Origin of the sequence: Roseibium sp., from assembly GCF_965276855.1 — a bacterium.
Lineage (GTDB): Bacteria > Pseudomonadota > Alphaproteobacteria > Rhizobiales > Stappiaceae > Roseibium.
The window spans coordinates 1939179-1994582 of sequence record NZ_OZ255700.1 but is presented as its reverse complement, the minus strand read 5'-3'; the positions used below and the strand labels follow the sequence as shown (position 1 = coordinate 1994582).

The window sequence follows — 55404 nt, the reverse complement described above, 5'->3', positions numbered from 1 at the left end:
CCTCCAACGCCACTTGAAGCGGTTCGGTGAAGCGCTTGCCTTGCGGCCGGATCTTTTCGGCGAAGGTCAATCCACGCGTCCGGGAAACCTCGTTGTAAAGGTTGGTAGCGAAGGATGGGGGTCGGTCGATGCTACCGTTCTGCTCGACCGTTTGCTGCAAAGTTTTGCTCCGCTTTGGGAGGGCGGTGCCGCCGAGGGTGACGTATCGTTCGGAGACACTTTTGCGCATCCTGTGAAGGCCAATCCAGAAGATCAGAACATTGTGCCCTTTCATCTGACCGCCCAGAGAATGGTCTATTCCCTCGTGGAGCCGCTGGCCTGGGCCGGATATGAGGTGGATGAGCTTGATACGCTGACAGGACCGGGCGATGCAGAACACGCCGGATTGTTCGTGAGCACCGGTGTTCTCAGTATGAAATCCGAAACTGACGACGTGTCTGATGATCAGGCATTGGACCGGCAAACGGAACTACGCGCTGTCACGATTGCGTTGACGGACAGACTCGCGGCCATGCTGCGCAAGGAGTTGGATGTTGAGCAAGAGCAATTGCCTTTCTCCTGCATTTTGGAAGGGGGAACCAGCCGGGCTGGAGCCGCGATAATCTCCGAAAAACGGGAATTGCGGGAAAAACTGGAAAAAATCATGAACCCGGGCTCTATTTTTTGGTTGCCGTTCGGGGCATAGGTCCACAACATCAAACAAACGGAAGACCGCCCGCTATCGGATGCGGCCCACACAAAGAGAGGCAGATATGTCCGGAGCAAATGTCATCAGCCATCCGCTGGTCCAGCACAAACTCACCATCATGCGTGACAAGGGAACGTCAACTCAGGGGTTCCGGCGTCTATTGCGCGAGATTTCGACGCTGCTGTGTTACGAAGTGACCCGCGATCTTCCGCTGGTTCGCCAGACCATCGAAACGCCGCTTGCCGAAATGCAGGCACCGTCACTGGCGGGCAAGAAGCTTGTATTTGCATCCGTCCTGCGCGCCGGTAATGGTCTTTTGGAAGGTATGCTTGACCTCGTGCCGTCTGCACGCGTCGCCCACGTCGGCCTTTATCGTGATCCGGAAACTCTTGAGCCGGTCGAATACTATTTCAAGGCTCCGGAAGATCTGAACGAACGTCTCGTGATTGTTGTCGACCCAATGCTGGCGACCGGAAACTCGGCCATCGCAGCTGTCGATAAACTGAAAGAACGCGGCGCAAACAACATCCGGTTCCTGTGCCTGCTGGCATCTCCTGAAGGTGTGGCGAAATTCAACGAGAAACAGCCAGATGTGCCGATCTATACGGCTTCCATTGATGAGAAGCTCAACGAAAAGGGCTACATTGTGCCCGGTCTTGGAGACGCTGGTGACCGGATGTACGGCACCAAATAAATCTGACGGCTTTTTGTCTTTAAACGCGGTGCCAATGGCGCCGCGTTTTTCTTTTGTGTCAGCCGTATTGGACCGATGTTCGGGTGTCTAAATTGAACCCAGAACGCTTTACGGTGCGATAAGGTTGTTGTGATAGCGCTAGGCTTCCGGCAAACGAGGCGGCCCATGTATCGTTTTCTAATCGTCCTGGTTTTGTGCGCAGCAATTGCGCCTATCGTCCCGTTATGGGTTGAACATCAAAACAACCAGACAAGTGAGACTGCAGCTGCAACTTCAAATGCCCCTTTAGAGACCGGTGAACGCCGGCATCGGATATCGGCAAACCGAAGCGGTCAGTTTGTGGCAGACGTTCATCTGAACGGTCAGATGCATGAAATGCTGGTCGATACGGGCGCGTCTGCGACGGTTCTGCCGGTTTCAGTCGCGCGGACTGTGGGTATTTTCCCGGCAAACGACGATTTCAAACTTCGGGTCAGTACCGCCAACGGAACCACCTATGGCGCCCGGGCTATCATCGACCGGCTGCAGATCGGCCGGATCAACTTGAGAAACATTGAGGCATTGGTGTTGCAAGACAGCAGTCTGTCGATCCCGCTACTTGGCATGACGGCCCTCAACAAACTGGACAGGTTTGACATTTCGAACGGCACCCTAGTACTGATCCAGTAGATTTGTCTTTGCTGTCACAATGGCCTCCTATACACCAATTAGATGCCAAAGCTTTTAGAGGACTTCATGTTTCCGAAGCCAAGACCTGCCCTTACACCGAACACCTATGAATATGAAACGTTGCCGCTGGTGAAGCCAACGGGCTTCCGCGAGTACGACGCGCGTTGGCTGTTCGAAAAAGAAATCAACCTGATGGGAATGCAGGCGCTCGGTATGGGCATCGGCACGCTCATTCATGAGCGCGGCGTGCGGCCCGATATCGTCGTTGGGCATGATTTCCGCGGCTACTCCGCATCGATCAAGATGGCTGTGATCAACGGACTTCTGGCAGCGGGCGTAAACGTTCACGACATCGGTTTGGCTTTGTCGCCAATGGCCTATTTCGCGCAGTTTGCACTCGATGTTCCGGCCGTTGCAATGATCACGGCGTCCCACAACGACAATGGCTGGACCGGCGTGAAAATGGGGATCGACCGCCCGCTCACCTTCGGTCCAGACGAGATGGGACGGCTCAAGGAAATCGTTTTGGACGCGGCCTTTGATTTGAAAGGTGGCGGCAACTATCGCTTCGTCGACGGCTTTGCAGATGTTTACTTCAAGGAGCTGACAGACCGCGCAAAATTGAAAAAACCGATCAAGGTAGTTGCAGCTTGTGGCAACGGCACAGCCGGTGCCTTTGCGCCAAAAATCCTCGAAGCGCTCGGCGCGGAGGTCATTCCGCTTGATGCCGAGCTAGACCACACGTTCCCACGCTACAATCCGAACCCGGAAGATATGAAAATGCTTCATGCTCTCCGGGACAAGGTTCTGGAAGTTGGCGCGGATGTCGGTCTCGGTTTTGACGGAGACGGAGACCGTTGCGGCGTTGTTGACAATGAAGGCGAAGAGATTTTCGCCGACAAAGTCGGTGTCATGCTGGCGCGCGATATCTCGGCATTGCATCCAAACAGCCAGTTCGTTGTCGACGTGAAGTCCACTGGTCTGTTCAACACAGATCCCGTGCTTCAGGCCAACGGCGCCAAGACCGACTATTTCAAGACTGGTCACTCCTACATCAAGCGCCGGGTGACCGAGCTGGACGCAATCGTCGGCTTTGAGAAGTCGGGACACTATTTCTTCAACAAGCCCATCGGCCGCGGCTATGATGATGGCCTGGTGTCCGCAATCGCCATTCTCGACATGCTCGATCGCAATCCGGACAAGTCCATGGCAGACCTGCGCAGGGATTTGCCCAAGACCTGGGGCTCTCCGACCATGTCGCCGAAATGCGCCGACGAAGTAAAATACGATGTCGTTGACCGGGTTGTCGCCCGATTCAAGGAAATGCATGGCGCTGGCGAGAAAATTGCCGGGCAATCCATTACCGATCTGATCACAGTCAACGGGATCCGCATTGTCAGCGAAGACGGCACCTGGGGCCTCGTTCGGGCCTCCTCGAACAAGCCGGAGCTTGTCGTCGTGGTCGAAAGTCCGGCTTCGGAAGCGCGGCTGCATGAGATGTTCAAGGCTGTTGACGCTGTGCTACGCGAAAATCCCGAGGTTGGTGAGTACAATCAGACGCTCTAAAGTCTTGACTTGGCTTGAGAAAGGCGGCGAAATCCTCGCCGCCTTTTTTGTTTTCTCCAGGAGTTTTCCTAATGATCCAGGAATTCGGTGTTCTACCGGATGGCACACCCGTTGAGGAGATCACCCTGAAGAAGGGCGAGCTCGAAGCATCGGTACTGACCTTCGGCGCTATCATCCGAGATCTGAAATTTGCAGGTCAATCGGTCGTCTTGGGTTTCGACAATTTGCAGGACTATCTGGATCACTCACCGTATTTCGGCGCAATCGTCGGCCGGTGTGCGAACCGGATTGCAAATGGCAAGTTAGAGATCGACGGGCGTGCGTATCACTTGGATCAGAATGACAACGGCCATCATCTCCATGGAGGCACTCAAGGGTTCTCGCGGCGAAACTGGCAGATTGAGCAAAGCGATAAAGCGAGCGTGTTGCTCAAACTCGTGTCGGAGGACGGCGATATGGGCTATCCGGGACGCGTTGAGGTGCTGGTCCGGTACACCCTGACAGGCGCAGGTGCGGTGCGGGTGAAGATGTCGGCAACGACTGACCAGACCACTCCGGTCAACCTGGTGCAACACAGTTATTTCAATCTCGACGGCAGCGATACGATCCTGGATCACCAACTTGAGATCGCCGCAGAAACTTATGTCCCCGTGAATGATCATCTGATTCCAATTGGGGAGATCCGCAGCGTTGCATGGACACCTTATGATTTTCAGGATGGCCGGCGGCTGCGTAGAAGGTCTGGTGAAGAGTCAGTGATCTATGACCACAATTTCTGCCTGTCAAACGCGCCGAGAGACACCGTCGAGTTTGCTGCAGCACTGGAAGACAAAAGCGGTGACCGACGGATGGAAGTCTGGACGACTGAACCCGGGTTGCAGCTCTACGACGGCGGAAAGATCGATGCGCCTGTGCCTGGGCTTGCCGGGAAAAATTACGGTGGTCATGCAGGCTTGTGCCTGGAAGCACAACGTTGGCCAGATAGCGTCAATCAGAAGACGTTCACGGATGTGTTGCTGAGGCCGGGTGACACCTATAATCAGGTAACGGAATTCCGTTTCTCTTAAGATCGTTTAGAGTATTCTTCGACAAAGTGATTTCACCGGGACGGGGGCCAAATTGTGAAGACGGTTTTTTCAGCGACCCAGCTAGCCCACGCACCGGCGCAGGAGATCTCGGATGGCAGGCTCCAGCCCGCTGTCGAAATTCCGAGCAGGGCGGAAATCGTCTTGTCGACCGTGAAAGAACGGAAGGTGGGCGACGTTATCTCCCCGTTGGAATTTCCGATCCGGCCGCTTCACCGGGTGCACTCTGAGGAATATGTGTCCTTCCTTGAGCGGTTCTGGTCGCTTTGGACAGCCAGTGGCCGGGATGCGGAAGCCTTTCCCTTCGTTTGGCCGATCAGAAGCCTGCGGCAGGACACAAAGGTCGAGCACATCGACGGTCTTCTGGGGCGCTATTCCATGGATGCCGGCACCCCGCTTGGCGAGCATACCTACAAGGCTGCGCGCGCCTCAACAGATACCGCGTTGACAGCTGCCAAACTCGTGCTCGACGGGGAAAAGTCTGTTTTCGCACTTTGCCGCCCCCCGGGACACCACGCCGGGCACGATTTTTTCGGCGGGTATTGTTTCTTCAACAATGCCGCAGTCGCTGCGCAATACCTTCGGGATTACGGGCTCCACCGCGTTGCAATTCTGGATGTCGACTATCACCACGGAAACGGCACACAAGCGCTCTTCTATGACCGTCCGGATGTCCTTTTCCTGTCTCTTCATGCTGATCCGAAAGACGAGTATCCCTATTTCCTCGGTTACGCCGACGAAACGGGCGAGCATGCCGGCACCGGGTTTACCCGCAATTGGCCTCTGCCTCTAGGAACGGATTGGGAGGGGTACACGTCGGCGCTCGACGAAGCGTGCCGCTGGCTCCTGGTTTATAAGCCGGAGGCCATGATCGTTTCTCTTGGGCTGGATTGCTACGAAAATGACCCAATCTCCGGTTTCAAGTTCAAGTCCGATGACTTCGTTCGCTTGGGACAAAGGCTCGCTCGTGTTGGTGTTCCGACAATCTTCATCCTGGAAGGCGGCTATGCCGTCGATGCGCTTGGGACCAATTGTGTGAATGTTCTTGAGGGTTTTTCCGGCTAGCTGTGAAGCTTGAAATTACCGCACGATCAAGTTGTGCGCAGTCAGTTCCCGCTCCAACCCCGCCGCATCTTTGAAATGATGTCCAATCATTCCAAGTTGTCGTGCGGCGTCCACGTTCGGGAGCGAGTCATCAATGAAGAGGCAGCGTTCGGGGGCGAGATCATTGCGATCGATTAGGATCTGGTAGATTCGCACATCCGGCTTAAGCATGCGCTCTTCCGCAGAGACCACGATGTCCAGAAAGCTGGTTTTCAGGAATGGAAACCTGTCTTGCGCTTCGACGAATTTCTCCGAAGAGAAGTTTGTGATCGCATAGAGCGGTGTTTTGTTCGCTTTAAGTTCGGAGAGAAGAACCTCTGTTCCCGGGACCGGGCCAGGAACCATTTCATGCCAACGGTCTGCGTAGGCCCGTATCAACGCCGTCTTTTCGGGAAACTCCCTTGATAAAACCTCTACGGCTTCCGTCCAGGTCCGTCCAAGGTCTTGTTGAACATTCCAGTCAGGAGTGCAGACTGTCGTCAGAAACTCATGCCGTTCGTCATCGTTCGGTATAAGTTTGCGATAGAGATTTTCCGGATTCCATTCGATCAGGACATTTCCTATATCGAAGACGACGTTGGTAATCGTGCTGGCCATGAGAACCTTTTAGGCAATGATTGGTCTGAGAACTGTTCTTCAGTTTCTTCGGACAGCATTAGGGTAGATATGTGACGGACATAAAACGGTTTTTTTTGTTTGTCGGGTTATGCTTGGTACTTGTTGTGCCAACGTCAGCTGTTGCGAATTCAGATCTCCCGGATCGTGTCCGGTTGGGCGCTGTTGTCGCAACAGAACAAACAGCACGAGAGCGTATTGAACCCTTTCGCAGGGCACTCGAAGAGATCACCGACTTACCTGTCGACCTGTTCTTGATGCCGACAATGGCTGATGGCATTGAGGCTCTTGCAGCTGGGCGCATTGACTATATTCGTCTCTCACCCTCCGGGTATGCCGCATCTTTTGAGCTTTGCGAATGTGTAGAGCCATTAGCGACCGCCGGCCCGGATGATTTCCCGGCGCGTTTTTACGCCATCATGATCGCCAAGCGGGATGGTGAAACGGTTACGTTGGAAAGTCTAAAGGATATGCGGCTCGGTGTCGGTGCAAAACATGCGGTCACAGGATACCGGGTGCCGTTGGTCAACCTGGCGGCAGACGGCATAAACGCCCGGGAGTATTTCCAAACGCTTGTTGAAGTCCGGGACCCGGTCGAGGGCGTTCGGGCCGTGTTGGATGGCCGTGTTCACGCAACGCTCGGATGGTCCTCGCTGGCCGGGGAAGCGAAGAACGGCTTCACTGCCGGTACGCTGAACGAATATTACGTTTCGGGCGGGAACCAGTTTGAAGATCTGGACATCGTGTGGCGGTCAGCGCCGATTCCATATTCGGCGCATACTGTCCGCACCGATTTGCCTGATGTCTTGAAGCGGGGCATTAGAGCCGGGCTCATGGATTTGCGGCGGGAAGATCCCGCAGCGTACCTCGCAATCGAACCGGATCTCCCTGGCGGCTTTGAACCGGTTGTTCATTCCGACTACCGGCCGGTGCTGCGCACCTTCGAGAAACCTTATGCGAAGGTCATCCAGACCGACGCCAATTGACAACACCAATAAGCGTGACGATGCCGACCTGAACCGGCCCAGTTGTCCAAAGAGACTGTGATGAGATCAGGCCGATACAGGACTGGCCGTGAGGAGAGCTTTCGTGTGCCGCCGTATCATTTCTTCCTCATTTGTTGGAACAACCAGCACAGCGACTTTGGAACTCTGTGTGGAAATGGGTCCGTTACCGGCATTGTTCAGCGCAGGATCGATATTAAGGCCCAGCCACTCTTGATCGGTGCAGACACGCTCGCGAATGAGCGCGGAGTTTTCGCCTATGCCCCCGGTAAAGACAAGTGTGTCGACACCACTGAGAACAGCCGCCATCGCACCAAGTTCACGACGCACCCGGAAAACATAGTACTCGATCGCTTCTGCAGCTCTGGGGTCAACACTCTGGCTGAGTGCGCGCATATCCTGGCTGATGCCAGACAGACCTTTCAGCCCGGACTTCTTGTAAAGAAGATCAGAAATCTCGTCGGGGCTCATGCCCTTAGTTGTCATGAGATAGAGAATGACACCCGGGTCTAACTGACCGCATCTGGTACCCATCGGCAAGCCATCCAAAGCGGTGAACCCCATCGTCGATCCGATGCTCTGGCCGGCCCGGATGGCGCACATGGATGCACCGTTGCCGAGATGCGCGACAATGACTTTTCCCTTGTATGCATCTGGGGCGTATTGTTTCAGGTATTCGCAGATGTATTCGTAAGACAGCCCATGGAAACCGTATCGGCGAACACCTTCATCATAGAAGGGGCGGGGAAGGGCAAAGGTATCGTTGACCCATGGGTGTTTCCGGTGAAATGCCGTATCGAAACAGGCCACCTGCTCAGCCTCCGGAAAAGCTGCCTGGGCAGCTTCGATGCCAGCAAGATTGTGCGGCTGGTGAAGAGGCGCGAGAGGTTCCAGCACCTTCAACTCTTGCATGACAGCATCTGTTATCCGGACCGGAAGATCGTGTTTGGTCCCGCCGTGGACCACGCGATGCCCGACGGCCGCTACAGATCGTTCTCCAAGCTCTTCATTCAAGATCGGAAGCAGTGCCGCCAGGGCCGCTCCGTGAGAGCTGCCGTCAGTGGTGTCTAAGGACCGGTCAATCTTGCGCCCGGAAAGCAATGCCTCGAGGTTTAGGTGCGGTTCCGCACCAAGCCCTGAAATCTGTCCGGTAACCTGTTCTGCCGGCCCGTCATAGAGCGAAAACTTGATCGAGGATGAACCAGAATTCAGAACCAGAATGACCGGAGCCATGATCAGTCTTCCTCCCGGTCAAAGATACCGGCAGGTGCAGAATTTTCTTTCCAATGGGTAAAAAGAAGCGCAAGCGCACAAGAGGCTAGACGTGCGCGCCCGTCGTCAGCCCTGCTGGTCAACATAACCGGCACCTTGGCGCCGATCACCAGGCCAGCTGCTTCTGCATGGGCGATGAATGTCAATTCCTTGGCGAGCATGTTGCCGGATTCAAGGTTTGGCACAATCAGAACCTCTGCATGGCCAGCAACTAGTGACGTGATCCCTTTGGTCCGGGCAGCCTGCACATCGATTGCATTGTCCATAGCAAGAGGGCCGTCCACGATCCCGCCTTTGATTTGGCCCCGCTCAGCCATTTTCGACAACACCGCCGCATCAAGACTGGATGGAATGGCTGGATTGACCGTCTCAATGGCTGAGAGAATGCCGACACGTGGAGACTGGAGACCCAGTGAAAGGGCCGCATCAATGGCATTTTGCGTGATGTCGACTTTGGTGTTCAGGTCCGGCGAGATGTTGATAGCCGCATCTGATATCAGAACCGGTGTTTTACGCCCTGGAATGTCCATCACAAAAACGTGGCTGATCCGGCGTTTTGTTCGAAGGCCACCATCTTTCTTCACCACGTGATGGAGAAGGTGGTCGGTGTGAAGATGCCCCTTCATGATGGCTTTGACCCTGCCTTCGTGAACCATCTGTACGGCTCGTCCGGCAGCTTCCGACTCGTCCTCTATGTCGACAAATTCGTATCCGTCGAGCGTCTCATTCAACTCGTCTGCGGCTTGGGTGACTCGATCCTTGGTGCCGATCAGGATGGGCTCAATCAATCCCTCCCGGGCGGCCATGAGTGCGCCTTCAAGGGAATTTGGATCATCCGGGGCAACCACGGCGGTTGGCAAGGCGGGAAGAGTTTTTGCTAACTCGATCATCCGGTTGAAATGCCGGTGCCGCTGAACAAGCAGTGCAGGGATATCGCTTGAATCAAACTCGATTGTTTCCGTCGGCGCGATGACCTCGGCTTCCCCCTCAACAAGGCTTTGACCGGTCTCATTCAAGACAGCCATGTCGAACATAATGATGTTGTTCGGCCTTTTTTCTGTGACTGTGACGCGGACTGTCAGTTTGTCACCGACGGCTGCGCGGCCCAAGAACCGGAACGACTGGGCTTTGTACATGGTACCGGGTCCGGGGAGGATGTTTCCAAGCACCGCCGAAGCTAGACCGCCAATCCACATTGCTGGAGCGACAGGTTTGTCGATGTGTCCGTCGCCTGTCCAATCCGTGTCAGGCAAGTGGATCGGGTTCCGATTTCCGGACGCGTGGGCGAACACCAGAAGATCATTGGAGGAGCACTCACGGACGATTTCCGCTGTGTCTCCGACCTTGATTTGATCATAGGTTTTGTTCGTCGCCATCGGCTGGGGTTCTCCTGCTTATCAAACTGCTGCGCCGCAGCAATTAGCAAGACCCTATCAGCGCTTTACAACGTTATAAATACGGCAGACCCACAATACGAACCATGATTTCCCTTTAGCAGTCGGTGCACAGGATCGTGCCAACAAGCCGTGGCCGAAGATAATAAGTGTCACTCAGCGTCAAAGTTGATGATCTGGAAAAATACTGCGTCAACATGCCGGCAAAAGGCGGAGTATAGCCCAATGTGGCCACACCGATCACGATCGAAGTATCCGCAGATACCAGTGTGGCAGGCATTGTAATAGGAGGTTCCTGGCCGGCCACCCAGTCGCTGGGCCTCCATTCGGCTCCCGATTTTCTGCCATGACTCCAATCAACCTGCGGCGTTCCGTTCGACTGGAAAGTGACACTTGCAGTTACAAAGGTAAGATTGGTCGACGGGTATGGCTTCAGGATTGTTTCGCCAAGAGCCATATACGAGTTGAGTTCGGCTTTGGTCACTGTTTGCGCTTGCGCAACCAAATCCGTGACTGCGTTTGCCATCCGGCTGATCTTGCGGTCTTGGTCCAGTGCGTCGGTGATTTCCACCATGCCAATCATCAACACAAGAAGAAATGGCAGGATCATTGCAAACTCGATGGCCGCAACGCCGCGCTGGTCTCTCTTGAGGCTGCAAAGCGTTACCATCCAGCGGAGCTTAGAGTTCGTGCGGTACCAGCGCAGCTTAGGACCACGGCTCATTTCGAAAGACCATTGTTGATGATAGATGACGTTCACCACCGTGATCCAGCGTGGAGAGGTTCAAGAGTGAAGTGAACATTGGCCATTTGTAGATCACATTTACGGCGACAATTTCGCTCTTCTTCGATTGAGTGTAGGCGTTGTCATCTTTCAAATTGCCGTCTTGATCGTAAAGGTTGTCTATGGAACCCACATTCACAAAGTCATTGGCAACGCTCACGTTGACGCGGATTCTTTCTGCTTTACACAAAAACGACGGCATGGATGCACAGATTTGATTTGCGAAGTCTGCTGTCGAAAAATTGGCGCTGGATGCCTGACCGGTTCTGATCATGCGAGAGGCTTCAATGACTGCGTTGTCAACCATACGGTTCACAAGAAACGCCAGTCCCAATTCCAAGATTGCAAACACCACGGTGAAAAACGGTAAAGCAACAATAGCGAACTCAATTGCAGTCACACCTTCTTCGTCACGAACCATCGAACGAAGCCGAGCATGCAGCCAAAGGCCGCATATACCCTTTGCTTTGCCATGTGAATGTCTTGCTGCCATTACCCTTTTCTCACCGGTCTTATCAGTTGCCTGCTGCCTTTTCCGCTAGTTCATTTCTGGATGTAGCTTGGGACGCTGCGTTTTGAAACGCTTCTGTTTCATCCCCCAATCGTAATGTCGGTTCGCAAACAGGGCTGCAGGAGAAAGTAGCGCGTGCTGCATTCCGGTAAACAGAGACCACACCTTGATCAGAGGCCTGTACTTGAATGACTTCATCTACGATGGGTTTGTTGTTTTGATCCAGTATGACCAGATTGGTAGTACCGTAGCTTTTGCCAGTTATCACCACAGTGTTTTGGTCGACCATAGCAACATCCGCAATGAACGGGTTGCCGACGATGACAGCAGCAGCGCCATCTTCGACCTGAAAAATTTTTGCCCGGTCAACGGTCACCAAAACAGGTTCCTCATTTGCCAGTGCAGCCCCGGGTGCCGCGCACACAAAAACCGTGGCGATAATTCTGGTAAGTCGGTTCCACATCTCATTTATCCTTACAGGCCCTTGTCGCGCAGTATTTTATTTAGATTATTGTGAATGTTCTGCTAACGGGGTTGATAAATAAGTATGAAAAACAAGACACCCGATTTGTCTCGAATACTGCTTCGATGGTTTCTAAGGGAGTGTTGGTATTTGCGGTGCGAAATAGTGAAGCAAGATATTTTTTGTAAATAGAGGAAGGTAATTTTCATCTTGATTGAAGGAGAAATATTTTTTTACTAGATATCTAAATTATGTCGAATTGTCTAACAAAAGCATACATTCATCGTTAACTATAGGTACTTTTAGCGGTTTTTTTCAAGTTCGCTTGGTAAATTTAACTCATTGGAAATGTCTCTGCCATAACGTGACGTTACACCGAGCGGACAGAAAAAGATCTGCCGGATTGAAGCTGTCAACAAAGTGGTACTTGGAGCAGACTATGAAGAAACTCATCACCCGTTTCGCAAAAGACGAATCTGGCGCGACCGCAATTGAATATGGCCTTATCGCTGGTTTGATTTCCGTGGCAATTATTGCCATCCTTGGCACAATGAGCGGTAGCCTGACAAGCATCTTTAACACTATTAGTAACGCATTGTCCTCTGGTGCTAACACGGCTGGCTAACGGCGGTTACCGGCGTTTTAGTGAAAAAGATATGCGGGCGGATTTCCGCCCGTTTTTTTCTGGTTATTAATCATATCGCCGTATCGTGCTCCGGCATTTTGTCTCATCCGGTGGAGCCGATATGATTGAAGCAGCAGTTCTTGTTTTTTTTCCCATGCTTGTGGCTTTCGCTGGCGCGTCGGACTTGTTCACGATGAAGATCGCGAATCGGGTGTCCATCCTGCTGATAATCGGGTTCGTTTTTTTGGCAACCGCGCAGGGTATGGCTCTGACAGGATGGGCAATGCACGGGCTTGGATTCGTCGTGGTATTCTTACCGTGCTTTGCATTTTTCGCAGCCGGCTGGATGGGCGGCGGAGACGTCAAGCTGATTAGTGCAGTCGGCCTTTGGTTTGGTTTTTCGCCGGTCCTCGCAGAATTTTTGTTCCTAGTTGCCCTTCTAGGTTGCATTCTTACAATCGGACTGTTGTGGTTCCGCAGCTCCTTGGTGGTTTTGCCCAGATCGCTCAACGGCCAGGAATGGTTGCTGCGCCTGCACGATAACAAAAATGGCATACCCTATGGTCTCGCAATATCTGCGGCGGCACTTGTCCTTTATCCTATGTCCGATTGGTTCAAACTGATCGGAAACTGATTTTTCAGCGATAACTTTTGTATCAGACGGACAATGCTGAACGGCTATTCCAATACCTGCTCCAGGCAAAGTGGCTCGCAAACTGCAAAAATTATTCAATTATTAAGTAACCTTAACGAATATTTACCAAAAATATCTACATCCAATTAACCATGTTTTGACCAATTCAGATCAACTTGGGTCTTAACGGTGCAAATGCGCCTCGGAATCTTGGTGGTTGGTCATGAAATTCGCACGTCTCTTAGTCTTGGCTATAGCTGTTGCTGCCGGAATATTGGCATTCCGGATGGTGATGATGTCTGGCGGGTCTTCCGATCAAGTTGTGACCGCCCCTGCACCGGTGGAACAGGCCAAAAAACAGGTATTGACGGCGGCAAATGATATTTTGCTCGGAGCCAAGCTTACCGCTGAGGATATGACCTGGACTGATTGGCCAGAAGAAGCCGTACCGATCGGGGCTGTAACCGAGCAAGACAACCCATCTGCCAATGAAGAGCTAATGGGTCAGATTGCCAAAACACCGATTTTCAAAGGTGAGCCGATTCGGCCCGAACGCCTGATCAGCACTGATAAGGGTTTCATGTCGGCGATTTTGCCGAAAGGCAAACGCGCCATCGCGGTTTCTGTAGAAGCAGAAACGACGGCGGGTGGTTTCATTCTACCAGGCGACAAAGTTGACCTGATTTTGACCCGGCGATCAGACAACGGCGCTATCAGCGAAACCATCCTTGAAAATATCCGTGTGCTGGCAATTGACACAACAACGGCCGGTGAACAGGAACAGAAAAATCTGGCGCCCCAGCGTACTGCCACTTTGGAGTTGACACTTGGGCAGTCTGAAATCGTCGCGCAGTCTCAACAGCTGGGAACGATCGCACTTGCGCTGCGAAGTGCTCAGGACTCGGCCGATGATGCTGAGCCAACCGAGACCCGGCGCGGCGTCAATCTCGTCAAATACGGCATCACAAGCCAGGCAGGCGTGAAATGAAAAAGACTATATTCAACAATAGTATTGGCCAAAACAGCAGCCGTCTGTTCGGGATAAGGCTCTGGGCAGCCGCTGCTGCAATTACCCTTGGTGCTTTATTTGCACCTGCGTCATGGTCCCAGGAGGCTTTTCCGAGCCAGATCCATGTTGCAGCTGGAGAACGGGCAACCGACAGAATTCTGAATGTCGGTATCGGTCGTTCGGTCGTTATCAATTTGGCAGAAGATGCCGCTGATGTTTTGGTGTCCAATCCGCAAATTGCAGATGCAGTACTGAGGACACCGCGCCGGATTTTCGTATTGGGCAATACTGCCGGGCAGTCCCGACTTGTGCTGTTCGGGCGGAGCGGGCGGGAGCTTGCGAGCTTTGACATCCGTGTTGAGAAGGACACGTCTGACATCACGCGGATCATCCGGCGGCTGATCCCCAGTACGAACATTTTGGCTGAATCTGTCAACGGTAAGATCATTTTAAGCGGCACTGCAAAAAGCACTCTGGAGGCGCAACAGGCCGCCGACATAGCTGCAAAATTTCAAGGTGATGAGACTGGTTCGTCCATCGTGAACTTGATTGCTGTTTCCGGTTCGGATCAGGTCCATTTGAAGGTAACGGTTGCCGAGGTTGAGCGATCGATCGTCAAGCAGCTGGGTGTGAGTTTCCAGGCGAATCTCGCTTCCGGCAACTTCTTTCCCTTTGGCAGCAACGTGCCAGGTTTCAATGTGAATCCCTCGATCGTCAATCAGGCAACTGCTGGCGTTACATTTTCATCGGGTGCGTCCTCGTTGACCGCTCAGATTGAAGCCCTTCAGCGGGACGGTGTGATCCGCACATTGGCGGAGCCGACACTGACGGCGATCTCCGGTGAAAACGCGAGTTTTCTGGCTGGCGGCGAGTTTCCGATCCCGGTTGCGCAAGAAGATAACCGGGTGTCTGTGGAATTCAAAAAATTCGGCGTCGGTCTCGATTTTACTCCGGTTGTGCTGACCGGCGGCCGGATAAGTCTGCGCGTGAAGACGGAAGTCAGTGAGTTGTCCAATGAAGGTGCCGTATCTGCCGGTGGTATCACTATCTCCGCATTGAAAGTTCGCAGAGCGGAATCAACCATGGAGCTGCCGTCTGGAGGAACCTTGGTAATGGCTGGTTTGTTGAAGGAGTCATATCAACAGGCCGTTGAAGGTGTTCCCGGATTGATGCAAATCCCGGTTCTTGGAACGCTGTTCAAGAGCCGAGACTTCTTGAAGCAACAGACCGAGCTGGCGGTTTTTGTGACGCCATATGTTGTGAAGCCAGTCGCGGCACAAAAAATGGTCCGGCCGGACAAAAATCTTTTTGCACCCTCCGATGCCGAGGCAATTTTCCTGAACCGGTTGAACAAGATCTTTAATCCGGCAGGTGAGCAGACCCAAGGCACATACCATGGCCAAGTTGGTTTCATCTACAAATGAGGACGGTCGGATGACTATGACAAGAAATCCCCGGTTCAAGCTGACTGTTTCAACGGGCACGATCATCTTGGCTGCAGTAATACTTTCCGGATGCCAGACAGAACCCAAGTCAAACGCAGAATTGCTTGCGACCCATGATTACCGTTATCAGCATCCAATTGTGATTTCGGAGGCACCCGAAGTCCTTGATTTGCCGATTGGAAAAAATACGCGGAATTTACGGAGCCCCGTGACAGACGTCATCACCTCGTTTGCAATGGAATCGCGGCGGAGCGGAAGCGGTAATGTGGAAATCCTCGTGCCGACCGGATCGGCCAATGAGAGTGCTGTTCATGCGGTCGTGCGTGATATCCGGGGAGCGTTGAGCCGCGGCGGCGTCAGTGGAAAGCATATTGCGACCCGCACCTACCGCTCTTCTGATCCGTCCGCCGACGCCCCTATCCGGTTGTCCTATGCGCGGATGAAGGCAACGACCGGGGAGTGCGGGGCTTGGCCGAAAAACATCGGTGGCGGTGTCGGTGAGAATACGAGCTACCAAAACTACGGCTGCGCAACACAGGCCAATTTGGCGGCAATGGTTGAGAACCCGTCTGATCTGATTGCGCCACGTGCAACAACACCGTCGGACCAGAACCGGCGTGCAGTTGTAATCGAAAAATACAGATTGGGTGAAACAACTGCCGGCGCCTTCACGGAAGGCGTTGGCGCGGAAGTTTCGGAGTAACGGCATGATGACGACGGGTTCTGAAGCGATGCGGATGTCTGGAGATGCGGAAGCGTATATGGATCAGGAGAAGCATGGGTCCGCCGCTTCTGCTGACACATCAGATATTGCGATGATACCACGGATAACCATCCATGCTTTCTGCCTGGAAGATCGCACGATGCATGTTGTCGAAGCTGCGACTGAAGACAGGCGGATGCTGAAAGCACATTTGAAGGCAGAAATGGGGGGGATACCAGCTGCCATCGATATGTTTGAACAGGCACCCACACCGAACTTGATCATCGTCGAAACATCTGGAGCCCGTGAGGATCTGCTCCAAAGTCTCGACCGGCTTGCCGAGTATTGTGATGCTGGAACAAAGGTCATTGTGATCGGAGACGTCAATGACGTTACTCTTTACAGAGAACTCATTTCCCGCGGTGTCAGTGAATACCTCATTACGCCGGTGTCCATTTTTCAGCTCATCGGCTCCATCAGCACTCTTTACAATGATCCGGAAGCGGAGCCTCTGGGCAGAACAATTGCATTTTATGGTGTGAAAGGCGGCTGCGGTTCTTCCACGATCGCTCACAACGGCGCATGGTGTCTTGCCCGGAAGTTTGACAGCGAAGTCGTGATTGCTGATCTGGATCTGCCATTTGGAACGGCCGGTCTCGATTACAACCAAGACCCATTACAGGGTGTTTTCGAAGCGATTTCCGCGCCAGAGCGGTTGGATGAAACCTATCTCGATCGCATTTTGTCCAAATGCAGCGACCATCTAAGCTTGCTTGCTGCGCCTGCCACGTTGGAGCGGACATATGATCATAGCGAGAAAACGTTTGAGCTTTTGATAGACACGATGCGCTTAGGAACGCCCCATGTCGTGCTGGATGTGCCGCATGCGTGGAACTCCTGGGTCAAAAACACGCTGCTGAACGCCGACGAGATTGTTTTGGTTGCTGAGCCGGACTTGGCGAATTTGCGGAACGCCAAAAACACAGTCGATCTCCTTAAGCAGATAAGACCGAATGACAAGGTTCCGCATTTGGTGATGAATAAGGTGAACGTCCCAAAACGCCCCGAAATCAAACCGGATGAGTTTGCAAACGCTTTGGGGCTCCATGTGGACGCTGCCATACCCTTTGACCCGCATTTGTTTGGAACATCTGCCAACAACGGTCAAATGATCGGTGAGCTTGATGGCAAGCATGCGATTGCCCGGATGTTTGAGGATTTGGCCCAGTCGATTTCCGGCAAAGCCCAACCGGCGAAGACGTCCAAGTCTCCTTTGGGGGATTTGTTCTCCAAACTGAAACGAAAAGCTGGCTAAAGGCCACGGCAACGGAGCAGCAGGTTCACTATGTTTGGCAGACGCGGCAGTTCATCTTCTGGAGCGCCCGAAATTCGGCCCGGAAATGTCCCGGAAGTAGCTGAAGCACCGGCCCAGGCGCCGACGGCGCCTGCGTCACAACCGCCTGTGCAATCAGCGGCGCCGCAACCTGGACCGTCGCGTGCGCCCGCAAGCCCAACTGTTGCGGTCAGCGTGCAAACCGAGACGGCCTCGGCAGCTCCAACTAGAAAGAAGACAGGCGAGTATTACGAAACAAAGGCGCAAATCTTTAACGCGCTGGTTGAAGCTATCGACTTGTCCCAGCTCGCGCGGCTGGATGCGGAAGATGCCAGGGACGAAATCCGGGATGTTGTGAATGATATCATCGCGTTGAAAAACGTTGTGATGTCTATTTCCGAGCAAGAAGATTTGCTTGAGGATATTTGCAACGATGTTCTGGGGTATGGTCCTCTGGAGCCACTGCTGGCGCGTGACGACATCGCTGATATCATGGTGAATGGTGCGCACACTGTTTACATTGAAACTGAAGGCAAGGTTGAACCGACCAGCATAGCCTTTCGTGACAATGCGCAGTTGATGAACATATGTCAGCGTATTGTTAGCCAGGTCGGTCGCCGGGTCGATGATGCCAGTCCAATTTGTGACGCGCGTCTTCCCGATGGATCCCGTGTCAACGTTATTGCGCCGCCATTGGCAATCGACGGCCCCGCATTGACCATACGTAAGTTTAAACGGGACAAGCTCACTCTTGATCAACTGGTGAAGTTCAATTCGATCACACCGGAAGGCGCGACGATCCTCCAGGTCATTGGCCGTTCCCGGTGTAACGTGCTGATCTCCGGCGGTACGGGCTCAGGTAAAACGACGCTCTTGAATTGTTTGACGGCCTATATCGAAAACACGGAGCGTATCATTACCTGCGAGGACTCCGCAGAACTTCAGCTGCAACAGCCCCATGTTGTACGCCTTGAAACCAGACCGCCCAACCTTGAGGGGGAGGGCGAAATTACGATGCGCGACCTCGTCAAAAACTGCCTGCGTATGCGCCCAGAGCGGATCATCGTAGGTGAGGTTCGTGGCCCGGAAGCATTCGATCTGCTGCAAGCGATGAACACGGGTCACGATGGTTCCATGGGCACTTTACACGCCAACTCGCCGCGCGAAGCATTGTCCCGCTTGGAATCGATGATCACCATGGGCGGCTTTTCATTGCCGTCCCGAACTCTGCGCGAAATGATCGTGTCATCGATTGATGTCGTGGTTCAGGCAGCACGCTTGCGAGACGGTTCCCGCCGCATCACGCATGTGACTGAGGTGATGGGCATGGAAGGGGACATCATCACGACCCAGGACATCTTCCTCTATGACATCGTTGGGGAAGATCCGAATGGCAAGATTATCGGACGTCATCGGTCAACCGGCATCGGACGTCCCAAGTTCTGGGATCGAGCACGGTATTTCGGTGATGAGTCCCGACTGGCGGAAGCGCTTGATGCGTCTGAAATGCCTGAGTACATCGCGGAATAGGAAAAAACATGCCCGTTTTCGAGCAATTCATGACACCTGTCGTCACTGGGGCCGCGGTTGCGCTACTCGTCATGTTTAGTGTTGGCGGCCTCATCTATGGCCTTTTTCTTCCATCTTTATCCGGGACAAAACGCCGTGACGAAAGGGTGAGCGCGGTTTCAGCTCGCCCTCAATCTGAAACGCAACGCAAAACCATTCGGGATACCAACCGAAGAAAAAAATCTATCCAAGATCAGCTTAAGGATTTCGAAGACCGTCAAAAAGCTAAGCATGACAAACAGAAAAACATCCCACTTAAAGTAAAAATGGAACAGGCTGGGCTCAACTGGGAAACACGGCACCTGGTTCTGTTTAGTATTGTATGTGCGATCGTGTTTTTTTTGGTCTCTCTGATCGCAACCGGCAACATGCTTATCGCGGCGGCTTTTACTTTCGTAGGTGGCGTTGGTTTTCCGCGTTGGTACATCGGAAACAAGCGGCAACGCCGTTTCAATGCGTTTTTGAATGAATTGCCCAATGGGATCGATATCATCGTCCGCGGTGTCAAGGCAGGTCTTCCACTAAGCGATTGCGTCAAGGTTGTTGCGAGGGAAGCACGAGAGCCAGTTGCGACTGAATTCCGAAAGGTCACAGAAACTCAGGTTATGGGTGTTTCGCTCGCTGAAGCGCTCGCAAGAATGCCAGATAGGGTTCCTCTACCAGAGACAAACTTTCTTGCAATTGTCGTAAGCATTCAGCAAAAAGCCGGCGGTGGCCTTGCTGAAGCTTTGGGAAATCTTTCCAGAGTGCTGCGTGAACGGAAGTCAATGAAGGCCAAAATCAAAGCCTTGAGTTCTGAAGCAAAATCTTCAGCGGCAATTATCGGATCGCTGCCTTTCGTTGTGGGTGGAATTCTATCACTCATCGCCCCCGATTACATGATGATACTTTTCACTGCGACAACCGGAAAGATTATCATTGCTGGTTGTTTGTTTTGGATGTTCTGCGGGATAATGGTCATGAGATCCATGATCAACTTTGACTTCTAGGGCACATCATGGACATTGAAACAATCGCATCTCCACAGTTTCTCGCAGCGCTTTTGGCGATGATCGCTGTCACGGGCACGATTTTTTCTCTCGTGATGCCGCTGCTGTCGCGAGACACATTGAAATCACGCATGAAAAACGTCGCCTTGGAACGCGATGCGCTCCGTGCAAAAGAGCGCGCACGCTTGCAGACAACTCAGGGAGACAACCGGTTATCCTTGCGGAATCAGCCAAAAGAGAAGATGAAAAATTTCGTCGACCGGCTGAACCTCAAGGAAATGCTTGCTGATGAAAGCACGCAGGAGCGATTGCGCATGGCGGGTTACCGCGGCAGTGCGCCGATGTATTACTTCTTAACTGCGCGAATTGCTGTCCCGTGCGGGTTGTTTGTGTTTTCGTTGTTTTATGCGTTGCTGCTCGCACCGGACACCATTCCAGCCTTTTCAAAGGTCTTGTTTTGTATTGTTTTTTCGGGTTTCGGTGCATTTTTGCCCAACATCTACCTCAAGAACAAGATAGACAAACGAAAGGTCGTAATCCAGCGTGCCTGGCCAGATGCGCTTGATCTGATGCTGATTTGTGTTGAATCTGGCATGTCAATTGAGGCTGCCTTTCAAAAGGTTGCCGAAGAAATTGGTGCCCAATCCGTTGAATTGGCTGAAGAGCTTTCCCTCACCACAGCAGAATTGTCTTACCTCAGTGAGCGCCGGATGGCCTATGAGAACCTGGCGAAAAGGACCGGTGTGGACGGCGTTAAGAACGTCATGATGGCGCTTATTCAGGCTGAACGATACGGCACGCCTGTTGGAACCGCTATTCGCAACATGGCCGATGACACGCGCGCAGAACGCATGCAGTTCGCTGAGCAGAAAGCAGCGTCACTACCGCCGAAGCTGACTGTTCCAATGATCATGTTTTTTCTGCCGGTTCTGTTCTTTGTTATCCTAACGCCAGCAGTGATCCAGGCAATGGGCGCATTCTAGGGGCAGTACCTGTTATAGCGTACGAAATGGCCCGGACGAATTTGTCCGGATACGAGGTGCAAGACCGCAGGTAACCGTCGGGTTGCCAAAGACTTGCAACGATGTTGCCGGGCTAATACACCCTATCGCAAAGGGGCCCATAAACGGTTCCGATCTGCTGCCTCGAACCGCTTGTCCAGGCAACCAACCCGCTTTTCGCACTTCTCTTTGCAGTTTGTTGTCGATGCGGTGCTATTTCATTAGCTTTGATGGGTCCTTGCACCAGTAGGCTGGACTTGTTTGATAAGTATTTGATCGTAATGGTACTCTGGGGGGCTAAATAGGAAATTCATTATTGCAGGGAGGAGCCCGCTATACTGGAGTTATATTGACTGATGTTATTTGAGTAGTGTCGCCTCAATTGCTCACACAGTAAGGTGCGGCACGCCACTGGGTACTTTCCTTTGCAGTCCAGGACGGGGGCTGCAAATCATCTTGGATAGTACATCCGATCTAACCCTGACGCTGCTGCATCATCGATCTGAGGTACGCGATGTTCGCGTCCGCTTGACGGGGGTCCAGCTCTGCCCGTGCCACCTGAATGGCCTCGTCGTATTTGCCTTGGATCCCAAGAACGAGTGCCAGGTTTTGACGCACACGGCTGTCTGCACCGGGAAGCGTTGCCGCACGGCGCAAGGTGTATTCGGCATCGGGAAGTTCATTCGACAACAAATAAGACAGGCCGAGATTGTTCAGGAGGCTCGGATCATCCGGTGCAATCTGCAAAGCTTGCTTGTAAATGCTGCGGGCCTTTTTGTGTTTCCCCATCTGATCATAGATTGCCGCTTGTGCCGACATGAGCTTCCAGTCCGGAGTGTCCGGACGCTGAGCGCCCTGCAAAACATTCATCGCTTCGTCAAAGCGCCCATTCATGGCCAGGACTTTGCCGTAGGCGGACGCGATTTCACGGTCCTTTGGATGGGCGATAACACCTGCGCGTAGTACAGCCATGGCTTGTGGGGTCTGACCATTCCTGCTCAAAGCATCCGAATACCCGAGAATGGCCATCCGGTTGGTCCTGTCCTTTTCATAGGCGCTGCCCCATTTCGAAACGGCGGCCCGCGCTTGGGCCGATCCCGGATTGGAGTAATGCGTCCCGGATCCCGGGGAATGAGTCCCCGTATTGGATTTGTTCGATGCACAGCCTGTGACCAGAACAAGAGCCGTCATGGCCATGAGTGTCTTTGTCAGGCGGGAGCGCTTTGTTGCCGAGTGTGTCGAGGGCGCTTGCATTGTCAAAATCCTAGCTGTCCGCAGCATGTAAGTCCTCTACAGCAATAGATAATTAACCCTAATGGATGGTTAAGCTCAGCTGCAGAATGCGAAACAGCGTTTTTGCTCATCGCGCTTGCTTCTGAATTTCTCGCAGACTAGGTCTTGATACAGCTGCCCGGTCATTGAATGGAGAGCCCTCGTGCGTGAAACGCTGATCCGTCAAAGTGATGCCCAAACTTCTGTGCCGATAATCGCTGTTGACGCGGAGAGTCTTGACACAGTTCTCGCGTCGCTAGGAGAAACCGGGCAAGTCTGGTGCCGTGCCAATGGCTATTCGGCCAAACCTTCGTCCCACCAGCTTGTGCCGGGCTTAAGCGGCGAACTTGAAGCTGTCTTGTTCGGTGTTGAAGAAGGAGGTAACTCGAATCCGTTTAGTCTTGGAAACCTGGCAAAAAACCTTCCAGATGGCGATTACCATTTGGCAGACGGTTTTCCGGGGGCGGCAGAGGCCGCGCTTGCGTTCGCGTTATCGGGTTACCAGTTTAACCAGTACACGAGCTCTCCAACAAAAAAGCCTCCCCGCCTTTGCGTGCCAAATGATGTCGATCTGGAACGGCTCACCGTGATTCTCGATGGTGTTCAGCTCACTCGGGATCTGATCAATACGCCGGCCAATGACTTGGGTCCGGAGGAATTGGCAAGTGCTGTTGAGGCAGTGTTTGTCGAAAATGGTGGCTCCGGTCAGGTCGTTGTCGGGGATGACCTTTTGGATCAGGGATACCCGATGGTGCATGCGGTCGGTCGTGCAAGCTCCCGGGCACCTCGCATTGCTGACTATTCTTGGGGTTCCGAAGACGCTCCCAAGGTCACGCTTGTGGGCAAGGGGGTGAACTTCGATACCGGCGGCCTGAATCTAAAGCCAGGCAATTCCATGACGCTCATGAAAAAGGACATGGGTGGCGCGGCAAATGTTCTTGGGCTTGCCTCCATGATCATGGCCGCCAAGCTGCCTGTCCGGTTGCGGGTCATTGTGCCGTGCGTTGAAAACGCGGTTTCAGGCAATGCGTTTCGGCCGGGAGATATTCTGAACAGCCGCAAAGGGCTGACAGTCGAAATTGGAAACACGGATGCGGAAGGCCGCCTGATCTTGGCCGATGCATTGGCATTGGCCGATGAAGAAAGCCCGGAAGTTTTGATCGATATGGCGACACTCACTGGTGCGGCACGAGTCGCTTTGGGTCCGGATCTGCCGCCGTTTTACACCGATGATGAAGCCTTGGCGGAAGATATCGCCGTGATGTCAGAGGCGGCAACTGATCCCTTGTGGCGATTGCCGCTCTGGAAGCCATACATGAAATACCTCGACAGCAAAGTGGCCGACATCAATCACATCAATACATCCGGCACCGGTTATGCCGGTTCCATAACTGCCGCTTTATTCCTCTCCCGGTTTGTCGAGAAGGCAGAAAGCTGGGTGCATTTCGATATCTTCGGTTGGACACCTGCCGAAAAGCCGGGAAAACCGATGGGCGGAGAAGCCCAGGGAATCCGAGCTTTGTTCGACCTGCTCAGCGAGCGCTACACCAAAACAAAATAACGGAACCGAAACGTATTCATGCTTGAATGATCCAGAACAGGAATTGGGAACGGATCATCAATGGGCATTGAAATACGCGGCGCACAGGCGTTGCGGCTCATGCACGAGGTCAATTTGGCGTTGGTCCGCGGCAGCGATCAGGATCTGTCCGCGCGGCAATTGACGATTCTTTTGACGGTTTACCTCGAGCCGCCGCCCCACACCGTGCGCGGCTTGGCGGCAAAGTTGAACGTCACCAAACCTGCCATCACCCGGGCTCTCGACACTCTCGGGTCCATGCGGTTGCTGTCTCGAAAAAGAGATGAGGCCGACAAACGCAATGTGATCATCACACGCACGGTTGAAGGTGCGCTCTATTTGGAGCAGCTTGGAGACCTCGTTGTCGAAAAGGCCGCCGAGCTTCCTCGATAATCAACCCACCCCTCTATCTTCTCCAGCCTAGGTAGATTGCTTTCCATGCAGACCAACTTCGATCAACGGCGTCATCCGGTGCGCATGGACCTCGCAGCTAAATCGTATGAAGGGCAGGTAACCGCAGACCGGTTTGTAGAGGGTGAGAAGTACCGGGTGAACGTTGACCGTTTGGAGTTTAGGCCGCAACCTCGGCAAGACGTTTCAATTGATACCGAAGCGTTGTTCGGTGAGAACATTACTGTTTACGAACAAACCCCAGAGGGCTGGGCCTGGGGCCAATTGGAAACCGATGGTTATGTTGGCTGGTTTTCCTCTGATGCCATTCAGAAGGCCGGAAAGCCAACGCACCGCGTGAAAGCGCTGCGGACATTTCGGTATCCAGCGCCGGAGCTCAAAATGCCGCCGCTGGGCCTGCTTTCAATTGGGTCTTTGGTCAGTGTTGTAAGCGAAGCAGAAACGCGAGGCTTGCAATACGCTCTCTTGGCAGATGGCTCTGCCATTGTCGCAAAACACCTGGTTCCCTTGGATCACACCGAGGCCGATTGGGTTGCAAGTGCCGAAGCTTTTCTCGGGACGCCTTACCTTTGGGGCGGGCGTACCAGTTTGGGGTTGGATTGTTCTGCCCTCGTTCAACTGGCGGCGCAAACGGGCGGCATACCGCTTCCGCGGGACAGTGACATGCAGGAAGCAGAAGCCGGGAGCGAAATACCCTTCAATGATCTTTCGTCGCTTGTCCGCGGCGACCTTCTGTTTTGGAAGGGCCACGTCGGGATCATCACGGGTCCAAACCAGCTGCTTCATGCCAACGGCCACACAATGACAGTGGCCTATGAGGATCTTGAAAAGGCCGTTGCCAGGATAGTGGCGACGGAATGGGGCGCGATTACGAAAGCGCGCCGCCTGGGCTGATATAGGTTGCTGCTCGCTGTCATATCGCGAGCAGTCCTAGCGGTCGGGAGCTAGAGCCAGCTGAGGCGCATCATCACCTTGTGTATCAGCGCTCGAAGAGACCTCTCCAAGTTCGAGGTCCTCGATCCTTCGGCTGCGTTTGCCGATCTTTTCTGACGAGATAAGGATCTGGTCGATGTCCTTGTTGGCCTGGGCAAAGTGCGACTGCAGCTTACCGACGCGGTCGTTCAAGCGGCCGACATCCGCAATCAGGTGGCCAACTTCGGCCTGAATCAGATGGGCCTGTTCGCGCATTTTTGCATCGCGCAGCACGGCCTGAATCACTTGGATCGACAGCATTAAGAGCGACGGTGAAACGATCACCACGCGGGTGCGATGAGCTTTCTGGATCAAGTCTTCAAACCGCTCATTAAGCTCTGCGAAGACGCTTTCGGATGGCACAAACAGGAAAGCAGTGTCCTGGGTCTCACCAGGGAGTAGGTACTTTTCGCCGATATCTTGAATATGCTTTGTGAAATCCCGCCGGAACTGTGCTTGCGCGTACTTGAGCTGTTCGTCCGTTTCGGCATTCCGAATGAGATTGAACGCCTCCAGCGGGAACTTCGCGTCGATGGCGAGCGGAGGCGCGCCGTTTGGCATGTGAATGAGACAATCAGGTCTGCTGTTGTTGGAAAGGGTTGATTGGAAAGAGTAGCCGCTCGGCGCCAATTGGTCTTGAATAATGGCTTCCATGCGTCCTTGCCCGAATGCACCCCGCGTCTGCTTGTTGGACAAGATCGCCTGCAGCTGCCCGACCTGTCCGGAAAGGTCGGTGATAGTCGCTTGTGCCCGGTCGATCACTGCAAGCCGCTCATGCAGATGGCGCAGCCCGTCCTGGGTGCGCTTGCTCGTATCTGCCATGGAAAGCCCGAGCTTGTGCCCCATGCCGTCAAGGCGCTCATTGACCGCGCGCATCATGTCGGACTGACGGGAGCCGAACACCTCGGCCATGGTCTGCATCCGTCCGGTCATCTCGCCTTGAGATTTCAGCAACTGTGAGAGGTGGCTTTCCAGCTCGTGAATGCGTTCCGTCGCGGCTGTATCGGCTTCAGCGCGCAGACGGATTTCTCGCATGGTTTTCATAACCAGCCAGACAATCAGAGCAAGCAGAAACAGTCCGCCTCCAACGGCTGTTTCCAAAACTGTGACCGGTCGTCCGCTCAATTCAAAAAGGATCTCGTTCATGAAACAAACATAGAACGATTCGGTGGAAAGAACATCCGACAAGAGGGAAAGCAAAGCTGAACAAGCAGGCACACTTGGCGGAATTACGCGTTGACCGGGATGCCGCGATTTCCTATGTCAGGCGCATGACAAAACGCCCGATTATCACCATTCCTGACCCGGTACTCCGCGAAGTGTGCGCGCCAATTGAAAAGGTCGACGCTGAAACCATCGCTTTGGCCGATGATATGCTGGAAACCATGTATGACGCCCCCGGTATTGGCCTTGCTGCCAGCCAGGTCGGCATCTTGAAACGGATATTCGTTCTTGATGTTGCCAAGGAGGATGCGCCCAAGGAGCCGATGGTTTTCATCAACCCGGAAATCATCTGGTCTAGTGATGAACTTTCAGTCTATCAGGAGGGGTGTCTGTCGATCCCGGACTATTATGAAGACGTCGAGCGTCCGGCTGAAGTTGCCGTCAAGTTTATGGACCGGGAAGGTGCAGAACAGGAGATCAAGGCCGACGGATTGCTGGCAACGTGTATCCAGCACGAGCTCGACCACCTGAACGGCAAGTTGTTCATCGATTATCTATCCAAACTGAAACGCGATCGGGTGGTGAAGAAGTTCACGAAACAGGCCAAACTGGCCGGCCAACTCTAAGCAACGCCGCAAGGCACTCAATCCTCCAGATTCTGGGAAACAGATGTCACTTCGCGTCGTTTTTATGGGCACCCCCGACTTCTCCGTTCCAACCCTGATGGAAATTGTCGGGCAGGGCCATGAGGTTGTCGCTTGCTATTCACAGCCGCCGCGTCCGGCCGGGCGGGGCATGGATTTGAAGAAGTCCCCCGTCCACGAGGCGGCGGAGTCTTTTGGCATTCCGGTTTTCACGCCCACAAGCCTGAAAGGTCCGGAAGACCAAGCTCAGTTTGCCGCGCTTGACGCCGATGTTGCGGTTGTTGTCGCCTACGGTCTGTTGCTGCCGAAGGCGATTCTGGAGGCTCCGGAAAACGGCTGCCTGAACTTGCACGCATCGATGCTGCCGCGCTGGCGGGGTGCGGCGCCGATCAATCGGGCAATCATGGCCGGGGACAAAGAGACAGCGGTTCAGGTCATGCGGATGGAAGAGGGCCTGGACACGGGTCCTGTTTGTATGTCTGAGACTGTAGCAATCTCGGAAAATATGACCGCCGGAGAGTTGCACGACCAATTGTCGAGCCTTGGCGGCGACTTGATGGTTCGGGCACTCGCAGCCTTGTCCCGGAACGCGCTGGGCGAACAGGTGCAGTCCGAGGAGGGTGTCACCTATGCGGCGAAGCTCTTCAAACAGGAAACTCGGATCGATTGGTCTTTGCCGGCTGCAAACGTACACAATCACATTCGTGGCCTTTCGCCGTTTCCGGGCGCCTGGTGCGAGATGGAGATGGGCGGTAAATCCGAACGGGTTAAGATTTTACGCAGCAGCTTGGCAGACGGCAATGGCAATCCCGGAAATGTTTTGTCTGTTGACGGAGCGCCAGTTGTGGCTTGTGGCGCTAATGCGGTGCGCCTCGATCAGGTTCAACGTGCTGGCAAGAAACCGATGACAGGCGAAGATTTCTTGCGCGGCGCTGCCCTATCTGTTGGAGCACATGTCAGCTAGGCTGCAGCAGGAGCGACCAATGAGCAATGACAGCACCATTTCCGACGTGACCATCCGGGAGCTGACACCTGCGGATGAAAAGGCTGTTGAGGCGCTTCTTCTGTCCGTTTATCCGTCGGATATGGAAGCGCGCCTCGTGCACAAGCTACGTCATTGCGGTGCGCTCGTACTGGAACAGGTGGCCGCAGCATCTGATGGCGCCATTCTTGGACATATCGCCTTCAGCCGTGTCACGAACACCACGATTGGGGCAAATCAAGCCGTTCAGGTCGCCTGTCTTGCGCCAGTATCGATACGGGCGGACAAGCAACGCACCGGGATCGGATCCCGGCTAATTGGATCGTCGATGCAGTCTCTTGGCGAGCTGCAGGAAGATCTGGTTTTGGTGCTCGGTCCGCCGAGCTATTTCCCAAAATTTGGCTTTGATGCAGAGCTGGCGAAAAAAGTTCATGGGCCCTATGCCGGTGCGGCTTTCATGGCGGCACCCTTGACCGAAGCTGGGTCGAACAACTTGCCGATCCAAGTCACCTTCGCCACGCCCTTTGAAGAATTTGAATAAGAAGACCGATGCCGCGATACAAGCTGACCGTGGAATATGATGGCCGGCCGTTTTCCGGATGGCAGCGGCAAGCAAATGCGCCGTCTGTGCAGGCGGTGATCGAGCGGGCGATCAAGGCTTTCTCCGGCGAAGCAGTGACCATTGGCGGGGCGGGGCGCACGGACACAGGCGTTCATGCCACAGGTCAGGTCTGCCACGCGGATCTCTCCAAGAAATGGCCAACCAAAACGGTCATGGGCGCGCTGAATTTCCATTGTCAGCCCGACCCGGTGGTCATCCTTGAGTGTGAAGAAATGCATGAGGGATTTGATGCCCGCTTTTCTGCGATCCGGCGTGCCTACCGCTATCGAATTCACAATCGTCTGCAGCCATTGACGCATCAACTCGGATTGGCTTGGCATGTGAAACATGAGCTGGATGCCGATGCCATGCATGAGGCGGCGCAGGAGTTCGTTGGCCACCACGATTTCACAACCTTCCGTCACTCCCGGTGTCAGGCAAAAAGCCCGGAAAAGACGCTTGAGCATTTTTCAGTTTACCGGGACGGCGAATTTGTCATTGCCGAATGTTCCAGCCGATCCTTTCTGCACAATCAGGTCCGGTCAATGGTAGGAACCCTTCGTCTCGTTGGCGAAGGCCGGTGGGGTCCGGGGGATATCACCAAGGCGCTGCAGGCGCGGGACCGGAAAGCGTGCGGACCGGTTGCTCCAGCTGACGGTCTTTATCTGACCCGGGTTGATTACCGGCCTGCACAAATCGACATCGATTCCCTGGCGGAGTGGCAGGCGCGCAAAGCAGTGATGGCTGCTGAGGAGACTGAAGCGTAGTTGAGCAACGCTCACTCTCCCAAAATACTCCCTAAATTATACATTGTACCGAAAAGTAGAATAACCCCGGCAACCATCAATACGGTCCACGTAAAGAGCTGGAAGCCGATAGCAAACGCGCCGATACCGATCGCGCTGGCCGCCAGCCTCCGATCCTCTCTAAGCACATACGCCAACGTACCAAGCAGGATTACCACACCACCGAGAATTGGCCCGAGGGTTTTCAGCAATCGATCCAAGCTCCAGGGCTGGGCCTCTGGCTCTGGTTGAGGTTCGCCTTTCAGCGCGCGTACGGCAGATTGTCTGATATCAGCAACTGTTTCGCCGATCGTTTGACCTATGGTTCGCTGAGGGTCGAGTGGACCGGCGCCAAAATGGAACAAAACAATTAATAGCGCGCAACCACCAAAAAGAAGCCCAATCGAAGCCACCCAAGGACGTGTGATCTGTCGTCTGTTCGCCATATCAATTGCCGTCGAACTCCCAATACAAAGTTCATATCCGCAAGCATGACGAGACAGTGATTAAGAAGAGCTTATTGCAGCTGGCTAGGGCTTCTTAAGGTGAAGGGTGAGTCTGAACGCTTGACGCTGGCTCCTCCGCTATCACCACGCATTTTTTGTAAAGGTGCCATGTCGTGTGCCCGAGGATCGGCAATGTGATTATCAATCCCAGGAAACCGGGTGCCATTGAGACGATCAAGGTGGCGGTCACGGCGAACGCCCAACCGATCATTGGCACCGGAGATGTGACAACCGCACGAACGCTTGTGATCATTGCTGTGATGAAATCCCGGTCCTCTTCGAGAAGAAGCGGAAACGATATGACTGTCAGGGAAAAGAGGATCAGAGACAGGATCGCGCCGACCACGTGACCAACCGCCAGGAACATCAGGCCTTCCGGCGTCGAGACAATCTCGGTCAAAAACTCTTCAAACGAAGCGAATGACCGGAAGCCCAAAAACAGCGCAAGCAGCAACCGGACTTGGTACATCCACATGATCTGGATGAAGAGAACCACAAAAGCCATCCAGGAGAGTTCCCGGCCCTTTTGTGCCCACATGGTGCCCAAGATCTTGGACCAGGAGAGCTCTTCCCCCGATTGCAGTCTTCGGCTGACCTCGTAGAGTCCCACTGCGGCAAATGGGCCGAGAAGAACGAACCCTGCTGCCGCCGGATAGGACAGGTAACTCATCTTCAGTGCGGCGGCGCTGAGGACAACAAACAGCCCTCCCGCCGCGAAGATTGCTCCGATCGTAATGCCGTAGACCGGGGCGCGCCGGAAATCCGCCATACCTGCGGCCAGGGCATCAATCACATCATTGGCGGTGATCTTGTTGACCTGCGGCATTGGGCGCAGCTCATTTGACGCCAACTCTTGTTCGCTCATGTCTCAGCTTCCTCCCAAAAGCACACGAAACACATGTTTGTGGTCCGATGATACGCTTGAGGGAGCCCTTCCGCCAATGCGCAGAAGGGCTTACTTTTGATATTAAGTCTGAGGAGCTGGTTTAGGAGCTGCAGCCTCTGCCGCTGCCGCGGCAACGGCTTCCTTTTCGCTGTCATCGAGTTTTGCGTTTTCCGGCAGCTGCACCCGAACCTCCTTGCGGGCAAACTGGATCCCGTTTTCTTCAAACGCTTTTTGGACACGCTTGTAGATTTCCCGGCGGACACCGAACTGTTTGCCAGGCTTGGTGGTGAACTTGCCCCGGACGACGATACCAACATCGTCGACATCGGCGACACCTTGACCTTTGAATGGCGCAAGCATGTCGTCCTTGTATTCGTCCATCTCCATGATCTCTTGGCCGATTTTCTTGAAGATCTTGCGGACCTTCTCCTGATCGGTGTCGAACGGGATGGTGAACTTCAGCTTCATGATCACCCAGTCGCGCGACAGATTGGTGAGGTTGGAAATCTGACCATAAGGCACGACATGGACGGCGCCCTTGGTGCCGCGCAGTTGCATCGACCGGATCGAGATTTTTTCAATCGTGCCTTGGGCACCGCCAGTGTTAATGAATTCACCCATGCGGAATGCGTCGTCCATGAGGAAGAAAATGCCCGCGACGACATCGCTGACAAGCGTTTGTGCTCCAAATCCGACCGCCAGACCGACAACACCAGCACCAGCAAGCAACGGGGTGATGTTGACGCCGAGTTGGCTCAAGCCAAGCAGGACGGTGAGGGTAACAATTGTGACCTGCAGAACGATCCGGACAAGCGGCAGAATTGTCGCCAGCCGGGACTTGCCGGCACCGCCCATTTCCGATTCCTCATCCTGGGCGGCTTGTGGCGGCGAGTCTTTCGCCAGCTGCCGGCTTACCCAAAGATTGGTGATCTCCCAGGCCAGATAACCGGCGGCCAAAATCAGAAGGAAGATGACACTGTTGCGCGCAACATCGGATCCCCCATCACCCCCAAGAGCCAAGAGGTTCAGGCCGTAAATGCGGCCTACGGTCAGGATGAGGAAAGCAAGCAGTGCGACACGGGCGATCCGGACATAGCTGTGCCGGGTTTGCATGTGCGCGGCCTCGGCAACCGGACCTTCGCCCTGCATCGGCGGAACAATATGCGACACGATCCCGCGAACCATCGTGTCGAGGAATGGGGCAAAGACCACGAGAGCAATGACGCCGAGCGACCGGCCCGCTGTCAATGCATCAATGCCCATGCTGGATGTGATCTGGACGAGCAGCCAGTTGAAGACAATGAACGCCATTGAGAAATAAGGCCAGAACCGCGCCATGCGCTCCAGGCCGCTGGTGGGTTCTTCATCGTCGCCCAGGATGATGTTTGTGAGGCCGTGCCGCGATTTCCAGAGAACAGCGACCAGCCAGGCGTTGACACCAAAACCGATGAAAAACCGATAGGTTTCGCCAACATCGGCCCCGGTCGCCAGCATTACATTGCGCACGAAAAACGAAACGCCGACAAAGGCGAACAGTGACGTGAAGCTGCGGTAGAGCGACTTTGCGGTCGTGTCATTGGCACTTACCAAACGCAATTCGCTTCGTTGGGGCGCAAGCGCAAATCGCAACAACGCCGCAATGGCCCTCGGTAGCAGAACAATCCAAAACACTGCCTGGAACGCAAAGGACCGGGTTACAGGGTCGAAGATCGCCATTCGGCCGACAATCATGACGACAATCGCGAAAATGATCAGTCCGCCAAGGTCCAGTCCGGCCCGCGAGGAAACAGTCTTAATGGTCTGGAAGAGGGAGTCAGGCTCCTGAGACTGGATTTGCTCTCGTTTTTTGATGACCAAGCGATTGAATAGAAACTCGGCGGCATAACCCGTGACCAAGAGCAGAGCGATCGAGCCGAGGAGAATGTGGACCGGTCCGGCGACCGAGCCTGCAAACAAGGCGGCGATCCCTGACACGATCCCTGTAACAAGTGCAGGCAAGTTTTGGAAATGGCCGGCGATCATGGCCCCGAAGGCGCCAACTGCGGATTGCACCTGCTCGATGAAGCTCCCCCCCTCGGCAGATGCGTCAATGCTTGCATTCTTGGCGTCAGCGCCTTCTTGCAGCAAGGTAACGAGATCAGCCAGCGCATTGACTTGATCTGGATCGAGATCAGACGCGAGCTTTTCCATCGACTCTTGCTGGAGTGCTGGTGGAAGTGCCGATGCCGTTTCCTGGGCGTTTGACGGAGTTATGAAAAGTGGGATGGAAATGAGTGCGATGAGGAAATAGGCGATGGGATTCTTTATTATTGAAGCATTGATCATGGGTGCCCCGCTCAGGAAGTGGAACTGGAGGGTAATTGCGTTAATCTCCCTACCGGCAAAAGCCTGCCAAAAAATTACGCAGCGGTATTATTGACTTGTTGCGACAGAAAAAACCAGTGCGGCGTTGGTATGCGTCTTTCGCGTAGAACGAAGCTTGATCCCGATGTCTTAAGCGACTAACTCCTGTCCAGACCTGATTTTAACAAGTGGTATTCTATGACCAACGCTCCAAGCGCCAACATTTCACCTGGTCCCGTCTGGGCCCTGTTCAGCCCGATCGGACGGATCGGGCGGGAGCCCTATTGGCTGAGTTTTGCGCTTGTGTGGGTCGTGATCGCGATTTCCGTGAACATGTGGTGGAGCTCGACCGAGATCGATTTCACAGCTGAGACGGTGGCGATTTCCCAATTCATGGAATCCAATCCGCTGTTTCCGATCTTGTTTTTTGTTCTGCAGTGGATCGAATTGGCGCTTGTAATCAAGCGATTGCAGGATATGGGATTCAGTGGATTCTGGGCCTTGCTGATCTTTGTGCCCGGTCTGAATATTCTGATGGTCTTGATCGTTGGTTTTACGCCGGGTGTCGCAGAACCCAACAAGCATGGCCCCTTGCCCAACAGTTACTGGCGCAAAAGCTGATCCCGCCTGCCATCCAACACTATAAAAGTTTGCATTATGTCCATGTCGCCTGCCACCGTCATCGCCCGTGATTTGATCCGGTGCCCGTCTGTCACACCGAAAGAAGGTGGCGCTTTGTCGGCGCTTGAGGCGCTTCTGAAAGACGCCGGTTTCCGCGTGGATAGAGTGGTTTTTCAGGACGACGACACACCGGATGTTGAAAATCTCTTTGCCTCTATTGGATCTGGAGCCCCGCATTTTGTTTTCGCGGGGCACACTGATGTCGTTCCAGCTGGTTCTGAAGCGGATTGGACGCACGGACCGTTCGAGGGCGAGATCAATAGTGGCGTGCTTTATGGCCGCGGTGCTGTCGATATGAAGGGAGGCATTGCCTCCTTTGCAGCCGCCGCGCTTGAGTTCATTGACCACAATGGAACGGATTTCGGCGGCACGATTTCGTTCCTGATCACGGGTGACGAAGAAGGGCCGGCGATCAATGGCACGGTCAAATTGCTGGAGTGGGCTGACAAGCAAGGCCATCGGTTTGACGCCTGCATCGTCGGCGAGCCGACCAATCCGGACGCTCTTGGAGACGCAATCAAGGTGGGCCGCAGGGGATCTCTCTCGGGCATTGTCACAGTCACCGGGGTTCAGGGCCATGCAGCTTATCCGCATCTTGCGGACAATCCGATCCCGGGCCTGACAAATCTGATGGCTGCACTCAACGATCTAAAATTGGACGAAGGCAATGAGCGGTTTCAGCCCTCCAATTTGGAGATCGTGACGGTCGATGTCGGCAACACGGCATTCAATGTCATTCCGGCCCGGTCAGAGTTCCGGTTTAACATCCGCTACAATGACACTTGGACGCTGGATAGCCTGAAGGCGAGGATCCTGGAGACGCTGGAAACGGTGGACCTGGGTTCCTTAAAAATGAACATCGAGTTCAAGAGAGACGCCAGCGAGTCTTTCCTGACCAAAGATGAAACGCTGATTGAGGCGCTCAGCATGGCCGTCTCTGAGGAAACAGGGCGGACGCCGGAACTATCGACAGGCGGCGGGACGTCAGATGCCCGGTTTATCAAGAACTACTGTCCTGTTGTGGAGTTTGGTCTGGTCGGTCAAACGATGCACAAGGTTGATGAATGTGTCGCAGTGGAAGATCTTGACCGTCTGGCTGCAATCTATCATCGATTCCTGGTCAGCTACTTTTCGAAATAGGCCGGAGCCGTCGGGATTTGATCAGTACCAATGAATTGCGGGCAGCGTGGGAAGGCTCATGGCTTCTTTTGCGCAGTGACCCACAGGGAATGTCCTATTTCGACTTGTCCCTACAGGGGTTCTGGCGATCGTTTCAGGTGATCTTCTTGTTGGCGCCTGTGTTTCTGGTCAGCGCCATGGCGGAAAAGAAACTGCTGATTTCTGAAAACGTCATCGTCGCAGAGCTCTTTCCCGCAGACACCTACTGGTTTGCTCAATTCATGAGCCTTGGCATCGATTGGGTTACATTGCCGCTCATTCTGGCGCTCATCGCCGGACCGATTGGTATTTCACGGCAATACGTGCCGTTTATTGTGGTGCGCAATTGGACGAGCATTCTGGCATCCATGCCCTATCTGGCTATCGCTCTGTTGTACCTGACCGGCATCATCCCGTCCGGGATCATGGTGCTACTGTCGTTCACCTGCCTGATTGTCGTGCTGTGGTACCGGTTCCTGATTGCACGCATTGCCTTGCAGGCATCAGTCAGCATGGCGATCGGAATTGTATTCCTCGACATTCTTTTGTCGCTCGTGATCGGCGAGCTGACGGGACGTCTTTGGGCAGCTTGAATTAACCGGCCAAAACGCAGAAAACCCGCCGCAGACCGGCGGGTTTTCCGATTTAACTCAAGCTTTCGCTGTTGATAGCTTGTCGCGTTTAGCGGAACTCAGGCAGCTTCAGGTTTCGCGTACGAGGCATAGCCGAATGGCAGCGAAACCTGAATCCGGTTAAACGCGATTTGCCCTAGTCGCGCAGCAGCTCGTTGATCGCGGTCTTGGACCGTGTCTTTTCGTCGACCGTCTTAACGATAACGGCGCAGTAGAGGTGCGGGGCAGCTTCACCATTGCCCATGGTGTTTGCGCTGGGCATGGAGCCGGCAACAACGACCGAATACGGCGGGACTTCGCCGTAGGTGATCTCACCGGTCATGCGGTTGACGATCTTTGTCGACTTGCCGATGAAAACGCCCATACCCAGGACAGAGCCTTCGCGGACAATGCAGCCCTCGACCACTTCTGAGCGGGCTCCGATGAAGCAGTTGTCTTCGATGATGACAGGACCGGCCTGAAGCGGCTCCAGGACACCGCCAATACCAACACCGCCCGACAGGTGAACGTTCTTGCCGATTTGAGCACAAGAGCCGACAGTCGCCCAGGTATCCACCATCGTGCCCTCGTCGACATAGGCACCGAGGTTGACGAACGATGGCATCAGCACAACGCCTTTGCCGATGAAGGCGGAGCGGCGGACGGTGCAGTTCGGCACAGCCCGGAAGCCGGCGTCTTCAAAATCGAGGCCCCGCCAGCCGTCAAACTTGGACGGAACCTTGTCCCACCAGGTCGCATCTCCCGGACCGCCCTTGATTACATCCATCGGGTTGAGACGGAACGACAGCAGAACCGCTTTCTTGGCCCACTGATTGACAACCCAGTCGCCGTCTTTCTTTTCTGCGACCCGCAATTGCCCACGATCGAGTAGGTTCAGCGTGGTTTCGACAGCATCACGAACATCGCCGGTCGTGTGGATGTCGATCGAGGCGCTGTCTTCGAACGCCGCATCAATGGTTTTCGAAAGGGCTGCAAGGTCGTGTGTCATCTGGAAGCAAGTCTCCGGAACTGAGGAATTCAGCGCGGACCTAAGCCTCCGCACCGGCAGGTGTCAAGCGTGGCAGCGACCAGAAGGGGTCGGCAAACGGCAAACAACCGGCGCTTGGACGGGAAACACTTTCTCTCCTCGATCTCAGAATGACCGCTATAGTTGAAAGAAACTCATAGAAGGGCGTTCAAAACAATAATTATTCCGGCTTTCCGTAGGCTGTAGAGTGAATTCATATCAATAATTAGACTGATGCTCTGATGGAACTCTGGATCCCGATTACGCTCTTTGCCGCATTTTGCCAGAATCTGCGCTCCGCGGTTCAGAAACATTTGAAAGGCCAGCTCGGAAGCACAGGCGCGACTTTTGTCCGGTTTGGATACGGATTTCCATTTGCCTTTCTTTATGTCGCGGTCTTGCATGCCGGGTTCGGTTTTGAGTTTCCCGAAATTAACGCCGTATTCTTGATTGCAGGGGCTCTGGGAGGCTTGGCTCAAATCTTCGGCACGTTTTTGCTTGTCTATCTGTTCTCATTCCGGAATTTCGCGGTCGGTACGGCTTACTCGAAAACGGAGCCGATCCAGGCAGCGCTTTTTGGTTTCCTGCTGTTGGGCGAACATATTTCCTGGGCGACCGGTGTTTGCATCCTGATTGGTATTGCGGGCGTGATCGTCATTTCACTTGCCCGTACGTCATTGAGTGCTTCCGTTGTCCGGCGATCTCTATTGGGTCGGCCTGCCCTGATCGGTCTCGGGTCAGCGGCCATGTTTGGCGCGTCTGCCGCCGCTTATCGCGTGGCCTCACTGTCTTTGGAGGGCACGGGTGTTCCAATGCAAGCCGGCTTTGCGCTGGCCTACGCAACGCTGTTTCAGACCATCGTCATGATCGCCTGGATGATCTTCCGGGAACCGGAGCAACTGACGGCCAGTCTGGCCGCCTGGCGCGTCGCCATCTGGGCGGGAGCGACAGGCGTTGCCGGTTCGATCGGGTGGTTTACGGCCATGACCTTGCAGAACGTTGCCTATGTCCGGGCACTGGCACAGATCGAGCTGGTGTTCACGTTCCTGGCGTCTTGGCTTGTGTTTAAGGAAACAATTGCACGATCAGAGATCGCGGGCTGTATCCTTATTGTGCTGGCTGTGTTGGGCATTATCCTTTGGAGCTGAGCGGATTACGCAGCGTCCTGGAGCCAGTCACGAAAGGCTGAGACAGGGCGGCTCAGGGTCCGTGCCGGGGAGCGGACAAACCAGTATCCTGTCTCTAGCTCCAATACGGTCCAGTCCGGGCAAATGAGATGGCCAGCGTCCAGTTCCTGTGAGACAAACCGCCGGTCAATCGCAATTGCGCCCATACCGGCAATGGCTGCCTGGATAGCAAGGTCCCGGCTCTGCAGCAGGGTTCCTGATTTCGTATCTGGATGATCTAAGCCAGCCGCGTTTAGCCACTGGCTCCAGTCATTACGGCGGGATGCGCTGTGTAGCAGGGGCAGTCCGGTCAGGACGGATGGGTCCTTAGGGTCCTTGCCAGCCAAAAGCCCAGGCGCCATGGCAACTGCCAAATGCTCCTTCCAAAGAAGATGGCTTTCGACGCTTGGCCAGTTGCCCGTTCCGAGGCGGATAGCGCAGTCATAATTCTCGCGATCCAGATCAACCATCCGTGTAGATGTCGACAGCAGCAGTTCAACATCCGGCTGGTTGGATTGAAACTGTGGAAGGCGAGGGATCAACCACCGTGTGGCAAAGGTCGACACGGTGCTGATGCGCAACTCTGTGCGGCCACGCCGCTTGAAGCTGTCGACAGCTTCATCAATTCTATCAAACGCATCGCCGAGACTGAGTGCGAGCCGTTGACCTTCCTCGGTCAAGGTCAAGCCGCGGCCATCCCGGTTGACCAGTGTCGCGCCAAGTTCACTTTCCAGCTTGCGCATCAGATGGGACAAGGCGGAGGGGGACACGCCCAGTTTTTCAGCCGCCAGTGCTGCCCGTCCGTGACGGGCAAGCAGGGCAAAAGCGTTAAGTGCGCGAAGAGACGCCATAGGTGATCGAACCAGATTGAGTTTTTCTCAATCTAAGAGATACGTGCTTCTTAAGCCAGCGATCCTTTGACGGCTTTCAAAAATCCCGCCAGATCCTCGGTCACAAAATCAACATGCGGGTAGGGATCTGCTTCCAGATCCAGGTTTTCCTGCAAGACTTCACGAGATCCTCTCGGTACAATCAGCGTGGTGCGCATGCCGAGATGGTGCGGAACAGAGAGATTCTTGGCGAGGTCCTCGAACATGGCAGCGCGTGCCGGTGCAACGCCTGTCCGTGACAGGAACATCTCGTATGTCTCGCGGTTGGGCTTGGGGATCAGCTCTGCGGATACGATATCGAAAATGTCTTCAAAATGGTTTGAAATGCCGAGCGCTTCCGCAGTTCGTTCGGCATGCGGACGATCACCATTCGTGAAGATGAATTTTTTGCCCGGCAATGCCTCGATCGCGGTGCCCAAATCGGGATCGGGCGCGAGGTTCGAATAGTCGATGTCATGGACGAAGGCGAGGTAGTCGTCCGGGTCGATGTTGTGGGTGGTCATCAGCCCGCGCAACGTGGTACCGTATTCATGGTACAACGCCTTCTGGTGCACCATGGCTTCGTCCCGCCCAAGATCCAGAATTTTCTGCACATACTTGGAGATCTGGTCATTGATCTGCGGAAAGAGGTCTGATTCATGCGGATAGAGTGTGTTGTCGAGATCGAACACCCACGCTTCAACGCCCTGGAATACGCGCAGGTCTTGCCGGTGCGCATGCCGGCCTTCGGTCGGTAGAAAGGAGTTGTCGGTCACGGGCGTATCAGCGTCCCGGCGCCGCCATCGGTGAAGAGCTCCAAGAGAACCGCATGCGGCACCTTGCCATTCAGGATAACGACGCCCTCAACACCGCGTTCCAGCGCATCAATGCAAGTCTCGACTTTTGGGATCATGCCGCCGGAAATCGTTCCGTCTGCCATCAGTTCCCGAGCTTTTGCAACGGTCAGCTGCTTGATCAGTTGACCATCCTTGTCGAGGACACCCGGCACGTCGGTCAGGAACAACAAGCGCTTGGCATTCAGGGAACCGGCAATTGCACCGGCGCAGGTGTCCGCGTTGATGTTGTAAGTTTCGCCGTCATCTCCCGGAGCAACCGGTGCAACAACAGGAATGATGTCTTCCTTGAGCACGAGTTTGAGGACCGTTGGATCAACTTCTGCCGGTTCTCCGACAAACCCGAGATCCAGAACGCTCTCAATATTGCTGTTCGGATCGACCACAGTGCGCTTCAGCTTGCGCGCCTGGATCAGATTACCGTCCTTGCCGCACAGACCGACCGCACGGCCGCCCTCGGCGTTGATCAGCTGCACGATCTCCTTGTTGATCGCACCGGCAAGGACCATCTCGACAACCTCAACCGTTGCCTTGTCCGTGACCCGCAGTCCGCCCTTGAACTCACTGACGATGTTCAGCCGTTCGAGCATCTTGCCGATTTGCGGACCACCGCCGTGAACCACCACAGGATTGACACCGCTTTGGCGCAACAAGGTTATGTCCCGGGCAAATGCCTGACCGAGATCCGTGTCGCCCATGGCATGCCCGCCATACTTCACGACAACAGTCTTGTCGTCATAGCGCTGCATGTAAGGCAGAGCTTGAGAGATAATGTGCGCGCGGCTCGAAGTCTCAGGTGCGGTCATAAAGAAACGATACTCTTCAGTTTATTCGGCAGAAGTCCATGAAAGCGAAAGAGCTTTGCTATACCGGGTTTGGCGAGATCTCACAATCAATGATGCCCCGGAGGTCTATTGAGTGGCGAGGTTACAAAGTTCTGCCCGGAGCTCATCTACTCCCCGGTTTTTCTCCGAGGACGTTGCGATAATCTCAGGATGGGCTGCCACCCGTTTTGCCAGTGCAGCCTTGGTTTCATCGACCAGGCGCACCAGGGCAGGTGGCTTGATTTTGTCGGCCTTGGTCAACACGACCTGGTAGACAACCGCAGCTTTATCAAGCAGCTCCATCGCCTCAAGATCGTTCTTCTTGATCCCGTGACGGCTGTCAATCAACAGGATTACGCGCCGAAGGTTCGGGCGGCCACGAAGATAGGAGAACACGAGATTTGTCCAGGCCTCGACCAGTTCCTTCGGGGCCTGTGCATATCCGTAGCCGGGCATGTCGACGATCGTGAGCGGTGTCTCCGGCGCGACAAAGAAGTTCAGCATCTGTGTCCGGCCCGGGGTGGACGACGTCCGGGCAAGCCCTTTTCGCCCAGTTAGCGCATTGATCAGGCTGGATTTGCCGACATTTGACCGTCCAGCAAAGGCGATTTCCGTGCCGGCGGCAGGCGGCAAATTTGCCATATCGGTCACGCTGGTCAGAAAATCCCATGGCCGGGCAAACATCAGCCGCCCGGCTTCCAGATCTTCCTCGGTATAGGTTTCATTGTCACTCATGAGTTGCCTTCTAACCTGCCTGTGCAGTTGCGTCGAGCATGTTCGCAGGTTCCAGGGCTGCAGTTTCCAACGTTTCGATATCCGATGCTCTGATTGCCGAAAGGTTCCGGGAGATTTTCTCTACCGGCCAATCCCACCATGCAATATCCAGGAGACGGTCGATCGTTCGCTCGTCAAAGCGCATCTTGATGACCCGGGCCGGATTGCCGACAGCAATCGCAAATGGAGGGATGTCCGACGCAACGACAGCATGGGCACCGATGATTGCGCCAGAGCAAATAGTTACACCCGGCATAACAACGGAGTTGGTGCCAAACCAGACGTCATGCTGCACAAGCGTGTCCCCGCGCAAATGATCAAAGATCGTCGTTGGATCGAAGCCTTCTTCCCAACCGTTGCCGAAGATATTGAACGGGTAGGTCGAAACGCCGGTCATTGCGTGGTTTGCGCCATTCATAATGAATGTTGTACCTGATGCGAGTGCGCAAAACCGTCCGATCCTGAGTTTGTCTCCGACGAAGTCGAAGTGATAACGCACGTTGCGGTTTTCAAACTCCGCCGCGTGTGTGTCGTCGTGATAATAGGTGTAATCGCCGACCTCGATGTTGGGTCGGGTAATGACATTCTTCAGAAAAACCGTGTGCGGCTCACCGTTGAATGGGTGCGTGTTATCAGGGGCTGGGCCGTGCATTGGACCTCCAAAACAAAGAAACAAGGGAAGTTGGGCGCGTCATTGACAACGCGGTCGACCAACCGGTCAGCGGCTTCGCCTTGCGGAACTGGTCTTTGTCTTAGTGGTTCATTGACTGGACACTCCTGACACTTAAAAGGCCCCGCCGGTTGGCGAGGCCTTTGGTCTATATCTTTATTTTCCGGGTTTGTCAGCTCTTGTCGTCGGCTGCCGGTTTCTTTCGTTTGAACATGGAGCCAAGATTGTCCCAAAGCTCCACCTTGACGCCCTGGCGGCTCATAATCACCCACTGCTGCGCAATCGAGAGCGAGTTGTTCCACGCCCAGTAGATAACAAGGCCTGCCGGGAACGATGCCAGCATGAAGGTGAAGACCACAGGCATCCAGGTAAAGATCATCTGTTGTGTCGGATCTGGCGGAGCCGGGTTCATCTTCATTTGGACAAACATCGTGATGCCCATGATCAGCGGCCAGACCCCAAGCATCAGAAGCTGCGGCGGATCCCACGGGATCAAACCGAACAGATTGAACAAGGACGTCGGGTCCGGGGCACTGAGATCCTGGATCCAGCCAAAGAACGGCGCGTGGCGCATTTCAATAGTGACGAAGAGCACTTTGTAGAGTGCGAAGAACACCGGGATCTGGATCAGGATCGGCAAGCAGCCGGCCAGTGGGTTGATCTTCTCCTTCTTGTACAGCTCCATCAGCGCTTGCTGCTGCTTCTGTCGGTCATCCGCATATTTCTCGCGGATCTCCGTCATCTGAGGCTGCACCAGTTTCATCTTACTCATGCTGACATAGGATTTGTTTGCCAGCGGGAAGAAGAACAGTTTGATGATGACGGTGACGAGGAGGATCGCGACACCAAAGTTTCCGAAATAGTGGAACAGGAAGTCGATGGCGTAAAACATCGGCTTAGTCAGGAAGTAGAACCAACCCCAGTCGATCAGCAGCTCAAAACGCTCGATGCTCAGAGAGGCCTCATAAGCGTCGAGGAGATTGGTCTCCTTGGCACCTGCAAAAAGATAAGAGCTGGTTTCGCCGACGCCGCCTGCAGGGACAACAACCGCGTTGCCGAGATAGTCTGCCTGGAAGTTTCCGCTCTGCGCGCCGTAGCTGAAGCCCGGCTGGAACTCCTGACCAGGTGTCGGAATGAGGGTTGCAGCCCAGTATTTGTCGGTGATGCCAAGCCATCCGCGATCGACTGCAGCCGGGCGTACCGGACCGTCTTCTTCCAAATCGGAATAGTCGACTTCGACGAGGCCTTCTTCACCAAAGACGCCGAGCAGACCTTCATGAAGGATCCAGATACCGGTTGTTTCAGGAATACCTTTGCGCGCAATCAAGCCATAAGGATAGAGCGTGACCGCATCGCCTGAGTTATTTGTCACCGATTGGGTGACGTCAAACATGTAGTTCTCGTCCACAGAGAAGGTGCGATTAAACACAAGACCTTCGCCATTGTCCCAGGACAGGGTCAAAGGCGTGGACGGTGTAAGGTTTGACGAACCGTTGACGGACCAAACCGTATCCGGTCCCGGCAGGGTGATGTTGGCACCTGCATCAGGAACCCAACCGTAGTCGCTGTAGTACGGGTTAGGGCTGCCGGTTGGCGAGAACAGGACAATTGTCGGGCTGCTCCGGTCAACTGTCTCGTGATAGTCCTTCAATCGCAGGTCGTCGAGCCGGCCACCTGTCAAGTTGATGGATCCTTCAAGACGCGGAGTGTCAATGACCACGCGTTGTGTCGCAGAAACGGCCTGTTCGCGAGAGGCAAATCCCTGCGGACTCGTTGCGGACGGCGCGACGGTGGCGCGCGAGCCTGCAACGGATGGGATCGGTGCGTCAGGGTTTACCCCACCTGGGCTAGCCTGTTGAGCAGCGTCTGCTTCCTGTTGGGCCTGAAGTGCCGCCTGTTGGCGCTCCAATTGCGGACCGGCATAAAAATACTGCCACGCCAGCAGAACGATCAGGGACAGAACGATTGCGAGAATCGTATTGCGGTTTTCAGAAATCAACTGGATTTACCCCTGTTACCTTTAAGGTGATGCATCTGTTTCTGCCGGTTGCCCTTGCGTGGCTTGCCGCGCCCGCGCGGTGTCGCCGGATCCAGTACCTGGTGTAGCCCAGACTTAAGGTCTGCAACCAGATTTGGGAAGGGAAGAGTCAGCGCAGAATCACGCGCGACCAGCACAAAATCTGCATTTTCGGGAATTTCGGCTGGTGAAAGCTCAGCAACAGCCGCGCGCAAGCGCCGCTTGATGCGGCTGCGGACAACGGAATTGCCGGTTTTTTTTGTGACTGTGTAGCCAATCCGTGGCGCAGCCTCGACAGTGCGTTGCAAGCCTTGAACAACAAAAGCGCGCCGGCCCAAACGGCCACCTTTGGCAACCGCAAGGAAATCGGAGCGCTTTTTGAGTGTGTTCATGGCTGCGGATTGGCTGTTGGCATGCGCCGCCAATCCGGCGCTGCAAGCAGTTGCCGCTTAGGCGCTGAGGCTCTTACGGCCCTTCGCACGACGGCGAGCAAGCACCTGACGGCCGCTTTTGGTGGCCATACGTGCGCGGAAGCCGTGGCGACGCTTGCGGACAAGACGGCTCGGTTGATACGTACGCTTCATTGTTCTTCCCCGCGCGGCTTAAGCGCGGCCCTTGTTCATTTAAATTCTTTGGAGGAAGCACTCGAAGCGCTCAGCCAGCGCAGCTCCTAAAAAGCCTTGGGTCCGAATGCATGTCCCGATCGAGCGCGCTTATAAGCGTCATGGTACGTGAAGTCAACTTATGTCGCCGAGATTCTCGCTTTCCTGGCCAATCACACACAGGTGACCACAAGCACTGTCAGTCTCACTTATCAGTGAAACCAACTTCTTTTTACACCGTTTAAGGTACACCTGACTTAAGACATCGGCACACATACCGGTCAAAAGCGGCGGAAGTAGGGATAATGGAGTGATTGGCCAATGCGCGGCAATGAGGCGGAGGCAATGAACGCATCCGACGAAAACGATAAAAAAGAGATTCCAGTGCAGGGGCGATCGTTTCCGGCAATTGCGAAAAAGTGGGCTCCGCTTGTTGTCTTGTTGTCCCTTATGGCCTTCGCGTTTTCACAAGGTCTGCACAATCATCTGACCCTCTCTGCGCTGATCATGGAGCGGCAGCAGCTTATTTCCCTGGTGGATGCCAATCTTGCAGTGGCCGTCCTTGGTTATATCGCACTCTATGCGGCGGCCGTTGCTTTGTCGTTCCCTGGAGCCTCGCTTTTCACGATTGCGGGTGGATTTCTGTTCGGCTGGATTATCGGAGGCTTGGCAACTGTCTTTGGCGCGACCTTGGGCGCGACCGCGGTCTTTTTGATCGCCCGTTCCTCGGTCGGTGATGTTCTGACACAGCGGGCAGGTCCCTTCCTGACACGGTTGTCCGAAGGGTTCCGGCAAGACGCCTTCAACTATCTCCTTTTCCTCCGCCTGACGCCGATTTTTCCCTTCTGGCTTGTGAACATCGCACCTGCAGTTTTTCAGATGCCTCTGCCGTCTTATGCCCTTGCCACATTTGTTGGCATCATTCCCGGGACATTTGCTTTTGCCTTCATCGGGTCGGGTCTTGATAGCGTCATCGCCGCTCAAGAAGCCGCAAATCCGGGCTGTGCGTCTGCCGGAACCTGCTCCATCGAAGTTTCGGCGCTTGTCACACCACAGTTGATTGCAGCATTTTTTGCTCTTGGTGTTGCAAGTCTGATCCCCGTGATCTTGAAGCGTTTGCGCTTCCGATAATCAAAAAGCCTGCCCTTATCGAACCAACCTGACAGGAGCCGTGCATGGCGAAACTGCTGACCCCAGACATTTGCGTGATTGGTGCTGGATCGGGCGGCTTGTCTGTTGCCGCCGCCGCCGCTGCATTCGGCGTAGACGTCGTCCTGATCGAAAAGGGAAAAATGGGCGGCGATTGCCTGAATTACGGGTGTGTTCCCTCAAAAGCCCTCCTGGCGGCGGGCAAAGCCGCAAAACATGCTCAAGTGGGAGCGGCGTTTGGTACTCATACCAGCGCCGCGGTAATCAACTTTTCTGAAGCAAATGACCATGTCCGAAACGTGATTGCGGCGATCGAGCCGCATGATTCCCAGGAGCGGTTTGAAGGCCTGGGCGTCACCGTGTTGCGGGAGCATGGGCAATTCACGAGCCCGGACTGCGTTTCTGCCGGTAACCATGAGATCAAGGCAAGGCGCTTTGTCATCGCGGCTGGGTCTTCCGCTCTCGTTCCTCCGATCCCCGGGTTGGATGAAGTGCCGTATCTGATCAATGAAACCCTGTTTGATCTGCGAGAAACACCGGAGCACCTCGGCATTATTGGTGGTGGCCCGATTGGCTTGGAGATGGCACAGGCGCATCGCCGTCTTGGGGCAAAGGTGACGGTGTTTGAAGCTCAGACGGCGCTCGGAAAAGATGATCCGGAATTGGCCGGTATCGTCTTGAATGCCTTACAAGATGAGGGGGTTGACGTTCTCCAGAATACGGCCGTCGAAAAGGTCGCGAAAACGGAAGCAGGAATTGCCGTAACGGCGCGCGGCGACGCTGGGAATAAGGTGACCCAAACGGTCAGTCACTTGCTGGTTGCTACTGGTCGAGCGCCCAATGTGGACAGCCTGGGACTGGAGGCGGCGGGCGTCGATTACTCAAAGACAAGCATCGCGGTCGACAAAGGTCTTCGGACCTCAAATCGGAAAGTCTACGCGATTGGCGATATCGCCGGCGGACTTCAATTTACCCATGTCGCCGGGTATCAGGCAGGGCTGGTGATCCGATCCATTTTATTCCGGCTGCCGGTCTCCATGGACTATGATCAGGTGCCTTGGGTCACATACACATCGCCGGAATTGGGGCACGTCGGGCTCGGTGAAGCTGCGGCCCGCGCCCGTTTTGGCGACAAGGTCAGGGTTTTGACGGCAGACTATTCAGGCAACGACCGGGCTCAGGCTGAGGGTGCAACCACGGGGCGCCTGAAATTGATCGCAGGACCTGGCGGCAGGCTTCTCGGCGCTGAGATTGTGGGGGCGCAAGCGGGCGAAATCATTAACCTGTTGTCTTTGGCGCTGTCGAAGAAACTGAAGATGAAAGACCTCGCAGGTTTCATTGCTCCATACCCAACATTGGGTGAGTTGGTGCGCCGTGCAGCGATTTCGTACTATGCTGACATGCCGAAAAGTGCTTGGTTACGTTTCGGAATCGGTATCTTGCGCAAGTTTGGATAAGATGTATTGGGCTGAATGGGCTCTTGCCGTGATGTTTGGACGGAGCTGTCATGAAGCATGAGGGCACTCCTAAGGGGACTGTAACACCGGATGCAAACGGACTGGGTCCGGCCGGAGGCCCGGAACTCGATCCGGGTTTCGGCCGCCATCGTTTTGGCGGCCTGTCCAGCAAACTTCTTCTATTAACAGTCGTGTTCGTCATGATTGCGGAGGTGCTGATTTATGTGCCCTCCATCGCAAACTTCAGAAACACTTGGTTGATGGACCGGCTGACAACGGCAGGTGTTGCCGCATCGGTCCTTGCTGAAACCAACACGCTTGCGCCGCGATTGCAGGAAGAGCTGCTGAGAACGACGGGGGCCGTGGCCATCGCGCTGGATCAGGGTGCGCAGCGCCGGTTGATCGCTATGAGCGATGTGCCGACACAGGTCGATTTCGTTGTGGACATGGCGGAGGTCACCCCTTGGACGTCGATCCTGGGGAGTTTTGCGATCCTGACCTATCGCGGGGACGGCGTCATGCGGGCTGTCGCTGCGGGTCAGATGGGCCATACAGAACGCGTTGACGTTGTCTTTCCGGTCGCGCTTCTCCAGAAGGACATGCTGGCGTTTTCGGGCCGGATCCTGGCGCTCTCTCTGGTGATTTCCGGGATAACCGCAGCGTTGGTGTATATCACTCTGCGCGCGATTTTCATCCGCCCGTTGCGCCGGCTGACGCGCTCCATGGAGCAGTTTGCCGAGAACCCGGAAGATGGATCCCGGATCATAAAGGTGTCCGGGCGGCGCGATGAACTTGGCGATGCGGAAGTTCGCCTGGCGGCGATGGAAGAAGCTCTCTCACGCGCGTTGCATCAAAAACAGCGTCTTGCGGACCTCGGGTTGGCCGTGTCCAAGATCAACCACGATTTGCGCAACTTGCTGGCGTCCGCGCAGCTCTTCCTGGAGCGGCTGGAACATGTGCCCGACCCGACAGTCAACCGGCTGGCACCGAAGATCCTGGCAACACTTGATCGGGCGGTCGGGTATACGCAGGCTGTCATGGCCTATGGCAAGGCCCAGGAGCGGGCCCCGCAAAGGCGACTGATCGCGCTCCGCCGGGTGGGTGAAGATGTCGCTGATGTCCTGGGCCTCGTAGATCACGACACCATTCAGTTCGAAAACCGGATTGGTGAAACACTCGAAGTGGATGCGGATCCCGAACAGATCTTCCGTGTGCTTTTGAACCTGACCCGAAATGCGGTGCAGGCGCTTGAGGCGGAAAAGGACGGGACGCTGGTTCGCCGGATCAGTCTTTCCGCGGAACGCCGCGCGAATTGCGTTCATATTGAAGTCCACGACACCGGACCGGGTATTCCCGAAAACACGCAGAAAGGCCTCTTCAAGGCGTTTCACAGCGGTGCGAAAACAGGTGGCGTCGGCCTCGGACTTGCTATCGTTGCTGAGCTGCTAAGGGCTCATGGCGGCGCGATCGAGCTCGACTGTGACCAGCCGGGAACGTGTTTCAAAATACAGTTGCCGGACCGGACAGCTTGACCGCGGCCAATCTGGTTCAGTGCCGACATGAGCCGACGTACAGCGCGGCCTTCCAGCAGGACATGTGTATAATCACAGCCTTGGTTTCCCGGAAAACTGCGGACGGAAAGACAACTTGGTGTGACTTTCAAAAAAAGTTCAAAAAGGCGCTTGCATCGCCCGCCAGTCCGCAGTAGATAAGCGCCCTGTCCGGGGCACACAGTGTCCTGCAGACCGAACAGCCGACACTGTGGATCGCTTCAAGATCCCAAAGGCAATGTTCTTAAGCACCGGTAGCTCAGCTGGATAGAGCACCAGACTACGAATCTGGGGGTCGGGGGTTCGAATCCTCCCCGGTGCGCCATCACTTGGCATGGTTTCACCTTTTCTGTTTTGCAAAACATGTTCCCAAAACGTTCTTGAACGTTGCAATTGCGTTGTCGGCCATCTGGGATGTGCGGACGAGATACTTGTCCAGTATGTCCTGTGCCCGCTGCAGCGAATGACCGGTGATCGATACGATTTCACCGAGGTTGCAGCCTGCCTGGAACAACATCGTTACTGTCGTCCCACGGATATCGCGGAAGTGTAGGTGCTCAATTCCGGCGTCCTTGCACGTTTTTCCCCATTTAAGGGCGAAGTAGCGCTTCTTGAACGCCTTTCCGGTCTTGGTCGTTAGAATGAGCGTTGATTGTTTTTGCAGATGATCCAGCGTCTCTTTCAGGGCTTTGGTGCACTCAATGGTGATCAAGCGCCCTTCCACTTTGCCTCTACTTGATTTGCCTTGGCGGAACGAGATGCGCTCCCGATCATGATTGTTCCACGCCTGCAGAAGGCGGAATGTGATGCCTATATACGACAGTGGCGCGCTTATGCGTGGCCATTAAGCCGACTTGTCCTGGGAAACGGCACTGGTCTTCCACAGTCAAACGTGATTTGGCGCGATTGTTCAAGAATGGCTCCACGGCGCACCTATTTCTTCGGATGCAAACAGCATGTGGAGCGCGTTATGAATATCATTTTAAATGGCGAGATTGCCGAAATTCCCGAACATTTGACGGACGATATGCTTCTCAATGTTCTGAGAGAGTATTTTGGGCTGGTTGGAGCAAAATTCGGTTGCGGTGCAGGGACATGCGGAGCCTGCACAGTTGTCGTTGACGGCGATGCTATCCGGTCCTGCGTTATGCCGATGAGCGCACTGGAAGGCGCGGAAGTTCGAACCATCGAGGGCGTGTCTAAAGGCGATACGCTCCATCCGGTGCAAGAAGCATGGCTTGAACACGCGGTTCCGCAATGCGGGTATTGTCAGGCCGGACAGATTATGTCGGCGATTTCTCTTCTGGAAAAAACGCCTGCTCCATCTTCCGAACAGATCGATGCGGCGATGGAGGGCAACCTGTGCCGGTGCGGGACCTATGCGCGCATTCGCGCGGCCATTGGCAGCGTGGCAGCATCAGCATGATAAACCGAAGAGCATTTCTAAGAGCCGGCAGTGCCGGGCTTGTCGCGCTGATTGGCGGCGGCGTCGCCGTCTACTCTCAAGTGCCGGTCATTCCGCAGAGGCCGGCTCCCGATCTTGAGACCGCGGCAGGCTGGATCTCATACAATGACGGTGTCTACACGCTCACACTGCCGCGGATCGAGATGGGTCAGAACATTGCCACCGCCATGAAACAGGTTGCCTGCACGGAGCTCAGCGTAGAGTGGGACGACGTCAATGTGGAGCTGCATGATACGGATCGTCCCGGTCTCAAGCCAACGGTGGGAAGCGAGTCCGTACAATTGTTTGCAGAACCTCTGGCGCAGGCTTGTGCCTCACTGCGCGAGGCGATCAATGATGGTCAACGGGCGGGACATGTTCCCGTGACAGCCCGCCCCAAAGATCAACTTCGCATTTTTCAGCCAGGTGCATTTACCGGCGTCCGGCCTCCGATCACGCACGGGCACGCTATCGTGACCGGGCAACCGCTCTACGCCGCAGATGTCCGCCGGCCCGGTCAGTGTTACGGCCGCGTTCTGCGCGCAGATGCCTCGACGGAGATTTTCTCCCGGCCTGTTGGCTGGAACCTCAAAGCGGCCCGCCAGGTTCCCGGTTTCGTACAAATCGTCGAAAATGTGGGGCCTCCGATCGGCAAAGCCGAAGGATTGGGCATCGTCGCCAGTTGGCCGGGCGCGCTCGACCCCATCGCAGATGCCCTTGACGTCGAGTGGTTTGTTGAGGAACCGGATCAAACGATTGACATATATGTTTCAATCGATGTGGATGCACGGCTCTCGAACGGGGCGCTGCCGAAACAGGTGATGAAGGGAATGCCTGAAGACGGGGGGTGGGATATCGATCTGCGCTTTGACATCCCGCTTGCCGCTCACGCTCCGATCGAACCGCGCGCTGCAAATGCGGAGTGGGATGGATCGCGGCTCACCGTGTGGGCAGGCAACCAGGATGTATTTTATATTCGCGATTTCCTGTCCGACGCTTTCGGATTGGATACGGAGCAGATTCGCGTCCAATCATGCCGTATTGGTGGGGCATTCGGTGGAAAGACAATCTGCACGGTTGAGGCGGAAGCTGTTGCTCTGACGATGGCTGCAGGAGCACCGGTCAAGGTGCAATGGACGCGGGGTCAGGAATATGCATTCGGCTTCCACCGGCCACCATCCTCTCACCGGGTCAAGGTCCGATTGAACGGGGACCAGGTTTCGGACTGGTCCCATGACCAAGTTTCCTCTCACATCATGTTTACCTCGGCCGTGCTTCCCAGATGGATGCAGCGGGGCACCGACATGTTCGCTGGCGACGGCGGCGTTGCACGCGGTATGGCCGTGCCATATCGCCTTGGTCGTGCACGCTCGGCGTATGACTTGGTCCGCTTGCCGGTTCATACCGGGCCTTGGCGTGGGTTGGGTGCAGGTACAAATGCACTTGTTACCGAAAGCGCCATCGATGAGGCTGCACGTATCGCCAGCATGGATCCGCTGGCATTCCGTCTCGCACATATCGACGACCCAAGGCTTACAGCAGTGCTCCGTGAAGTCGGGGAACTAAGCGACTGGGCCAACTTAGAGCAAGCCGAAGTCCGCGGAGACAAGCGCATTGGCCGGGGTGTTGCTTGCGGGGTTTACAAAGGGGCGTCGTATGCGGCGACGATTGCCGAGGTCGAAGTTGCGCCTGATGGCTCAGTGCGTGTCTCCCATCTTTGGTGCACGCATGAATGTGGCCTTGTTATCAATCCGGATCAGATCAAGGCTCAATGCGAGGGCAACCTGGTGTGGAGCATGGGCATCGTGTTGACGGACACGTTGCCGATTGAACGGGGGCGGGTGATCGCCGAAACGTTTCCGGATGCACCGATCCCTAAAATATCGGAGATGCCGGAAGTAACCATCCACCTTCTGGACAACAACAATCCGCCGGCAGGCGCTGGCGAAACAGTCATCGTCTCCGGTCCCGGTGCCATTGCAAATGCGGTTCGTGCGGCAACGGGGATCCGCCCGGTCCAATTTCCAATACGCCCAAAAACTTTCATCGAGCGCTCCGCTTCGGCATTTCAGGCGGACACGCGATGAGAGAAATGACGCATTTCGCCGCCGAGTGGCTCCGAAATCCGGCACGCATGGGAGCGGTTGCCCCTTCAAGTGCCGGATTGGCCAGAACGATCACCGATGGATTAAGCCGCGACAGTGGGCCGGTTGTCGAGCTTGGGCCGGGAACCGGCGTGTTCACAGAAAGGATGTTTGCTCTCGGAGTTCAAGGTGCTCAGCTTGCCGCCGTGGAGGCAAATCATGCGCTCGCCGCCCTACTTGCAGAGCGGTATCCTGGTGTAACAATCCGCCAAGGCGACGCCGCAAGAGTGCGCTCGCTCGTGCCCTTTGATCCAGGAACTGTTCAGACCGTAATATGCGGTCTTCCCCTGCTGTCGATGCCGTTTGCGCATGTGTTTCGTATATTGCGCAACAGTTTCGACTTGTTGACCGCAAATGGTGAGTTCCGGCTCTTCACCTATGGCCCGACTTGCCCGGTCCCGCACGGGATCCAGGAGCGGCTAGGGTTGCGGTCGGAGATGCATGATTTCGTGGTGCGCAACCTGCCTCCGGCAACAGTGTATAGTCTGCGCAGGGAAGGACGTTGAATGGTGGCCGATGTCAACGGAGATGATTTCGCCTCTGCGGTGATGATGCGCTTGATCGCCCTCGGTATGGAAAAACAAGGGCTTTCCCCCGCGGCTGCAGGTGCGCGTGGTGCCCATGTCGCGCGGAGCGCCAAAAGTGCTGCATTGAACGACTTGGCGGCGCAGCATGGTCCGCTGACCATCCTTCGGCTGGCGGACGCTGTCCATGACCTTCCCCCGGAACCCGTCGCGGTCGCGCTGAAAAAAGCAGTGGGTTTGGAGGACTTTCTGCAGCGCTGGCATCGTGTCGAAACCTTCAGCCATTCGAGCAACCGCGTGCTTGTGGAGCCTCTGGATCCAATTGGCTACAGTCTGCACCACGTCAGCAAAACAAGGTCTTCCACGCCAACGCTTGCCGAGAGTTTGCTCGTGATTGCAGTTGTGACTGTGCTGGCGGAAATCGCAAGCGACCATGGCCTGGTGCTGGAGACCGACCGAGGGCAACTGCTGCGTGAAAACGCGAGTTGGCGCGGTCTTGAGACGCTGGACTGGTCCGAGAAGTTCTATCTGATCCAGACTTCACAACAAATGCGCGAACAACCCGTGCTGGAGGTGACCGACTCGGACCTTGTCGAGAGGACCAAGGGCATTGTCGCTCAGGACCTGGCAAGACGCTGGTCTGTTCAAATTCTCTCAGAGATGTTGGCAATTTCCAAACGGACTTTGCAGCGCAGGCTTGCAGAAAAGGGTGTCAGCGTTTCGCAGCTGATCATGGACGCGCGGCTAGAAGCCGCTGCCGCCTTGTTGTGTGAGAGCGATGGACCTGGTCTTGGGGCCATCGGATTTCTGACCGGTTTCGCTGATCAGGCGCACTTCTCCCGGTCTTTTGCCGAGCATGTTGGAATACCGCCGCAGGATTACCGAAAACGTTTCGGTCATTAAGCGTCGTGTCTGATCGCATCCGCTCTGTCACGATGGGAATGCTCTGTCTGTTATTCTTTCAGATGGATGGTCAAAACTCAGCAGTTCGTCGTTGCTGAGTTTCTAGGCGGGCAGGGTGGTGACTCTAGACGCCGGCCTCAACCCAGTGAGATGGCCGGTTTCGTCTATTGGGTCGCGTCGCGCCTTGGTTGGATCTCAGTCTGGGGCCCGGGTCCTAAGCGCGCGGCACGAGTGCATCGCGCAAGGATCGGTTCAAGACCTGTTCTCCGCGCAGGTCTAAACCAGAGTGCAAATCGATGATGTGGCTCTTCTGGACCTGTTCGGCCTCGGCCCCGTCCCGTTTTTCAAATGCGTCCAAGAGGGCATGATGTGAATGGCTTTCACAGGCGGTGTCTGACCTCTTCCAATAAAGCGCAATGATAAGTGACGATCGGGAAATCAATGACCGAACCATGCCAGTGAATATCCGATGATCGGCGATTTCTGCGATTGCCGTATGAAACGAACCCGACAGCATCAGCGCACGACCCATATCTGCGGCGTGGATGGCTGCGTGTTCCGCGTCCAGATGTGCTTTCAGATCTGCCAGCTGTGTTTCCGTAATTGCATCGGCGGCAAGGCGCGCAACTGCAGGCTCGATCAGGGCCCTGGCCTGAAACACTTCGTGGGCTTCCCGTATGGTCGGTTTAGCAACGTAAGCGCCTCGGTTCTTGATCATGCTGATCAGACCGGAATGCGCCAGGGCTTGCAGGGCCGCCCTGACGACAGTGCGGCTTGCCCCGTAGATTTCGCCGACCTCATCTTCAGATAGTTTTACGCCAGGAGCCAGCTTGTGCTCCAAAATCGCAGCCTGAATGTTGAGGCAAATTTCCAGTGTCCGCCCCGGGGGCAGCGCAAATACCTCATGCAAGGTCGTTTGGGATGTATCGGAAGCGGTCACAGAAATCGTCATGTTTGTGTTGCCCGGTGCGGCATTTGGTTGACCTTACCTGTTCAGGTCGGACACAGCAATCGCAGACTGTATACAATATTTAATCATAACGTATTTTATTTGACTGATAATTGTGCACATTTTTGATGCCGTTTTATCCCCTCGCGGTCAAAGTATGACAGAAACCGCAGAAATCCGCTGATATCCATCCTTGGCACGCCGTTTGCGTGGACAGGTCTCCAATCGCAATGTGTGAAGGAGATCCTCGCAAATGGCACAATCCCTGGAGCTGGAACTGGCCGCTGTCACCAAGGCCTATGGTGCCACGATTGCGGTTGATGCCATCGATCACAAGTTTTCCGCGGGGTCCTACTCGTGCCTGCTTGGCCCCTCTGGATGCGGAAAGTCTTCAACGTTGCGCATGATCGCCGGCCATGAAGGCGTCTCAGCCGGCGATATCATCTTTGGTGGTACGAATGTCACCGACCTGCCTCCGGCAAAACGGGGCACGGCTATGATGTTTCAGAACTATGCGCTTTTCCCGCATTTGTCGGTCCTCGACAATGTCGGTTTTTCCCAAAAGATGCGCGGCGTAGGTCTGGCAGAGCGCAACAAGAAGGCCCTCCAGTTGCTGGAACTGGTCGATATGGCAGATTATGCGGCGCGCCTGCCGGCCCAGCTATCTGGTGGTCAGCAGCAGCGGGTTGCCCTTGCCCGCGCCCTCATCACCGAACCCTCGGTTCTTCT

The 55404-nt window shown here is 54.9% G+C and carries 57 protein-coding genes and 1 tRNA gene (2 of these 58 running past the window's edge); 36 read left to right on the top strand and 22 right to left on the bottom strand.

The window, feature by feature from the left end:
* The 6 genes from ACQY4Z_RS09125 to ACQY4Z_RS09100 all read left to right on the top strand — a co-directional run.
* Positions 1–685: the 3' portion of a DUF1688 family protein gene (locus ACQY4Z_RS09125; protein ID WP_428528598.1), read on the top strand. Its footprint begins 569 nt before the window's first position; the window shows 685 of its 1254 coding nt (coding positions 570–1254); its start codon lies off the left edge, out of view; it ends in the stop codon at positions 683–685.
* Between the two features lie 67 nt (positions 686–752).
* Positions 753–1382, top strand: coding sequence for a uracil phosphoribosyltransferase (gene upp, locus ACQY4Z_RS09120; protein WP_040451420.1), 630 nt, complete (start codon positions 753–755; stop codon positions 1380–1382).
* Positions 1383–1547: 165 nt separating this feature from the next.
* Entirely contained in the window at positions 1548–2051 is a 504-nt protein-coding gene (locus ACQY4Z_RS09115) for a retropepsin-like aspartic protease family protein (protein ID WP_209179150.1), read from the top strand.
* A 66-nt stretch (positions 2052–2117) separates the two neighbouring features.
* Positions 2118–3617: a phosphomannomutase/phosphoglucomutase gene (locus tag ACQY4Z_RS09110; protein WP_428528595.1), complete on the top strand. Its 1500-nt coding sequence runs from the start codon at positions 2118–2120 to the stop codon at positions 3615–3617.
* 71 nt (positions 3618–3688) lie between these two features.
* Positions 3689–4684, top strand: coding sequence for an aldose epimerase family protein (locus ACQY4Z_RS09105; RefSeq protein ID WP_428528593.1), 996 nt, complete (start codon positions 3689–3691; stop codon positions 4682–4684).
* 54 nt (positions 4685–4738) lie between these two features.
* Entirely contained in the window at positions 4739–5767 is a 1029-nt protein-coding gene (locus tag ACQY4Z_RS09100; RefSeq protein ID WP_428528591.1) for a histone deacetylase family protein, read from the top strand.
* Between the two features lie 15 nt (positions 5768–5782).
* On the opposite strand, the gene ACQY4Z_RS09095 is transcribed toward ACQY4Z_RS09100, so the two are convergent.
* Complete coding sequence (locus ACQY4Z_RS09095) at positions 5783–6403, bottom strand: HAD family hydrolase (RefSeq protein WP_428528589.1); 621 nt, start codon at positions 6401–6403, stop codon at positions 5783–5785.
* A gap of 125 nt (positions 6404–6528) precedes the next feature.
* Between ACQY4Z_RS09095 and ACQY4Z_RS09090 the strand changes: the two genes are divergently transcribed.
* Complete coding sequence (locus ACQY4Z_RS09090; protein ID WP_428528587.1) at positions 6529–7407, top strand: phosphate/phosphite/phosphonate ABC transporter substrate-binding protein; 879 nt, start codon at positions 6529–6531, stop codon at positions 7405–7407.
* A 66-nt stretch (positions 7408–7473) separates the two neighbouring features.
* Here ACQY4Z_RS09090 and ACQY4Z_RS09085 read toward each other — a convergent pair whose 3' ends face one another.
* The 5 genes from ACQY4Z_RS09085 to ACQY4Z_RS09065 all read right to left on the bottom strand — a co-directional run bounded on the left by ACQY4Z_RS09085 (position 7474) and on the right by ACQY4Z_RS09065 (position 11849).
* Positions 7474–8658, bottom strand: a complete 1185-nt coding sequence (locus tag ACQY4Z_RS09085) for an acetate/propionate family kinase (RefSeq protein ID WP_428528585.1) — start codon at positions 8656–8658, stop codon at positions 7474–7476.
* A 2-nt stretch (positions 8659–8660) separates the two neighbouring features.
* The gene (locus ACQY4Z_RS09080; protein ID WP_428528583.1) at positions 8661–10073 is read right to left on the bottom strand and encodes a bifunctional enoyl-CoA hydratase/phosphate acetyltransferase; all 1413 of its coding nucleotides are present in this window, start codon (positions 10071–10073) and stop codon (positions 8661–8663) included.
* 115 nt (positions 10074–10188) lie between these two features.
* Positions 10189–10815 (bottom strand): TadE/TadG family type IV pilus assembly protein, encoded by a 627-nt coding sequence (locus ACQY4Z_RS09075; RefSeq protein ID WP_428528581.1) that lies wholly within the window; start codon positions 10813–10815, stop codon positions 10189–10191.
* Positions 10799–11368 (bottom strand): TadE/TadG family type IV pilus assembly protein, encoded by a 570-nt coding sequence (locus tag ACQY4Z_RS09070; protein ID WP_428528579.1) that lies wholly within the window; start codon positions 11366–11368, stop codon positions 10799–10801. Before ACQY4Z_RS09070 ends, ACQY4Z_RS09075 begins: the two co-directional genes overlap by 17 nt.
* Before the next feature lie 22 nt (positions 11369–11390).
* Complete coding sequence (locus ACQY4Z_RS09065; RefSeq protein WP_428528577.1) at positions 11391–11849, bottom strand: pilus assembly protein N-terminal domain-containing protein; 459 nt, start codon at positions 11847–11849, stop codon at positions 11391–11393.
* Between the two features lie 439 nt (positions 11850–12288).
* Between ACQY4Z_RS09065 and ACQY4Z_RS09060 the strand changes: the two genes are divergently transcribed.
* The 9 genes from ACQY4Z_RS09060 to ACQY4Z_RS09020 all read left to right on the top strand — a co-directional run bounded on the left by ACQY4Z_RS09060 (position 12289) and on the right by ACQY4Z_RS09020 (position 21139).
* Entirely contained in the window at positions 12289–12474 is a 186-nt protein-coding gene (locus ACQY4Z_RS09060; RefSeq protein ID WP_428528575.1) for a Flp family type IVb pilin, read from the top strand.
* Between the two features lie 121 nt (positions 12475–12595).
* On the top strand, positions 12596–13108 hold the full coding sequence (locus ACQY4Z_RS09055) for an A24 family peptidase (protein ID WP_428528573.1): 513 nt from the start codon (positions 12596–12598) through the stop codon (positions 13106–13108).
* 223 nt (positions 13109–13331) lie between these two features.
* Positions 13332–14096 carry a Flp pilus assembly protein CpaB gene (gene cpaB, locus ACQY4Z_RS09050; protein ID WP_428528571.1) on the top strand — a complete coding sequence of 255 codons (765 nt, stop codon included), beginning with the start codon at positions 13332–13334 and terminating at the stop codon, positions 14094–14096.
* Positions 14093–15541: a type II and III secretion system protein family protein gene (locus ACQY4Z_RS09045; protein WP_428528569.1), complete on the top strand. Its 1449-nt coding sequence runs from the start codon at positions 14093–14095 to the stop codon at positions 15539–15541. The genes cpaB and ACQY4Z_RS09045 overlap by 4 nt, the downstream gene beginning before the upstream one ends.
* A complete protein-coding gene (locus tag ACQY4Z_RS09040) occupies positions 15513–16265 on the top strand; it encodes a CpaD family pilus assembly protein (RefSeq protein ID WP_428528567.1) in 753 nt (250 codons plus the stop codon). The genes ACQY4Z_RS09045 and ACQY4Z_RS09040 overlap by 29 nt, the downstream gene beginning before the upstream one ends.
* Before the next feature lie 58 nt (positions 16266–16323).
* On the top strand, positions 16324–17580 hold the full coding sequence (locus tag ACQY4Z_RS09035) for an AAA family ATPase (protein ID WP_428529492.1): 1257 nt from the start codon (positions 16324–16326) through the stop codon (positions 17578–17580).
* Positions 17581–17610: 30 nt separating this feature from the next.
* A complete protein-coding gene (locus ACQY4Z_RS09030; RefSeq protein WP_428528565.1) occupies positions 17611–19128 on the top strand; it encodes a CpaF family protein in 1518 nt (505 codons plus the stop codon).
* 8 nt (positions 19129–19136) lie between these two features.
* A complete protein-coding gene (locus tag ACQY4Z_RS09025; protein ID WP_428528563.1) occupies positions 19137–20156 on the top strand; it encodes a type II secretion system F family protein in 1020 nt (339 codons plus the stop codon).
* Positions 20157–20164: 8 nt separating this feature from the next.
* Complete coding sequence (locus ACQY4Z_RS09020) at positions 20165–21139, top strand: type II secretion system F family protein (RefSeq protein WP_428528561.1); 975 nt, start codon at positions 20165–20167, stop codon at positions 21137–21139.
* A 492-nt stretch (positions 21140–21631) separates the two neighbouring features.
* Here ACQY4Z_RS09020 and ACQY4Z_RS09015 read toward each other — a convergent pair whose 3' ends face one another.
* Positions 21632–22411: a tetratricopeptide repeat protein gene (locus ACQY4Z_RS09015; RefSeq protein WP_428528559.1), complete on the bottom strand. Its 780-nt coding sequence runs from the start codon at positions 22409–22411 to the stop codon at positions 21632–21634.
* A gap of 181 nt (positions 22412–22592) precedes the next feature.
* On the opposite strand from ACQY4Z_RS09015, the gene ACQY4Z_RS09010 reads away from it, so the two are divergent.
* The 3 genes from ACQY4Z_RS09010 to ACQY4Z_RS09000 are packed head-to-tail and all read left to right on the top strand — an operon-like array spanning position 22593 to position 25313.
* Positions 22593–23990 carry a leucyl aminopeptidase family protein gene (locus tag ACQY4Z_RS09010; RefSeq protein WP_428528557.1) on the top strand — a complete coding sequence of 466 codons (1398 nt, stop codon included), beginning with the start codon at positions 22593–22595 and terminating at the stop codon, positions 23988–23990.
* Between the two features lie 60 nt (positions 23991–24050).
* Positions 24051–24401 (top strand): MarR family transcriptional regulator, encoded by a 351-nt coding sequence (locus tag ACQY4Z_RS09005; RefSeq protein ID WP_008190665.1) that lies wholly within the window; start codon positions 24051–24053, stop codon positions 24399–24401.
* 45 nt (positions 24402–24446) lie between these two features.
* A complete protein-coding gene (locus tag ACQY4Z_RS09000; RefSeq protein ID WP_428528554.1) occupies positions 24447–25313 on the top strand; it encodes an NlpC/P60 family protein in 867 nt (288 codons plus the stop codon).
* A gap of 36 nt (positions 25314–25349) precedes the next feature.
* Here the strand turns inward: ACQY4Z_RS09000 and ACQY4Z_RS08995 are convergent, their stop codons facing one another.
* The gene (locus ACQY4Z_RS08995; RefSeq protein WP_209172438.1) at positions 25350–26537 is read right to left on the bottom strand and encodes a DNA recombination protein RmuC; all 1188 of its coding nucleotides are present in this window, start codon (positions 26535–26537) and stop codon (positions 25350–25352) included.
* Positions 26538–26662: 125 nt separating this feature from the next.
* Here ACQY4Z_RS08995 and def point away from each other — a divergent pair, with 125 nt between their 5' ends.
* Genes def through truA form a run of 4 tightly spaced genes read left to right on the top strand, consistent with a single transcriptional unit; the run spans position 26663 to position 29549 of the window.
* Complete coding sequence (gene def / locus ACQY4Z_RS08990; RefSeq protein ID WP_209173656.1) at positions 26663–27181, top strand: peptide deformylase; 519 nt, start codon at positions 26663–26665, stop codon at positions 27179–27181.
* A gap of 43 nt (positions 27182–27224) precedes the next feature.
* The gene (gene fmt / locus ACQY4Z_RS08985; RefSeq protein WP_428528552.1) at positions 27225–28163 is read left to right on the top strand and encodes a methionyl-tRNA formyltransferase; all 939 of its coding nucleotides are present in this window, start codon (positions 27225–27227) and stop codon (positions 28161–28163) included.
* 19 nt (positions 28164–28182) lie between these two features.
* Positions 28183–28722 (top strand): GNAT family N-acetyltransferase, encoded by a 540-nt coding sequence (locus ACQY4Z_RS08980; RefSeq protein WP_428528550.1) that lies wholly within the window; start codon positions 28183–28185, stop codon positions 28720–28722.
* A gap of 8 nt (positions 28723–28730) precedes the next feature.
* Positions 28731–29549: a tRNA pseudouridine(38-40) synthase TruA gene (gene truA / locus ACQY4Z_RS08975; RefSeq protein ID WP_428528548.1), complete on the top strand. Its 819-nt coding sequence runs from the start codon at positions 28731–28733 to the stop codon at positions 29547–29549.
* 11 nt (positions 29550–29560) lie between these two features.
* Here the strand turns inward: truA and ACQY4Z_RS08970 are convergent, their stop codons facing one another.
* From ACQY4Z_RS08970 to ACQY4Z_RS08960, 3 genes are all read right to left on the bottom strand, one after another.
* Positions 29561–30013 carry a hypothetical protein gene (locus tag ACQY4Z_RS08970; RefSeq protein ID WP_428528546.1) on the bottom strand — a complete coding sequence of 151 codons (453 nt, stop codon included), beginning with the start codon at positions 30011–30013 and terminating at the stop codon, positions 29561–29563.
* Between the two features lie 94 nt (positions 30014–30107).
* Positions 30108–30938: a DUF2189 domain-containing protein gene (locus tag ACQY4Z_RS08965; RefSeq protein ID WP_428528544.1), complete on the bottom strand. Its 831-nt coding sequence runs from the start codon at positions 30936–30938 to the stop codon at positions 30108–30110.
* A 102-nt stretch (positions 30939–31040) separates the two neighbouring features.
* Positions 31041–33149 carry a mechanosensitive ion channel family protein gene (locus ACQY4Z_RS08960; protein WP_428528542.1) on the bottom strand — a complete coding sequence of 703 codons (2109 nt, stop codon included), beginning with the start codon at positions 33147–33149 and terminating at the stop codon, positions 31041–31043.
* 351 nt (positions 33150–33500) lie between these two features.
* Here ACQY4Z_RS08960 and ACQY4Z_RS08955 point away from each other — a divergent pair, with 351 nt between their 5' ends.
* From ACQY4Z_RS08955 to ACQY4Z_RS08945, 3 genes are read left to right on the top strand one after another with little or no spacing between them, the layout of a single operon-like run.
* Positions 33501–33923 carry a DUF805 domain-containing protein gene (locus ACQY4Z_RS08955; protein WP_428528540.1) on the top strand — a complete coding sequence of 141 codons (423 nt, stop codon included), beginning with the start codon at positions 33501–33503 and terminating at the stop codon, positions 33921–33923.
* A gap of 36 nt (positions 33924–33959) precedes the next feature.
* Complete coding sequence (dapE, locus tag ACQY4Z_RS08950; protein WP_428528538.1) at positions 33960–35123, top strand: succinyl-diaminopimelate desuccinylase; 1164 nt, start codon at positions 33960–33962, stop codon at positions 35121–35123.
* Between the two features lie 17 nt (positions 35124–35140).
* On the top strand, positions 35141–35734 hold the full coding sequence (locus ACQY4Z_RS08945; protein ID WP_209002326.1) for a hypothetical protein: 594 nt from the start codon (positions 35141–35143) through the stop codon (positions 35732–35734).
* A 175-nt stretch (positions 35735–35909) separates the two neighbouring features.
* On the opposite strand, the gene dapD is transcribed toward ACQY4Z_RS08945, so the two are convergent.
* Positions 35910–36761: a 2,3,4,5-tetrahydropyridine-2,6-dicarboxylate N-succinyltransferase gene (gene dapD / locus ACQY4Z_RS08940; RefSeq protein WP_409688828.1), complete on the bottom strand. Its 852-nt coding sequence runs from the start codon at positions 36759–36761 to the stop codon at positions 35910–35912.
* 260 nt (positions 36762–37021) lie between these two features.
* On the opposite strand from dapD, the gene ACQY4Z_RS08935 reads away from it, so the two are divergent.
* Positions 37022–37927 carry an EamA family transporter gene (locus ACQY4Z_RS08935; RefSeq protein ID WP_428528536.1) on the top strand — a complete coding sequence of 302 codons (906 nt, stop codon included), beginning with the start codon at positions 37022–37024 and terminating at the stop codon, positions 37925–37927.
* A 5-nt stretch (positions 37928–37932) separates the two neighbouring features.
* On the opposite strand, the gene ACQY4Z_RS08930 is transcribed toward ACQY4Z_RS08935, so the two are convergent.
* From ACQY4Z_RS08930 to rpmH, 8 genes are all read right to left on the bottom strand, one after another.
* On the bottom strand, positions 37933–38796 hold the full coding sequence (locus ACQY4Z_RS08930) for a LysR substrate-binding domain-containing protein (RefSeq protein WP_133948754.1): 864 nt from the start codon (positions 38794–38796) through the stop codon (positions 37933–37935).
* A 50-nt stretch (positions 38797–38846) separates the two neighbouring features.
* Complete coding sequence (locus tag ACQY4Z_RS08925; protein WP_428528533.1) at positions 38847–39590, bottom strand: pyrimidine 5'-nucleotidase; 744 nt, start codon at positions 39588–39590, stop codon at positions 38847–38849.
* Positions 39587–40474 (bottom strand): acetylglutamate kinase, encoded by an 888-nt coding sequence (argB, locus tag ACQY4Z_RS08920; protein ID WP_428528531.1) that lies wholly within the window; start codon positions 40472–40474, stop codon positions 39587–39589. Before argB ends, ACQY4Z_RS08925 begins: the two co-directional genes overlap by 4 nt.
* A 105-nt stretch (positions 40475–40579) precedes the next feature.
* Complete coding sequence (yihA, locus tag ACQY4Z_RS08915) at positions 40580–41227, bottom strand: ribosome biogenesis GTP-binding protein YihA/YsxC (RefSeq protein ID WP_306148260.1); 648 nt, start codon at positions 41225–41227, stop codon at positions 40580–40582.
* Between the two features lie 10 nt (positions 41228–41237).
* Positions 41238–41918, bottom strand: coding sequence for a CatB-related O-acetyltransferase (locus ACQY4Z_RS08910; RefSeq protein ID WP_428528529.1), 681 nt, complete (start codon positions 41916–41918; stop codon positions 41238–41240).
* A 190-nt stretch (positions 41919–42108) separates the two neighbouring features.
* A complete protein-coding gene (gene yidC, locus ACQY4Z_RS08905; protein ID WP_428528527.1) occupies positions 42109–43935 on the bottom strand; it encodes a membrane protein insertase YidC in 1827 nt (608 codons plus the stop codon).
* On the bottom strand, positions 43932–44378 hold the full coding sequence (gene rnpA / locus ACQY4Z_RS08900) for a ribonuclease P protein component (protein WP_428528525.1): 447 nt from the start codon (positions 44376–44378) through the stop codon (positions 43932–43934). The genes yidC and rnpA overlap by 4 nt, the downstream gene beginning before the upstream one ends.
* A 24-nt stretch (positions 44379–44402) precedes the next feature.
* Positions 44403–44537, bottom strand: coding sequence for a 50S ribosomal protein L34 (gene rpmH, locus ACQY4Z_RS08895; RefSeq protein ID WP_081450549.1), 135 nt, complete (start codon positions 44535–44537; stop codon positions 44403–44405).
* Positions 44538–44900: 363 nt separating this feature from the next.
* Here rpmH and ACQY4Z_RS08890 point away from each other — a divergent pair, with 363 nt between their 5' ends.
* The 4 genes from ACQY4Z_RS08890 (at position 44901) to ACQY4Z_RS08875 (ending at position 49036) form a co-directional block, all read left to right on the top strand.
* On the top strand, positions 44901–45686 hold the full coding sequence (locus ACQY4Z_RS08890; RefSeq protein ID WP_428528522.1) for a TVP38/TMEM64 family protein: 786 nt from the start codon (positions 44901–44903) through the stop codon (positions 45684–45686).
* A 44-nt stretch (positions 45687–45730) separates the two neighbouring features.
* Positions 45731–47161, top strand: coding sequence for a dihydrolipoyl dehydrogenase family protein (locus ACQY4Z_RS08885; RefSeq protein WP_428528520.1), 1431 nt, complete (start codon positions 45731–45733; stop codon positions 47159–47161).
* A 50-nt stretch (positions 47162–47211) separates the two neighbouring features.
* Positions 47212–48693 carry an ATP-binding protein gene (locus ACQY4Z_RS08880; RefSeq protein WP_428528518.1) on the top strand — a complete coding sequence of 494 codons (1482 nt, stop codon included), beginning with the start codon at positions 47212–47214 and terminating at the stop codon, positions 48691–48693.
* A 266-nt stretch (positions 48694–48959) separates the two neighbouring features.
* Positions 48960–49036: transfer RNA gene (locus ACQY4Z_RS08875), tRNA-Arg, on the top strand.
* A 15-nt stretch (positions 49037–49051) separates the two neighbouring features.
* Here the strand turns inward: ACQY4Z_RS08875 and ACQY4Z_RS08870 are convergent.
* Positions 49052–49423 carry a tyrosine-type recombinase/integrase gene (locus ACQY4Z_RS08870; protein WP_428528516.1) on the bottom strand — a complete coding sequence of 124 codons (372 nt, stop codon included), beginning with the start codon at positions 49421–49423 and terminating at the stop codon, positions 49052–49054.
* Positions 49424–49681: 258 nt separating this feature from the next.
* Between ACQY4Z_RS08870 and ACQY4Z_RS08865 the strand changes: the two genes are divergently transcribed.
* The 4 genes from ACQY4Z_RS08865 to ACQY4Z_RS08850 are packed head-to-tail and all read left to right on the top strand — an operon-like array spanning position 49682 to position 53726.
* On the top strand, positions 49682–50137 hold the full coding sequence (locus ACQY4Z_RS08865; RefSeq protein WP_428528514.1) for a (2Fe-2S)-binding protein: 456 nt from the start codon (positions 49682–49684) through the stop codon (positions 50135–50137).
* Positions 50134–52242: a molybdopterin cofactor-binding domain-containing protein gene (locus ACQY4Z_RS08860; RefSeq protein WP_428528512.1), complete on the top strand. Its 2109-nt coding sequence runs from the start codon at positions 50134–50136 to the stop codon at positions 52240–52242. The genes ACQY4Z_RS08865 and ACQY4Z_RS08860 overlap by 4 nt, the downstream gene beginning before the upstream one ends.
* Complete coding sequence (locus ACQY4Z_RS08855) at positions 52239–52805, top strand: class I SAM-dependent methyltransferase (RefSeq protein ID WP_428528510.1); 567 nt, start codon at positions 52239–52241, stop codon at positions 52803–52805. Before ACQY4Z_RS08860 ends, ACQY4Z_RS08855 begins: the two co-directional genes overlap by 4 nt.
* A complete protein-coding gene (locus tag ACQY4Z_RS08850) occupies positions 52806–53726 on the top strand; it encodes a helix-turn-helix transcriptional regulator (RefSeq protein ID WP_428528508.1) in 921 nt (306 codons plus the stop codon).
* A 214-nt stretch (positions 53727–53940) separates the two neighbouring features.
* On the opposite strand, the gene ACQY4Z_RS08845 is transcribed toward ACQY4Z_RS08850, so the two are convergent.
* Positions 53941–54678 (bottom strand): GntR family transcriptional regulator, encoded by a 738-nt coding sequence (locus ACQY4Z_RS08845; RefSeq protein WP_428528506.1) that lies wholly within the window; start codon positions 54676–54678, stop codon positions 53941–53943.
* Positions 54679–54928: 250 nt separating this feature from the next.
* Between ACQY4Z_RS08845 and ACQY4Z_RS08840 the strand changes: the two genes are divergently transcribed.
* Positions 54929–55404, top strand: partial view of an ABC transporter ATP-binding protein gene (locus tag ACQY4Z_RS08840; RefSeq protein ID WP_428528504.1) — the 5' end (the start) only. It continues 517 nt past the right edge of the window; the window shows 476 of its 993 coding nt (coding positions 1–476); its start codon is at positions 54929–54931; its stop codon lies beyond the right edge, outside the window.

What these genes read in the sequence shown, in the direction of transcription:
- upp (WP_040451420.1), top strand. Translation starts at nt 753, where the DNA reads ATGTCCGGAGCAAATGTCATCAGCCATCCGCTGGTCCAGCACAAACTC.
- ACQY4Z_RS09115 (WP_209179150.1), top strand. Translation starts at nt 1,548, where the DNA reads ATGTATCGTTTTCTAATCGTCCTGGTTTTGTGCGCAGCAATTGCGCCT.
- ACQY4Z_RS09110 (WP_428528595.1), top strand. Translation starts at nt 2,118, where the DNA reads ATGTTTCCGAAGCCAAGACCTGCCCTTACACCGAACACCTATGAATAT.
- ACQY4Z_RS09105 (WP_428528593.1), top strand. Translation starts at nt 3,689, where the DNA reads ATGATCCAGGAATTCGGTGTTCTACCGGATGGCACACCCGTTGAGGAG.
- ACQY4Z_RS09095 (WP_428528589.1), bottom strand. Translation starts at nt 6,403, where the DNA reads ATGGCCAGCACGATTACCAACGTCGTCTTCGATATAGGAAATGTCCTG.
- ACQY4Z_RS09085 (WP_428528585.1), bottom strand. Translation starts at nt 8,658, where the DNA reads ATGGCTCCGGTCATTCTGGTTCTGAATTCTGGTTCATCCTCGATCAAG.
- ACQY4Z_RS09080 (WP_428528583.1), bottom strand. Translation starts at nt 10,073, where the DNA reads ATGGCGACGAACAAAACCTATGATCAAATCAAGGTCGGAGACACAGCG.
- ACQY4Z_RS09075 (WP_428528581.1), bottom strand. Translation starts at nt 10,815, where the DNA reads ATGAGCCGTGGTCCTAAGCTGCGCTGGTACCGCACGAACTCTAAGCTC.
- ACQY4Z_RS09070 (WP_428528579.1), bottom strand. Translation starts at nt 11,368, where the DNA reads ATGGCAGCAAGACATTCACATGGCAAAGCAAAGGGTATATGCGGCCTT.
- ACQY4Z_RS09065 (WP_428528577.1), bottom strand. Translation starts at nt 11,849, where the DNA reads ATGTGGAACCGACTTACCAGAATTATCGCCACGGTTTTTGTGTGCGCG.
- ACQY4Z_RS09060 (WP_428528575.1), top strand. Translation starts at nt 12,289, where the DNA reads ATGAAGAAACTCATCACCCGTTTCGCAAAAGACGAATCTGGCGCGACC.
- ACQY4Z_RS09055 (WP_428528573.1), top strand. Translation starts at nt 12,596, where the DNA reads ATGATTGAAGCAGCAGTTCTTGTTTTTTTTCCCATGCTTGTGGCTTTC.
- cpaB (WP_428528571.1), top strand. Translation starts at nt 13,332, where the DNA reads ATGAAATTCGCACGTCTCTTAGTCTTGGCTATAGCTGTTGCTGCCGGA.
- ACQY4Z_RS09045 (WP_428528569.1), top strand. Translation starts at nt 14,093, where the DNA reads ATGAAAAAGACTATATTCAACAATAGTATTGGCCAAAACAGCAGCCGT.
- ACQY4Z_RS09040 (WP_428528567.1), top strand. Translation starts at nt 15,513, where the DNA reads ATGGCCAAGTTGGTTTCATCTACAAATGAGGACGGTCGGATGACTATG.
- ACQY4Z_RS09035 (WP_428529492.1), top strand. Translation starts at nt 16,324, where the DNA reads ATGGATCAGGAGAAGCATGGGTCCGCCGCTTCTGCTGACACATCAGAT.
- ACQY4Z_RS09030 (WP_428528565.1), top strand. Translation starts at nt 17,611, where the DNA reads ATGTTTGGCAGACGCGGCAGTTCATCTTCTGGAGCGCCCGAAATTCGG.
- ACQY4Z_RS09025 (WP_428528563.1), top strand. Translation starts at nt 19,137, where the DNA reads ATGCCCGTTTTCGAGCAATTCATGACACCTGTCGTCACTGGGGCCGCG.
- ACQY4Z_RS09020 (WP_428528561.1), top strand. Translation starts at nt 20,165, where the DNA reads ATGGACATTGAAACAATCGCATCTCCACAGTTTCTCGCAGCGCTTTTG.
- ACQY4Z_RS09015 (WP_428528559.1), bottom strand. Translation starts at nt 22,411, where the DNA reads ATGCAAGCGCCCTCGACACACTCGGCAACAAAGCGCTCCCGCCTGACA.
- ACQY4Z_RS09005 (WP_008190665.1), top strand. Translation starts at nt 24,051, where the DNA reads ATGGGCATTGAAATACGCGGCGCACAGGCGTTGCGGCTCATGCACGAG.
- ACQY4Z_RS09000 (WP_428528554.1), top strand. Translation starts at nt 24,447, where the DNA reads ATGCAGACCAACTTCGATCAACGGCGTCATCCGGTGCGCATGGACCTC.
- ACQY4Z_RS08995 (WP_209172438.1), bottom strand. Translation starts at nt 26,537, where the DNA reads ATGAACGAGATCCTTTTTGAATTGAGCGGACGACCGGTCACAGTTTTG.
- def (WP_209173656.1), top strand. Translation starts at nt 26,663, where the DNA reads ATGACAAAACGCCCGATTATCACCATTCCTGACCCGGTACTCCGCGAA.
- fmt (WP_428528552.1), top strand. Translation starts at nt 27,225, where the DNA reads ATGTCACTTCGCGTCGTTTTTATGGGCACCCCCGACTTCTCCGTTCCA.
- ACQY4Z_RS08980 (WP_428528550.1), top strand. Translation starts at nt 28,183, where the DNA reads ATGAGCAATGACAGCACCATTTCCGACGTGACCATCCGGGAGCTGACA.
- truA (WP_428528548.1), top strand. Translation starts at nt 28,731, where the DNA reads ATGCCGCGATACAAGCTGACCGTGGAATATGATGGCCGGCCGTTTTCC.
- ACQY4Z_RS08970 (WP_428528546.1), bottom strand. Translation starts at nt 30,013, where the DNA reads ATGGCGAACAGACGACAGATCACACGTCCTTGGGTGGCTTCGATTGGG.
- ACQY4Z_RS08965 (WP_428528544.1), bottom strand. Translation starts at nt 30,938, where the DNA reads ATGAGCGAACAAGAGTTGGCGTCAAATGAGCTGCGCCCAATGCCGCAG.
- ACQY4Z_RS08960 (WP_428528542.1), bottom strand. Translation starts at nt 33,149, where the DNA reads ATGGAAAAGCTCGCGTCTGATCTCGATCCAGATCAAGTCAATGCGCTG.
- ACQY4Z_RS08955 (WP_428528540.1), top strand. Translation starts at nt 33,501, where the DNA reads ATGACCAACGCTCCAAGCGCCAACATTTCACCTGGTCCCGTCTGGGCC.
- dapE (WP_428528538.1), top strand. Translation starts at nt 33,960, where the DNA reads ATGTCCATGTCGCCTGCCACCGTCATCGCCCGTGATTTGATCCGGTGC.
- dapD (WP_409688828.1), bottom strand. Translation starts at nt 36,761, where the DNA reads ATGACACACGACCTTGCAGCCCTTTCGAAAACCATTGATGCGGCGTTC.
- ACQY4Z_RS08935 (WP_428528536.1), top strand. Translation starts at nt 37,022, where the DNA reads ATGGAACTCTGGATCCCGATTACGCTCTTTGCCGCATTTTGCCAGAAT.
- ACQY4Z_RS08930 (WP_133948754.1), bottom strand. Translation starts at nt 38,796, where the DNA reads ATGGCGTCTCTTCGCGCACTTAACGCTTTTGCCCTGCTTGCCCGTCAC.
- argB (WP_428528531.1), bottom strand. Translation starts at nt 40,474, where the DNA reads ATGACCGCACCTGAGACTTCGAGCCGCGCGCACATTATCTCTCAAGCT.
- yihA (WP_306148260.1), bottom strand. Translation starts at nt 41,227, where the DNA reads ATGAGTGACAATGAAACCTATACCGAGGAAGATCTGGAAGCCGGGCGG.
- ACQY4Z_RS08910 (WP_428528529.1), bottom strand. Translation starts at nt 41,918, where the DNA reads ATGCACGGCCCAGCCCCTGATAACACGCACCCATTCAACGGTGAGCCG.
- rpmH (WP_081450549.1), bottom strand. Translation starts at nt 44,537, where the DNA reads ATGAAGCGTACGTATCAACCGAGCCGTCTTGTCCGCAAGCGTCGCCAC.
- ACQY4Z_RS08890 (WP_428528522.1), top strand. Translation starts at nt 44,901, where the DNA reads ATGAACGCATCCGACGAAAACGATAAAAAAGAGATTCCAGTGCAGGGG.
- ACQY4Z_RS08885 (WP_428528520.1), top strand. Translation starts at nt 45,731, where the DNA reads ATGGCGAAACTGCTGACCCCAGACATTTGCGTGATTGGTGCTGGATCG.
- ACQY4Z_RS08880 (WP_428528518.1), top strand. Translation starts at nt 47,212, where the DNA reads ATGAAGCATGAGGGCACTCCTAAGGGGACTGTAACACCGGATGCAAAC.
- ACQY4Z_RS08865 (WP_428528514.1), top strand. Translation starts at nt 49,682, where the DNA reads ATGAATATCATTTTAAATGGCGAGATTGCCGAAATTCCCGAACATTTG.
- ACQY4Z_RS08860 (WP_428528512.1), top strand. Translation starts at nt 50,134, where the DNA reads ATGATAAACCGAAGAGCATTTCTAAGAGCCGGCAGTGCCGGGCTTGTC.
- ACQY4Z_RS08855 (WP_428528510.1), top strand. Translation starts at nt 52,239, where the DNA reads ATGAGAGAAATGACGCATTTCGCCGCCGAGTGGCTCCGAAATCCGGCA.
- ACQY4Z_RS08850 (WP_428528508.1), top strand. Translation starts at nt 52,806, where the DNA reads ATGGTGGCCGATGTCAACGGAGATGATTTCGCCTCTGCGGTGATGATG.
- ACQY4Z_RS08845 (WP_428528506.1), bottom strand. Translation starts at nt 54,678, where the DNA reads ATGACGATTTCTGTGACCGCTTCCGATACATCCCAAACGACCTTGCAT.